The sequence below is a fragment of the Nocardia pseudobrasiliensis NBRC 108224 genome (genome assembly GCF_001613105.1).
Lineage (GTDB): Bacteria > Actinomycetota > Actinomycetes > Mycobacteriales > Mycobacteriaceae > Nocardia > Nocardia pseudobrasiliensis.
Genome location: NZ_BDBS01000063.1, coordinates 1 through 55521, shown reverse-complemented (window position 1 = coordinate 55521; position 55521 = coordinate 1). Strand labels below are relative to the sequence as shown.

Genomic DNA, 55521 nt, shown 5'->3' with positions numbered 1-55521 from the left:
CAGCTGGGTCAGCAGCAGGCCCACGCCGCCCGCGCCCGCGTGCACCAGCACGGTGTCACCGGATTCGGCGTGATAGACCGTCTCGATCAGATAGTGCGCGGTCATACCCTGTAGCAGCGCCGAGGCCGCGACCGCGGGTTCGACCCCGTCGGGCACCGGAACCGCGGCATGCGCCGGCACCAACACCTGCTCGGCGTAACTGCCCGGCGCGGCCGCCCACGCGACCCGCGCGCCGACCTCGAATTCCGTCACATCCGACCCCAGGGCGGTGATGACACCGGTCCCCTCCGCGCCGGGCACATACGGCACCTCCTGCGGATACGCGCCCGTGCGGATATAGGTATCGATGTAGTTGATGCCGATCGCATCGGTCCGCACCAGCAGCTGACCGGGTCCGGGCTGCGGATCGGGCAGCTCCGAGTACTTCAGGACCTCGGGACCGCCGTGCTCGGAAACCTGAATGGCGCGCATGGAATCCAGTTCTACACCCCGATCGAGCGGCCGTCCCGCAGCGCCCAGTGGACGCTACGTTACCCATCGGTAAACTGATCGGCATGACCGACACCGCCACCGCGACCAAGCCGTCGTCCACCCTCACCGATTCGGTGCGCAAGTTCGTCGCCGCCCATGGTGGTTCGGCGACCGCCGTCCTGCAGCCGATCGGCCGCATCGGCGTGCGGATCACCCTCGTCGGCGCCGACGGCGTACTCGGCGATCGCGTCGTCGACGATCTGGCGACCGCCAAGGCCGTGGTCGAGGCGGTCGAGGGTCTCGCCGAAACCGAGCACTGGGACCGCGACCTCAGCGCCGCCGCCGACCCCGCCAAGGGTCACTGGGCCAAGATGGCGGGCTGGGTCGCCCGGCAGAGCCGTTTCCCCAAGGCGCGCAACGAGCGCTGAGCATGGCATCCCGACGGTTCGCGGCCGCACTCGCGGCCGCCGCGATCTCCCTTGTCGCCGTGGCCATTCCGGCGCACGCCCAGCCCGCACCGGAACTGCGGGTATGCACCACAGGTGACTACCCGCCCTATACGGTGGCCGACGGCGACGACGGATACCGCGGCATCGATATCGACCTGACCCGCGGCCTGGCCGAGCTCCTACAGCGCCCGATCCACTTCGTGCCGACCACCTGGGCGTCGATGAAAACCGACTTCGCCGCCCTGAACTGCGATCTGGCCGCGGGCGGCATCTCCGATTCTCCGGCCCGGCGCGCCTTCGCCGACTTCTCCCGCACCTACGGCACCGACGGCAAGGCCCCGATCACCCGCGCCGAGGACGCCGACAGGTACGCGACCATCGAGCAGATCAACCGCCCCGAGGTCCGCGTGATCGTCAATCGCGGTGGCACCAACGAGGATTTCGCCCGCCGCAACTTCCCCGACGCCCAACTGACCCTGTGGCCGGACAATGTGACGATCTTCGATCAGATCACCCAGGGCAATGCCGACGTCTTCGTCACCGATTCGGTCGAGGGCCGCTACCGTACCCGCCTGCATCCGGGACTCGTTGTGCTGCACCCGGATCGGCCGTTCGACTCGTTCGGCAAGGTCTTCCTGCTCCGCAAGAACGATCCGCTGCTCGCCGCCGAGACCGACGCCTGGCTGACGACCCAGCAGATCACCGGCGGTATCGACACACTGTTCGCCGACTGGATCGGCCCGAACGCCACCGCCTGAGCCGAATCCGCCCGGGCCTTGTAGATAATGGGTGCCCATGGCGGACAAACAGGCGAGCCGGACCGCGGTGATGGTGTGCCAGGGGCGGGCGATCGCCGACGGACGGTTGGCGGTGGGCCGATTCGCGGACCCGATCGCGATGCGGCTGCTGCGCGCGGACGAACGCGCCGTGGTCGAGGGTGTGCGCGCGGGGACCCCGCCGCGCAGCGGGCGCGATCGGATCGAATACGGGCTGCTCGGCTCGGTTGCCACGGTACTCGCCACCCGGACCGTCCCCATCGACGAAGCCGTTCGCGCGCAGGGGAATTCACAGCTGGTAATCCTCGGCGCGGGGTTGGACGCACGGGCGTGGCGGATGCCGGAACTGGCCGACGTCGAGGTGTTCGAGGTGGATCATCCCGCGTCGCAGGCGAATAAGCGCGATCGAGTCGACGGCCTCGAGCCGATCGCGAAATCGGTCACCTATGTGCCGGTGGATTTCACCCGCGACCAACTGGATTCGGCGCTGCGATCGGCCGGATTCCGCGAATCCGTTCCCACGACCTGGATCTGGGAGGGAGTGCTGAACTATCTGACCGCCGCCGCGGTGGCCTCGACGCTGACCGTGATCAGTGAACTGTCCTCGCCGGGCAGCCGATTGATCGCCACCTACCCGACACCGAGTCACTTCCGTCGGCTGGGCCCACTGCTGCTGCGGGTGTCCAGCAAGCTTGCGGGCGCGCAGAATCCGCTGCGGAACGAGCCGCAGCTGTCGGCATGGACACCGGAACAGATGCGCGAGCTGGTCGAGGCGCACGGCCTCGTGGTGTCGGCGGATCTGAATCTGCTCGCCGTGGCCGACGAATTGTCGGTGGCGATGAATCGAGCGCGCGTCCACGGCCTCGGCCGCGCCGTCGTGGCCGACAAGCCGCGCTGAGATTCAGTCGCCCGCGACGACGGCGTCGACGAGCATTGCGGTGAGCCACTTCTCGTAGTCGTCGTAGGACCACCCCGCGTCGAGAACCAGGCTGTCGTGCACGCCCGGGCTCATCAGCGCGACCGCCACATCGACCGCGCGCGGCGCGACCTCGACACCGGCGGCGCGCACCCGCCCGACGATGTGCTCGACCCCGAGCCGATTGCGCCGCGCGCCCTCGACCCGCGTGGCCGCGATATCCGGATCCACCGCCGCGCCCGAGTCGAGCATGACGACGATATCGCCGCAGCGCTCGCGCACCCGGCGCGCCGCGGCGGCCAGCAGGCCCAGAAGTTCTGTGGGATCGGCGCTTTCGTTCGCCGCGGCGATCAGATCGGGCATTCCGGTCTCGTCGTCGAGCAGATCGACCAGTCCCGCCAGCACACCGGCCTTCGAGCCGAAATGCGCGTAGATGGTCTGCGGCACGACGCCCGCCTCCTGCGCGATCAGCCGAATAGGCGTGCGCGCGTAACCACGTTCGGCGAACAGTCGCCGGGCGGCGGTGAGCACGGTCCGCAGCGTGAGCGCCTCGCGTCGATCGCGCAGTCGGACCATTCCGGGAAGGTCGTCGGCCATGTATCCTCCGATTAGAACAACGTTCTAAGTAATGAACCGTAGTTCCAATCATACGAGGAGGGGCGATCATGACGATCGAACGGATCATCGGCGAGTTGACCGACGCCTGGAACGCGCGCGACAGTGCGGCGATGGCCGGGTTGTTCAGCGAAGACGCCGATTTCGTCGACGTGCTGGCGCGCCTGCATCACGGCCGCGCGGCGATCGAAGCGTCGCATCGGCAGATCTTCGACACGATCTACCGTGAAAGCCGCCTCGAGATGCGCGAACTCGACCGCCGCGCGCTGGCCGGGGATACGACCCTGGTGCACACCGCCACGACCCTGCGGGTGCAGGGCGGTCCGCGCCACGGGCGCACCGACAGCGTGCAGACGATGGTGGTGCGGGACGACCGAATCCTGGCCTTCCACAACACGATCGCCGCCGACTGGGGCCTCTAGCCGCAGCATCCGCCGCCGCAGCAGCCACCCGCCGAGGGTGCGGGCGCGGGCGCGCCGGACGAGCCGGTGAGGGCGATCGCGTTGAGCAGTTTGACGGTGTCGGCGTGTCCGTCCGGACACATTGCCGCCGCCGCGGATTCGCTCATCGGGCGGACGAGTTCGAACGTCTCGCTGCATTCGCGGCAGCGGTAGGCGTAGGTCGGCATTCCCGCATTATCGGTCATCATCGGCGCGGGGGACCACAGCGGCCGCTCAGGCGGGCTGGGCGACCGCGGAAGTCGTTGTCGCGCCGACCTGTTCGCGGGTGCGCAGCGCCGCCCACAGCGCGGCGGTCGCGGCCGTGCACGCGGCGGCTCCGCCCACATGGACGGCCACCAGCGCCGCGGGCACATGCGTGAAGTACTGCACGACGCCAACCAGCCCCTGCGCGCACACCAGCGCGATCAGCACGATCAGGCGCGTGCGGATCGCGCGGTTCATACCGACCGCGGCCAGGCCGAAGGCCAGACCGATCAGCAGCGCCAGATAGGCCACCAGGAATTGCGCGTGCGCGTGCACCAGCGTCACGATCTCCACCTGTAGGCGCTCCACCGGCTTGTCGACACTCTTGTCGCCCGCGTGCGGTCCCGCGCCGGTGACCAGGGTGCCCGCGATCAGCGTGCCGCACAGGGCGAATGCGCTGAGCACGGTCAGCCAGCGCAGCGGCGCGGGCGCCTGCGATACCTGCAGACCGTCGTCGGGCTCGCCGATCTTGGCGAACAGCAGCACCGCCAGCCACACCATCAGCATCGAGGCCAGCAGATGGACGGCCACGGTCCACCACAGCAGTCCCGTGCGCACGGTGATACCGCCGATCACCGCCTGCAACACGGTGCCGCCCGGCATCAGCCACGCGTACACCAGCACCTCGCGTCGCCGCCGCGCCCGCAGCACGGCCAGCACCACCAGCGCCGCGCACAGCGTGACGCCGAAGGTGAACATGCGGTTGGTGAATTCGACGGTCTGATGCAGCACCGGCACCTCGGAGTGCGCGACCGGGGTGAAGCTGCCCGGGAAGCACTGCGGCCAGGTGGGGCAACCAAGTCCGGAGGAGGTGACGCGAACGATCGCGCCGGTGACGGAGATGCCCGCCTGCGTGACGATCACCGCGAACGCGATGATCCGCTGAACTCGTAACGAGGGCAGCGGCAGCAGGTCGACCAGTCGCAGGAATGCGCGTGACAGCACGCACCGATGGTAAACGCCGCCCCCGAGGCAGAATCATCCGGGCTACTACAAGATGTCGTTTGCACTGTCGGGCAGACTGTTCGGGTGCCGCGCTTCGCCTCGACCGCCACCCCGACGCCCGCCGATCTGGCCGCCGCGCGGGATGTGACGATTCCCGATCTGATCGCCCCCGGCCTGCGGGTGCTGTTCTGCGGCATCAATCCCGGCCTGTGGTCGGGCGCGACGGGCTATCACTTCGCCGGACCGGGCAACCGCTTCTGGCCCGCCCTGCACCGATCCGGTTTCACGCCGCGGCTGCTACACCCCGACGAGCCTCAGGAGTTGCTCGCCCTGGGCCTGGGCATCACCAATGTCGCCCCGCGCACCACCGCCAAGGCCGACGAGCTGAGCAAGGAGGAATTGCGCGCGGGCGGCATCGCGCTGCGCGAGCGCGTCACGCAGTACCGGCCGCGCGCGCTCGCGGTGCTCGGGCTGGGCGCGTATCGGACCGCCTTCGGTCGTCCGCGCACGAGCGTCGGGCGGCAGGAGGAGACCCTGGGCGACACCGAGATCTGGGTGCTGCCGAATCCGAGCGGACTGAACGCGCACTACACGATCGACGGCCTCGCGGCGGAATTCCGCGCGCTGCGTGAGGCGGTGGAGGGTCCGCGGGCGAATACGCCGTAGGGTGAGCGCGCCTATGAATACCGTGATCTCCCCGTCCGCGCGCCCGGTGCGCCGGATCGCGGCCACCGCCGCCGGCGCCGCGCTCGAAGCCTACGAATGGTCGCTGTACGGCCTGTCGGTCGTGTACTTCGCTCCCCAGTTCTTCGGTAACGATCTGGCGCGCTCGGTGCTGTACGGATTCGGCGTATTCGCCGTCGGATTCGTGATCCGGCCCGTCGGCGCGCTGATTCTGGGTCGCCTGGCCGACCGGCGCGGGCGGCGGCCGGCGCTGATGCTGTCCATCGGATTGGCCGGTGTGGCGACGCTGGGCATGGCGCTCACCCCGGGCCACGCCAGCATCGGCGCTGCCGCCCCGATCCTGCTGCTGATCTGGCGGCTCGTACTCGGATTCTCCTTCGGCGGCGAACAGGCCGTGGCGCAGGCCTACCTGTACGAATCCGCGGTGCCCGGGCGGCGGATCGCGGGTACGAGCGTGTACTCGATCTTCTACGGGCTCGGCACGATCGCCGCGAACCTGCTGGTGGCGGCTCTGGCGGCGGGGTTCGGTGCCGCGGCGCTGCGCGACGGGCTGTGGCGGATCCCGTTCCTCGTGGCCGCGGCGGGATCGCTGATCTTCCTGCTGGCCCGGCGCACCCTGCCCGAAACCAGGCCCGGCACAACGCATCCGGTGACCTGGCGGCGCGAATGGCGGGCGCTGCTCGGTCCGGGGCTGGCGGTGGCTGGGCTCACCTCGGGCACGCTTTCCTCGTACTACCTGTGGGTCACCACGCCGACCAGTTACGCCATCACGGTGCTGAAAATGCCCGACGCGCAGGTTCTCTGGGCCGGGGTGGTCGCGCAGGTCGCGTATATGGCGGCGGCTCCGCTGTTCGGCGCGCTGGCCGAACGTGTGGGCGCGCTGCGCTGGATGGCCGGTGCCGCGCTCGTGCTGGCGGCCGCGACGCTGCCGATGCAGCTGCTGTTGAATTCGGCGACGCTGACGACCTATTGGGTGCTCATCGTGGCCTCGGCGGTCTGCGTGGTCACCCTGGCCGCGATTCTGCCCGGCGCCACCGCGATGCTCGCCCCGGCACGGCACCGGGTGACGGTGATGGCGCTGCCGTACAGCATCACCTCGGCGGTCTTCGGCGGTACGACCCCGGCCCTGAAGCAGAAGTTCGCGGCGCATCCGGCGCTGTTCTCGGGTTACATCATCGCCCTGCTGCTGCTCACCGCGGTGACCGCGCTGCTGGCCGGTCGGCTCGTCCCCGACGAATCGGCCTGAGGCTCATTCGAATCGGAACGAGCGCACCGCGAGCGCGCCCGCGCCCACACCCCACACCGCGAGCACGATCAGTCCGTACCAGTCCACGTTCAGCCGCTGCGCCTGTTCCAGCGCCTGGGCGAGCGCGCCGGAGGGAATGAGCCGCGCGGCCATGCTCAGCCAGTGCGGCACATTGTCCGAGGCGAACACCAGACTCGACGTTCCCAGCATGACGAACCACAGGATATTGGCCAGCGCCAACACGATCTCGGCCTTGAGCGTGCCGCCCAGCAGCAGCCCGAGCGCCGCGAAAGTCGCCGTGCCCAGGGCGATCACGGCCGCGCCGCACACCAGTCCGCCGATCGAGGGCCGCCAGCCCAGCGCGACGCCGATGAGTCCCAGCAGAATCGACTGCAATACCACCACGATCAGGACGGCCGCGCATTTACCGCCGACGATGCCCCAGCGCGGTAAGGCGGTGGCGCCCAGTCGTTTCAGCGCACCGTAGCGTCGGTCGAAGCCGACCGCGATGGCCTGCCCGGCGAACGCGGTGGACATGATCGCCACCATCATCACCGCGGGCACGATCCGGTCGACCCGATGTTCGCCGAGCCCGCTGATCGGCAGCAGGGTCAGGCCGATCAGTAGAGCGATCGGGATGAACATCGTCAGTAGCAGCTGTTCGCCGTTGCGCAGCAACAGGATCAGCTCCATACGGGTCTGTGCCGCCAGCATGGCGGGCCGGGGCGCGGGGCGCGGATCGGGGGTGAAGGTGCCCGGCGCGAAACGTTCGCCCTCGGTGGTCACGGCAGTACTCCTCACCCGCGCAGCTCCCGTCCGGTCAATTCCAGGAAGACGTCCTCGAGGCGGCGCTGGTCGATGCGGATATCGCTGGGCAGCACGTCGATTCGCGCGCACCAGGCCGTGACCGTGGCCAGCACCTGCGGGGTGATGTCGCCCTGCAGCAGATATGCGCCGGGGGAGGTCTCGGTCGGCGAGAAACCTTCCGGCAGGGCGGTTTTCAGCAACCGCAGATCGAGTTTCGGTGGGGCGGTGAAACGCAGCTGTCCCTCGGCCCCGGCGGAGGTGACCTCGGCGGGGGTGCCCTGCGCGACGACCCGGCCGTGATCGATGATGATCAGCCGGTCGGCGAGCTGTTCGGCCTCGTCCATCATATGCGTGGTCAGCAGCACGCTGACCCCGTCGCGGCGCAGCGCGGCGATCAACTCCCACACCAGATGTCGCGCCTGGGCGTCCATACCCGCGGTGGGTTCGTCGAGGAAGACCAGCTCGGGCCGCCCGACCAGGGCGCAGGCCAAGGCGAGTCGCTGCTGCTGACCGCCGGACAGTCGCCGATAGGGCGTGCGCCGCGCCTCGTGCAGGCCGAGGGTGGACAGCAGCCAGTCCGGATCGAGCGGATCGGCGGCATAGGAGGCGACCAGGTCGAGCATCTCCCCGGCCCGCGAACCCGGATACGCGCCGCCGCCCTGCAGCATCACCCCGATACGCGGGCGCAGCGCATCCGAATCGGCGATCGGATCCAGTCCCAGCACCCGCACCGATCCGGCGTCGGGGGATTTGAAGCCCTCGCACATCTCCACGGTCGTGGTCTTACCCGCGCCGTTGGGCCCCAGCAGCGCCAGCACCTCGGCCCGGCGCACCTCGAAGCTGATCCCGTCGACCGCGGTGACATCGCCGTACCGTTTCACGACGCCGTCGATGCGAACGGCCGATTGCGTGGGTGTGCTCACGACATCACCGCGCTGCGCTCGGCGCCGTCGTGCGCGCGGCGCGCTGTGTCGATGGTTCGCTCGCAAGCTCGCTCACGAAGACACACCGTATGCCGCGGGCCGCTGTGACCGAGCAGACACCCCCGCAGCTTTGCGCCACGGCAACAGATTCCGCGTCGCCACGATGAAGATCAGCGCCACCACGACCACCGCGATCGCGGCCTCGAAGATCTGGAAGACCCCGAAGTCGGCCCCGCGCGGCATGAGCATCACGCTCACCACCGCCGAGATGACCACGGCCGGAATCCGGAACGCCGGGGTGGTCGCCCAGGCGGCCAGCGGCACGATGGCCCACAGCAGATACCACGGCTGTACGACCGGCCACAGCAACACGACAGCACCCAGTGAGACGCCCAGCGCACCGACCGCGGGCAGTCGGCCGGTCCAGGTAGCGATGAGCATGCGCAGGGTCAGAAAGCCCGCGAACGCCTGCGCGATCGGGCGGGTGATGCTGAGCAGCGCGGTCGTGTGATCACCCAATCCCAGCAGTACACCGCCGAATCCGGTGATGATGCCGATGGCCGTGGGCAGCGACATCCAGCTGCGCACGACATTGGCGGTATTGAGGGTGAACAGCCAGCCGAAACCCAGCCCGCTGGCCAGGCTCACGAAAAGTGTTGTGGCCAAGGCGATCACGCCCAGCAATCCGGCCGAGAGCAGAATCGGCCGCACCCCCTTGCCCCAGCGCCGGGCCAGCGCCATACCCACGAAGCCGAGCGCGATCAACGAGGTGATCTTGATGGTCGACGACAGGGCGATGACCATCGCGCCGAAGATCAACAGCGACCACTCCCGCCGGTCCAGCGGCGTGCCGACGGCTTCCGAATCCGAGATCGCCCGCAGGCAGAACTCCAACCCCGCGAGCATCAGCCCGAGCATGATCGCATCGTTGTGCACGCCCGCGACCAAGTGGAACAGCACCAGCGGATTGGCCGCGCCCAGCCACAGCGCACTCACCGGCGCGACCCCGCAGCGCCGCGACAGCCGCGGCAGCGCCCAGACGATCAACGCCACGCCGCCGAGCGCGATCAGCCGGTGCGCCCAGACGCCGATGATGATGTTGTCCCCGGTCAGATGCGAGATGCCGCGCCCGATCCACAGGATCAGTGGTCCGTAGGGCGCGGGCGTCTCACGCCAGATATTGGGCACGTTCATGGTCAGCACATCGCCGACGCCGAGCCCCTGCGCCGGACCCACGACATAGGGGTCCATCCCGCGCTTGGCGATCTCGCTCTGCGCCAAATAGGAGTACACGTCGGTGGAGTACAGCGGTGGCGCGACCGACAGCGGCAGGATCCACAGCAGCAGCGTGCGATCGAGCTGGGAACGGGTGAGTCGATGCAGCGGCGCGCCGCCGAAACCGCCGACGGCGAAGCGCCCCAACAACAGCCACGCCATCACGACCAGCACCGTGCCGATCATCGACAGCGCCAGCGACGAGGTCTGCCAGCGCGCGAACACCCCGATCAACCGCACGCCGGACACCGGATTCTGCAGCACCGGCTGGGCCGCGACGCCCAACGCGCTGATTCCGATCAGCACGGTCCCGGTGGCGCCGAGCAGTCTGATCCGCGTGAGCTGCCGGGTCTCCCGCTCGTCCAGTCCGGGGAGCTCGGTCTCCACGCTGTGCAGGACGGCGATGGTGTGATCGGCCGGCGGGACGTCCAGGCCCAAGGCCCGGCGTCCCCACTCCACCATGCTGCGCCGAGCGCCCTCGAGTGCCACCACGCTGCTGAGCCTAGTTCGCCATCGCGTCGATCCGAGATTCGTCTCCGTCTCCGGCTTCGCGACCGTTCCGTTATACGAGGCAAGTGCGGAAATCATCACATCGACGGGCGGAATAGCCACGAGCCCCCGGTTCGGCGGCTGTTCACTCAGGTCACCCTTACTAGAATGCGGGAAGGAATTCGGTCACACTGATGTTGTGAAAACCGTGGGTTTGCGGAATGTGGGGACGGAAGCCGGGCGTCGCGACGACGCCCGGACCGCTGTCGTCGCCGCGACACCGACGGCGGAGGGGCAGACCCGAGCGGCCGTCGTCCAGCTGCTGCTGGAGGAGGGCCCGATCACCGCGACCGCGATCGGCCAGCGGCTCGGTCTGAGCCCGGCCGGGGTGCGCAGGCATCTGGACGCGCTGATCGAATCCGGGGAGGCTCGCGCCGCCCGTTCGGCGCCGTGGCAGCAGAAGGGCCGCGGTCGTCCCGCCAAGCAGTATCAGCTCACCGCCGCGGGCCGTGGCCGACTGGGCCATGCCTACGACGATCTCGCGGGCGCGGCCATGCGTCAGCTGCGCGCGATCGGCGGCGACAAGGCGATCGCCGACTTCGCCCGGCAGCGGGTCGCCACGATCGTCGCCGGAATCGACAAACTCGCCCGGCACACCCCCGAGGCCACCGCGGCCAAGGCCGACGAGATCGCCGAGGTCTTCACCGAGGCCGGTTTCGCGGCCACGACCCGCAAGGTGGGTGCGGGCGTGCAGATCTGCCAGCATCACTGCCCGGTATCGCATGTGGCCGAGGAATTCCCGGAGCTGTGCGCCGCCGAGCTGGAGGCCTTCCGGGACCTGCTCGGAACCCACGTCCAACGATTGGCCACAATCGCCAACGGCGATTGCGCCTGCACCACTCACGTCCCGCTGTTCGTACTCCCGAACAGCGCTGGGGACAACCAGAACTCAGATGAGGCCGCTGCCCAGCCCGCAGCGGGGACCACGAACGACTCCGGAAGGAGTGCCGAATGACGACAACCGCCGACCAGGTGCAGCCGCTGACCCAGGAGGAGACCATTGCCTCGCTGGGTAAATACGGCTACGGCTGGGCAGACAGTGATGTCGCCGGGGCCAGTGCCAAGCGCGGTTTGTCCGAGGAGGTCGTGCGCGACATCTCGGCGAAGAAGAACGAGCCCGAGTGGATGCTCGACATCCGCCTGAAGGCGCTGCGCATCTTCGACCGCAAGCCGATGCCGACCTGGGGCTCCAACCTCGACGGTATCGACTTCGACAACATCAAGTACTTCGTGCGTTCCACGGAGAAGCAGGCCGCCACTTGGGACGAGCTGCCCGACGACATCAAGAACACCTACGACCGGCTGGGCATCCCGGAGGCCGAGAAGCAGCGGCTGATCGCCGGTGTCGCCGCCCAGTACGAGTCCGAGGTGGTCTACCACCAGATCCGCGAGGATCTGGAGGCGCAGGGCGTGATCTTCCTCGACACCGACACCGGTCTCAAGGAGCATCCGGAGCTGTTCCAGCAGTACTTCGGCTCGGTCATCCCGGCCGGTGACAACAAGTTCTCCGCGCTGAACACCGCCGTGTGGTCGGGTGGTTCGTTCATCTACGTGCCGCCGGGCGTGCACGTCGACATCCCGCTGCAGGCCTACTTCCGGATCAACACCGAGAACATGGGCCAGTTCGAGCGGACCCTGATCATCGTCGACGAGGGCGCCTACGTGCACTACGTCGAGGGCTGCACCGCGCCGATCTACAAGTCCGATTCGCTGCATTCGGCGGTCGTGGAGATCATCGTCAAGGACGGCGGCCGCTGCCGCTACACCACCATCCAGAACTGGTCCAACAACGTCTACAACCTGGTCACCAAGCGGGCCAAGGCGGGCGCGGGCGCGACCATGGAGTGGATCGACGGCAATATCGGTTCCAAGGTCACCATGAAGTACCCGGCGGTCTGGATGACCGGCGAGCACGCCAAGGGCGAGGTGTTGTCGGTGGCGTTCGCGGGCGAGGGCCAGCATCAGGACACCGGTGCGAAGATGCTGCACCTGGCGCCGCACACCTCCTCGACCATCGTGTCGAAGTCGGTGGCGCGCGGCGGCGGTCGAGCGTCCTATCGCGGCCTGGTCCAGGTCAACAAGGGTGCGTACGGTTCGCGCTCGACCGTGAAATGCGATGCGCTGCTGGTGGATACGATCAGCCGCTCCGACACCTACCCCTACGTCGACATCCGCGAGGACGACGTGACGATGGGCCATGAGGCGACCGTCTCCAAGGTGTCCGAGGATCAGCTGTTCTACCTGATGAGCCGTGGTCTCACCGAAGACGAGGCAATGGCGATGGTGGTGCGCGGCTTCGTCGAGCCGATCGCCAAGGAACTGCCCATGGAGTACGCGCTCGAGCTGAACCGCCTGATCGAGCTGCAGATGGAAGGAGCCGTCGGCTGATGCCGGTCGAGAACGTTGCCGAGGCCGCCGAGGGGCGCCGGAGCGGAGCCCGCGGAGTGACCGATGGGCAGAGCCCGGCGCTGAACAAGGGTGAGGTCTTCACCTCCTTCGACGTGAACGCCTTCGAGGTGCCCTCGGCCCGGGACGAGGCGTGGCGGTTCACCCCGCTGCGCCGCCTGCGCGGCCTGCACGACGGCACCGCCACCCGCGACGGCGAAACCTCGGTCGAGGTCACCCCGGTCTCCGGCGTCACCGTGGAAACCGTGGGTCGCGAGGACTCCCGCCTGGGCGAGGCGGGCGTTCCGTCCGATCGCGTTGCTGCCCAGGCGTACTCGGGCTTCGAGCGGGCCACCGTCGTATCGGTCGGTAAGGAGATCGAGGTCGCCGAGCCGGTCACGGTCACCATCACCGGGCCCGGCGAAGGCCGAACGGCCTACGGCCACCTGCAGATTCGCCTGGACAATTTCGCCGTCGCCACCGTGGTCATCGACCAGCGCGGCAGCGGAACCTACGCGGAGAACGTGGAATTCGTGGTCGGCGACAGCGCCAAGCTGACCGTCGTCGCGGTTCAGGACTGGGCCGACGACGCCGTGCACGCCACCGCGCATCACGCCCGGCTCGGCCGCGACGCCACGCTGCGGCACACCTCGGTCACCCTCGGCGGTGATGTGGTGCGCCTGACCGGCACCGTGAAGTACGCGGGCCCCGGCGGCGACGCCGAACTGCTCGGTCTGTACTTCGCCGACGCCGGTCAGCATTTCGAGCAGCGGCTGCTGGTCGATCACGCGGTGCCCAACTGCAAGTCCAGAGTGCTGTACAAGGGTGCGTTGCAGGGAAATCCGGCTGCGCCGGAGGGCGATCCGGCTGTGTCTGATGGGCGCTCCGCAAGCTCCGCGCCCGGCTCGAAGGGCGACGCCCGCACGGTGTGGGTCGGCGACGTGCTGATCCGCGCGGAGGCCGAGGGCACCGACACCTACGAGGCCAATCGCAATCTGGTGCTCACCGACGGCGCGCGCGCCGATTCGGTGCCGAACCTCGAGATCGAAACCGGTGAGATCGTCGGTGCCGGACATGCCTCGGCGACCGGACGTTTCGACGATGAGCAGCTGTTCTATCTGCGCGCTCGCGGTATTCCGGAGGATGCCGCCCGCCGACTGGTGGTGCGCGGCTTCTTCCACGAGATCATCCAGAAGATCGCGGTCCCCGAGATCCGGGAGCGGCTCGAGACGGCCATCGAGGCCGAGCTCGCCGCGATCGGCGTCTGAACCCGAACCCATTACTCCCCAAAGGAACTCGAATTCGATGACCACCCTGGAAATCAAGGACCTGCACGTCGAGGTCGCCAATCCGGACGAGTCCGGTGAGCCCATCAAAATTCTGAAGGGCGTGAACCTCACCGTGAAATCCGGTGAGACGCACGCCATCATGGGCCCCAACGGCTCGGGTAAGTCCACGCTGTCCTATGCCATCGCGGGCCACCCGAAATACACCGTGACCCAGGGTTCGATCACCCTCGACGGCGAGGACGTGCTGGCCATGTCCGTCGACGAGCGCGCCCGCGCGGGCCTGTTCCTGGCCATGCAGTATCCGGTCGAGGTGCCCGGCGTCTCGATGTCGAACTTCCTGCGCACCGCGGCCACGGCCGTGCGTGGCGAGGCCCCGAAGCTGCGGCACTGGGTCAAGGAGGTCAAGGAGTCGATGTCCGAGCTGGAGATCGACTCGGCCTTCGCCGAGCGCAGCGTCAACGAGGGCTTCTCCGGCGGTGAGAAGAAGCGCCACGAGATCCTGCAGCTGGGCCTGCTCAAGCCGAAGATCGCCATCCTCGACGAGACCGACTCGGGTCTGGACGTAGACGCGCTGCGCATCGTGTCCGAGGGCGTCAACCGCTACAAGGACCGGGAGAACGGTGGGGTCCTGCTGATCACCCACTACACCCGCATCCTGCGCTACATCCAGCCGCAGTTCGTGCACGTGTTCGTGGGCGGTCGCATCGTGGCCGAGGGCGGCCCGGAGCTGGCCGAGGAACTCGATGCCAACGGCTACGTGCGCTTCACCCAGACCGCTACCGCTGGAGCCTGATATGACCACAACCGTGCGCACGCTCGATGTCGCGAAGATTCGGGAGGACTTCCCGATCCTTCGCCGCACCGTGCGCGACGGAAAAGCCCTGGTGTACTTGGACTCCGGGGCCACCTCTCAGCGTCCGATCCAGGTGCTGGACGCCGAGCGGGACTTCCTCCTGACCCGCAACGCCGCCGTACATCGCGGCGCGCATCAGCTGTCGGAGGAGGCGACCGACGCCTACGAGCAGGCCCGCGCGGATGTCGCGCGGTTCGTCGGCGCGGACGCGAACGAGATCGTATTCACCAAGAACGCGACCGAATCGCTGAATCTGGTGACCTACTCGTTCGCGGACAAGCGATTTCCGTACCACGTCGGCCCGGGCGATGAGATCGTCATCACCGAGCTGGAGCATCACGCGAATCTCGTGCCGTGGCAGGAGCTCGCGCAGCGCACCGGGGCGACGCTGAAGTGGTACGGCATTACCGACGACGGGCGTATCGACCTCGATTCGCTCGAGCTGTCCCCGGCCACCAAGGTCGTCGCGTTCACCCACGTCTCCAATGTGACCGGCGCGTTCACCGATGTACCCGAATTGGTCCGGCGCGCAAGGGAAGTCGGCGCGCTGACGGTGCTCGACGCCTGCCAGTCGGTGCCGCATATGCCGGTGAACTTCCGTGAGCTCGGCGTTGATTTCGCCGCGTTCTCCGGACACAAGATGCTCGGACCGTCGGGTGTGGGCGTGCTCTACGGCCGCTACGCGCTGCTCGAGGAGACCCCGCCGTTCATCACCGGCGGCTCGATGATCGAGACGGTCACCATGGAGCGCACCACCTTCGCCGCGCCGCCGCAGCGGTTCGAGGCCGGGGTGCCGATGTCCTCGCAGGTCATCGGATTGGCCGCGGCCGTGCGCTATCTCGATCAGCTGGGCATGGAAGCCGTTGCGGCCCACGAGCACGAGCTGACCGGGGCGGCGCTGGCGGGCCTCGGCGCGATCGACGGGGTTCGGATCGTCGGACCGACCGAGAACGTGGATCGGGGCGGCGCGGTGTCGTTCGTGGTCGATGGCATCCACGCCCACGATGTGGGCCAGATCCTCGACGACGAGGGCGTCGCGATTCGGGTCGGCCACCACTGCGCGTGGCCGCTCATGCGGCGGCTGGGCATTCCGGCCACCGCCCGCGCTTCCTTCGCCGTCTACAACACCCTCGACGAGGTCGACGCGCTGGTCGCCGCGGTGCGGAAGGCGCAGACCTTCTTCGGAGTTGCATAGAACATGCGCATGGAGCAGATGTACCAGGAAGTGATCCTGGACCACTACAAGCATCCGCATCACCGCGGGTTGCGGGAGCCGTTCGGGGCCGAGGTGCACCACGTCAACCCGACCTGCGGTGACGAGGTGACCCTGCGCGTCGCGATCGATGACAACGGCGACGTCACCGACGTCTCCTACGACGGTCAGGGTTGTTCGATCAGCCAGGCCGCCACCTCGATCCTCACCGATCAGGTGATCGGCCTGCCGGTGCAGCAGGCGCTGAAGGTCGTCGACTCCTACAGCGAGATGATCTCCAGCCGCGGCACCATCGAGGGCGATGAGGATGTGCTCGGCGACGGCATCGCCCTGGCCGGTGTGTCGAAGTATCCGGCGCGCGTGAAGTGCGCCCTGCTGGGGTGGATGGCGTTCAAGGACGCCGTGGTCCGGATATCCACCCAGGAGACCAAGCCCGCCATGGGGAATGGGGAACGTCATGAGTGAATCACCCGCCACCGAACAGCAACTCTCCCAGGAAGAGATCAGCCTGCTCGAGGACATCGAGGAGGCGATGCGCGACGTCGTCGACCCCGAACTCGGCATCAACGTGGTCGACCTCGGCCTAGTCTACGGCCTGCGCGTCGAGGAGGACATCGCCGTCATAGACATGACCCTCACCTCCGCGGCCTGCCCTCTGACCGACGTCATCGAGGACCAGTCCCGCAACGCCCTGGTCCGCAGCGGCCTGGTAGAAGACCTCAAGATCAACTGGGTCTGGATGCCCCCCTGGGGCCCCGACAAGATCACCGAGGACGGCCGAGAACAACTGCGCGCCTTGGGATTCACCGTCTAGACAAGGCCCGCCCCGGCTGTCGCCCGTTGTGGTTCCGTCTGTCGGCTGTTGTGGTTCCGGCTGTCGGCTGTTGTGGTTCCGGCTCTCGTCCCCCGATGGTCCCGGCTCTCACCCCCTTATGGTCCCGGCGTGCTTTTCGCCGGGACCTTTGGACATATCGGGTACGCGCGAGGATGATTCACCCCGTTCGTTGTCTCTGAACGGGGAGGAATTCTCCAATGCCATTGCTGCACAAGGCTGCCTGGGTCCTGACGGTTCCGGTGGTCGCGGCGCTCACCTCGGTGGGCGCCGGTCCGGCGGACGCCGCCGCGGGGGATCTGTACGGTGCTATGTCGTTGTCGCCCAGCACCGGGACGGTTGCCTACGCGGTCAACTATTCCAATCAGGGGATGGCCGACGGTGGCTCCAACGTGAAATGCGGTGTGTACGACTGTCAGGTGGTCGTGCGCTTCGCCAATGCCTGCGCCGCGGTTGCCCAGGGCGCTGATCACCGCTTCGGCTGGGCGTGGGCCCCCACCAAGGTCGAAGCGGAGAAGGCGGCCGTCGAAACCCTCGGTGAGAGCGCCCCGCCGTTCCCCGATCTGGGCAGCGCCTCGCCCCGCCCGGCTCAGCCCGTCCTGTCGGCCTGCACCGACAACGCCGCCTGAGCATCGAATCCCATTCGGTCGGATCTCGGACGGTCCGACCGAATTTCATTTCCGGCAAATCAGGCGTCCTGGTCGTCCGTCTTTTGTTTGATTCCAGCATTTGTGACTGGCTTCACAATCTGCGGACCGATTTCCGCGAGTCGGGAGTCAATGCCGTGACGTGTCCGATTACCGCGCAAATACACCGGCACCATGGGCGTAGGAATTGCGGTCGCGAAGGTGTGAACTTCACGGCGGATAACACGTTCGGATTGCTACTTTGACAGGTTCGCGACAATACTCCTGAGCTTGCGATAAGGATTCGCTTGACCTGGTTGACACCACCGATGGTCACGATGACAATATGTGTCGTCGGCGGGCCGTCGGGATTGTTGCGGCTCGCCGGCCCTTGGGGATGGTTCTGAGGGGGATCCCCCGAGGGGTACGGCATTATGTAATTGCGTCGAGAATCAAGGGGGCCTCGGGTCTGTGAAATGTGACGGAGCGTTATTCCCAATCATGGGATGATCGCACGTCCGCTCCTTTTGTCATCCGTAAAAGGTGACTTCAGCCAACCCATAGTCGGCGCAGTGCGGATATATTTTCCTTCTGCCTGGATGTCGGCTGGGTCGTTCAATTGGGGGGACATATGTCCGACTTCGATGCGGAGGAGTCTGCGGACTCCCTGCAAACGTTCACCGATGAGATATTCGGATATTTACCACGGGCCGACCAGCGGAGATGGGCGCGCGTCTATCTGCAGGGTCTGATCCGGGTCGCGGGGAAGAAGAGTATCGGCCGCATGGCCTGTGCCGCCGCCTCGTCGCCGACCGCGGCGCACGGGTTGCGACAGTTCGTGAATTCCAGCCCCTGGGAATGGATGCCCGCCCGCCGGGCGCTGGCCAGGCTCGTGCTGGAACGCGCCGATCCGACCGCGTGGTACGTGTCGACCTGCGCGATTCCCAAGCGCGGCAACCACTCGGTGGGTGTGCGACGTCAGTTCGTCGCCGAGGACGGTCGGGTGCTGAACTGCCAGCTCGCGGCCGTACTGTTCCTCGCCACCGACCGCGTGCTCATCCCGGTCGACTGGCGTCTGCTGCTGGACGAGCGCTGGTTCGCCGACGATCGCCGCCGACGGGCGCGGATCCCCGCATCGGTTCGGCCGCAAGGACTCTGGGCGCATCTGCTGGATTTCGTGGACGATACCGTGACATCGCTACCCGGCGGATCACTGCCGCTGGTAGCCGATATCCGCGACCTCGGCGGCGAGGCCCGCGCGGAGGACCTCATCGGTCGCGCGCAACCGTTCCTGCTGGAGATATCGCCGACGCATCCGGTCGGCCTGTCGGATCGAGGCGCTTCGGTTACCGCACAGCAGCTTCTGAGCAGACCGAGTCGCGAGCTGACGGTGGTGCGGGCGAAAGGGCCCGACGCCTCGTCGCGCGTCCTCCGCTCGACCACGGTGACCCCGCCGCGCACGCTCGCGAGACCGTTTCCGGGCGGTGGCGGCTACCGGCTGGTGAGTGAACACGTCGCGGACGGCCGTCCCGCGCGGTACTGGATCACCCATCGCATCGGACAACCCGTCGAGCAGACCCTCACGCTGATCGCCCAGCGAAGCTGTGTCGGAAACCTCGTCTCGGAATTGCAGACCACGTTCGGAATGTCGGATTTCGAGGGTCGTTCGTATCCGGGCTGGCATCATCATATGACCCTGGTTTCGGTGGCATACGCCTACTCGCGAATATCGCGATCCGTCCGGCGGTCCACGCATGCCACGGAAATTCGATCGAAATGCTGACGACTTTGACAGGTGGGCGTTGCCGGTCACCGAAATGCTTTGGCACGCTTGGTCTCGGTCGACGACGATCGGCCGAACACAGGGAGGGAAAATGAATCGCCTATCAATCGAACCGCACCTTTCCAGAATGCCGCTTTCATCCGAAGCGCAGGAGTGGGTGGACAAGGTCGACAAGCTCGCGCAACTGCTCGCGGATCATCGCGAGGCGGCCGAAAACGATCGGGTAATGCCGCGAATCGTTTTCGAAGCGCTGCGGGACGCGGGAATTCCCCGCATGTGGGTGGCCAAGGATTTCGGGGGGTCGCAGGTCGGACTGGAAACCGGATCGGCCGTCGTCCAGGCCCTCGCGCAGGTGGACGCGTCCATTGCCTGGCAGATGGGGGTCCAGGGCGCGATCGGCCGATTGTCGGACTATCTTCCGGAGCCGACCGCTCGAAAACTGTTCCGGGACAACGACGGTCTGGTGGTCGGCGGGGTGAATCCGAGCGGCCGGGCCGAACGGGTCGCGGGCGGTTACGAACTCAGCGGCGAATGGTCGTTCGCCAGCGGTTTCGCGCATGCGGAATGGCTGGTCTGCGCCGCCTGGGTCACCGAAAATGGTGAGAAGGTCGAGCGGGACAGCGGGTCGCAGATGCGAATGCTGTTCGTGCCCAAACGCGAGGTCGAGTTCCGCGATACCTGGCACACCCTGGGACTGCGCGGCACCGGCAGCAACAGCTATCGGGTTTCCGAGGTGTTCGTGCCCGAGGATTTCACCGTCGATCAGGCGGAGATGCTGCGCGCGCCGCGGCCGCGACGCTCGCGCGGATATCCGGTCGGTTACTACGATTTCGGGCCTTTTACCTCGGCCTCGACGGCACTGGGCATCGCGCGCGACGCCGTCGAATCGTTCAAGGAATTGGCGCAGCGGAAAACGCCTGCGGCGGGATCGTCGGCATTGGCGAACAGCCATACCGCACAGGAGAAGCTGGCCCGCGCGGAGATGCTCGTGCACTCCGCGACGGTTCTGCTGCGGGATACGGCCCGGCAGGTGAGCGCGACCGGCGAACTCGGCGGCGATGCGCTGAGTTCGACGGTCCGGCTCACCGCGGCCACGGTCGCCGAACACGCGGTGGCCGCGGTGACCATCGCCTACACGCTGGCCGGGACGAGTTCGCTCTACACGTCCAGCCGTCTGGAGCGAGCCTTCCGCGACATCCATTCCGCCACCAAACACATCACGCTTTCGGCGTCGCATTTCGAGACGGTCGGGCAGTACCTGCTCGGCGGCAAGCTCATCATGCGTCGATAGCGATCCCACCACGATTTCATCGAATCCGGAGTTACACAGTGACAACCATGAAAGCCATGCAGCTGCTCGCCCCGCGCAAGACGATTCTCGCGGAGCTGCCCATCCCGGCGACGCCGGCGGACGGACTGCTGCTGAAGACGCGGTGTGTGTCGATCTGCTCCACCGATATCTCCTTCTACGAAGGCCATCTGTACCCGTCGGAATATCCGATCGTGCTCGGCCACGAGTATCTGGGCGAGGTCGTCGATATCGGACCCGATCTGGACGCGGAATCGGCCGGGGTGCGCATCGGTGACCGCATCGTCTACTGGGGGCAGACCGACTTCGACGGCTTCGCCGAATATCGCACGCTGCGACCGATTTTCGCGGGTCAGGTCAAGGAGGACGTGTTCTGGGCCGATCGCAACTTCTACGACGACCGGCGGGCCGCGGCGGTGCGGGTCCCCGACGAACTGGGCGATCTGGAGGCGTCGTTCATCGAACCCACCACCGGCGCGCTGCGTTCGGTGCTGACCAATCCGCCGCAGGTCGGGGACCGGGTGCTGATTCTCGGCACCGGACCGATCGGAATCATCGCCGGGAGCGTCATCCGACGGCTGCTGGCGCCGAATTCGATCGTCTCGGTCGATGCCAATCTGTACCGCAACGGCTATGCCGAGGAACACTTCTCACAGCGCGCCTATCTGCCGGAGGAGCTCATCGCGGAGGTCGACGACAATTCCTTCGACTACGTCTTCGATGCCCTGCCGACGGTGAAGGTCGACGACGAGGAGAAGGATCCGCGACGGGTCGCCATGCGGAAATTGCGGCCGCGGGGCAAATATGTGCTCTACGGCGCGTCGCAGGAGATGCAGAAGTTCGACACCTGGCTGATGCTGGCCAAGGGGATCAATGTGTCGGCGGCTCCGTTCGATGTGACGAGCTTCCCGATGCACAAGACCGCAAATGTCATCGAGTCGGCGATGAACATGCTGGCCACGGGCATTGTCGACGGTAAACGTCTGCTGTCCACGGTCTGCCGGTTCGACGATTTCGACGAGCTGGTTCGGATCCTCGAAAACTACCGGTTCACAACCGATCTGAAGACGATCGTGGATTTCCGGTAGAGCCGCGCGGGCGTCGGTCGGCGATCCCGCCTTCCGACGCCCGCACCCACGACCCGTATGAGGTGATATTGATGACGACAGTGGACGCGACGGTTTTCACCGCCGCCATGTCCCGAATTCCGGGCCCGGTCGCGATCGCCACGACACTGGGCTCGGCCGGGGAGCCGTTCGGCTTCACCGGCAGCGCCGTGAGCTCACTCTCGCTGGATCCGCCGATGATGCTGATCTGCCTGAGCAAATCGGCCAGCACGCATACCGCCTTCACGGGTGCGAAGACCTTCATGATCAATGTCCTCGCCGCCGAACAGGCCGATGTGGCACTGCGTTTCGCGAAATCCGGCGTGGATCGGTTCGCGGCCGGAGATATGCGGCCCTGTGAATTCGGTCTGCCCGGACTGCCGGAGGCGGCGGCGCGGCTGGTCTGCGATCTGGTCGATGTGCTCGACGGCGGGGATCACAGCATTCTGACCGGGAGTGTACGGGCCGCCCACGTCACCGAGCGAATTCCGCTGGTGTACTGGGACCGATCCTTCCACCTTCCGACTCCGGCCCTGGTGTCCTGAGCCAGAGCCCTTGTCGGACATTGTATTTCGATTTTCAGGGGGAACTCTCATGATCTCTACCGATTATTTGATAGTCGGCGCGGGTTCGGCCGGATGCGTGCTGGCCGATCGGCTCAGCGCCGCCGACGACGCCAAGGTGCTGCTGCTCGAGGCCGGTCGCGCCGATGCGCGCGACATACCCGAAGTCCAAGTGCCGATGTTGTTTCCGCGCATGTTCGGCAGCGATATCGACTGGGGCTTCGAAACCGTCCCGCAGTCCGGATTGGGCGGTCGCACCGTGCCGTTCCCGCGCGGCAAGGGGCTGGGCGGATCATCGCTGATCAATGCCCAGCTGTGGACCCGGGGGCATCGCGCGGATTACGACGGTTGGGCCGAGGCCGGATGCGACGGCTGGGATTACGACAGCGTCCGTCCGTATTTCGATCGAGCCGAGGCGGAACGGATCCGGCTCACCGGAATTCGCTATCCGAGTCCGGTCACGCCCGATTTCGTCACCGCGTGCGCGGCGCTCGGCTATCCCGAGGCCGCCGATCAGCCCGACGGCTACACCTTCGCGACGGCCACCCATCACGAAGGTCTGCGCTGGAGTTCCGCGGCCGCGTACCTGGATCCGGCGCGGCGGCGAACGAATTTGACCGTCCTGACCGAGCACACCGTTCGCAGAATACTTTTCGACGGCACCCGGGCGATCGGCGTCGAGGTCGAGACGGCCCGGGGAGTCGAGCGGATTCTCGCCGACCGCGAGGTGATTCTGGCCGCCGGATCCGTCGGTAGTCCGCAGCTGCTCATGGTGTCGGGCGTTGGCCCCGTCGAACATCTTGCGCGACACGGCATTCCGGTGGTCGCGGACCTGCCCGCGGTGGGGCAGGGGATGAGCGACCACCTGCTGGTGCCGCTCGCCTTCGCCGGATCGGCCTTCAGCTCGCCCGGCGTCGGCGCGGAATCCGCCGATATCGCACGGTATCTCGACGATCGGACCGGGCCGCTCGACTCGATCGTATCCGAGGCGCTGGTATTCGTGCGGACCCGGCCGGAACTGGCCGCGCCCGATATCGAGATCGTCCTGCTGCTGTTACCCTACGGCGAACACGAGACGACGGCCGAACACGGTCTGGCGCTCGGGGTGCTGCTACTGCGCCCGGAGAGCCGGGGGAGTATCACGCTGCGCAGCGCGGATCCGCGCGACGCACCGCGCATCGACCCCGGATTCCTGTCCGACGCGGCCGACGCGGATCTGCGGACGACCATCGCCGGAGTGCGCAAGGCGCAGGAGATCGTGGGGGAGCCGGTCTTCGGCAAATGGTGCGACGAACCGCTCACCCCCGGCGCGCTGTCGGACGATGACGGGGAGTTGACCGGATATATCCGCCGCACCGGGCTGTCGCTGTTCCATCCGGTCGGCACCTGCCGGATGGGGGCCGATGCCGAGTCGGTGGTGGATACCCGTTGTCGCGTGCGCGGGGTCAGCGGTCTGCGCGTGATCGATGCCTCGGCCTTGCCGAGTCTCGTTCGCGGACATACCCACGCCCCGGTGACCATGTTCGCCGAGCGGGCCTGCGACCTGCTGCTCGGCTAGCCCTTGGACAGCGCGCGGACCGCATCGGCGACGGCGTCGCGCAGGCGCTCGTGGGTGTAGTCCTCGCCCAGCACCATTCGGCGCAGCTGCGGTGCGGCCGCGCCCCAATTGACCAGGCCGAGGATGAAGAACTGCAGCAGTTTCGGATCGGCGAGGCCGGTGTCGCCCGAGGCGATGGCCTCGGTTCGCTTGCCGTACTTGTCGCTGCGAGCCGCCTCGGCCGGCACCGGCCGGTCGCCGAATTCCAGTGCCTCCCACAGCAATAGCCGCAGCGCCTCGGGGTGGGCGGCGTGATAGTCCATCAGGCGGCTCGCGTAGTCGGCCGGATCGGCGCCGTCGAGGGGAACGCTTTCGGCGCAGTCGGTCAGCTGCCGCTCGAGCACCGCGGCGAACAGCGCGTTCTTATCGCCGAAGTACTCGTAGAGCGCGCGCTTGTTGGCCTGGGCGTTGGCGGCGATTCGGTCGATCCGGGCGCCGGCGACACCGAATTCGGCGAACTCGGTGGTGGCAGCCTCCAGGATGCGCTGCTTGGTCGCGGTGGAGTCGTATGCCATGGCAACCATTGTAACGATCCAGTTCGTTTGACTGATCCCACTCATCCGGTTATCTTCGAACCAACTAATTCGTTCGGAAGGAATGAACATGTCGCTCGATACGGCGGCACCTCGTGTGAGTCGTCCGATGATCATGCTGCTGGCGGTCGCCTGCGGCGTCACGGTCGCCAATGTCTACTTCCCGCAAGCGATCATCCCGCTCATCGCCTCCGGCCTCGGCGTCTCGCGGGACTCCGCGGCGCTGGTGGCCACCGCGTCGCAGTTCGGCTACGCGGCCGGAATCTTCCTGCTGGTTCCGCTCGGGGACCGGATCCGGCATCGAACCCTGCTCACCACCCTGCTCGTGCTGACGGGTCTGGGACTGGTGATCGCCGGTGTCGCACCGACTCTGCCGGTACTGCTGGTGGCCAGCGCCGCGGTCGGCCTGACCACCGTCGTGCCGCAGATCATCATTCCGATGGCCGCCGGGCTGGTTTCGGAGAATCGGCGCGGCGCGATCACCGGAACCCTGCTCGGGGGCCTGATCGGCGGCATTCTGCTGGCACGGACCTTCAGCGGGACGATCGGTGAATGGCTCGACTGGCGGGTCCCGTACCTGCTGGCCGCGGTCCTCGCCTTCGGCTTCGCGATCGTCCTGCGGGTCACCATCCCGAAGACGAATCCGACTTCGCGGCAGTCGTATCCGGCTCTGCTGGCAACACCGCTGCGGCTGTTCCGCGACGAGCCCGAACTGCGTCGCTCGTGCTTCTACCAGGCCACGATGTTCGGCGGCTTCACTGCGGCGTGGACGAGCGTGGCCCTGCTGATCACCGGTTCGGACTACGACCTCGACACCTCGGTGGTGGGCCTGCTCGCGCTCGTGGGCGCGGCGAGCGTGTTCTGCACGCCCATCGCGGGCCGCTGGAGCGACCGCCGCGGCTCCGACCCGGTCAACCTGCTCTGTTTCCTCGGCGCCCTCGCGGCCGCGGCAATCCTGTTGGCGGGCAATGTCGGTGGCTTCATCGGACTCGCCGCCCTCGCCGTCGGCATGCTCGCCCTGGACGTAGCCATGCAATCCGGCCAGGTAGCCAACCAGGCCCGCATCTTCGCCCTACGCCCCGACGCCCGCGCCCGCCTGAACACCGCCTATATGACCTGCGCCTTCCTCGGCGGCACCGCCGGCTCCTGGCTCGGCGTCCAGGCCTATGTCCACTTCGGCTGGACCGGGGTGTGCGCCCTGGTAGGCACCGCCGCCGCCCTCGGCCTCGGCAGACACACCATCCGCCGCCACACCACACGACCACCGGCTCCGGTGCCCGAAAAAGCCGGACACCGAGCCTGAATGAGGGGGAGCTGAGCGACGCGGCACATCCACTGCCGCGTCGCTCAGCCGCATCTGTCCGCGCGGATCAGCGATGACGAGTGAGACTCGGCAGATCGACGATCACCGGCCGATCGAACAGGACGAGCCTGGCTTTGCCGGTATGTTCCCCGACCAGTTCGTACTCCCCGTCGACGAGCCGATACGCCGTCAATGTGATCGGCTCGTCGAGATCGAGGAGCCAGTAGTGGTCGATACCCGCTTCGGCGAATTTGGTGACCCGGTCGGTTCGCCTGGTGCCGGGGGACAGGATCTCGACAGCCAGCGGCACATCCGCGGCGGTCGCGCGGGCGAGGTCGTCGTCCATCAGATCCCCGCGTACGGCCATGATGTCGGGCACGCTAACCGTGGCCGGACCTTCCGCGTCGATGAGCAATTCTGCCTCGGTCACCACATACAGCTCGGGCGGCAGTTGCGGTTCGAGCTGGCCGGCCAGTCGCCAACCCGCGGACTGATGCCGAAGAATCGGTCGCGGCGTCACGCCGAGTACCCCCTCCACCAGTTCGAAACGACGGCTGCTGTCCTCCGGTAACCCGTCCCAATCCGCCAGCGTCAGCAAATGGTCGGGCCATTGCGTCACGATGCTCACTGCCACCCCCTCTCGTCGGCGCCAGGCCCAGTCTCGCATATCGACGAAATAATTCAGGTGCTCCGTCGGCGGAGCGCGGCTAGCGTGCCGGGTATGAGAATTGTGTGCGGTAAGAAGATTCGCGATGTGGACGTTGGTTAAGCCGGGAAGTTGATTCGGCGGTATTCGGCGGTTCTGGTCGATGTGGGCACCGGGGACGGGCGGGCGGTGTTGGGGGCGGCCGGGGTGGATTCGGGGCGGTTGGTTGTCGGGGTCGATGCCAATGGGGCCGGGATGGTCGAGGCTTCGCGGTGGGCGGCGCGAAGGGGGGTGGACAATGCCGTGTTCGTTGTCGCGGCGGCTGAGCGGTTGCCGGGGGAACTGGACGGTGTGGCCGATGAGGTGACCGTGAATTTTCCGTGGGGTTCACTGCTGCGCGGTCTGGTCGCCGCCGATGCGACAATCCTGGGCGGCATCGTGCGGATGATGAAAGCCGATGCCGCGCTGTCGGTTCTGCTTTCGGTAACGGATCGGGATCACGGCGCCGGAGTGGGGTCCATCGATGGCAACGCGCTGGACAATCTGGTCGCCGGGTACGCCGCCCACGGTCTGGCCGTTACCGGGATTCGCCCGCTCAGCGCGGCGGAAGTCGTTGCGGCGGGATCGAGTTGGGGTAAGCGACTGGGCGCGGGTGAGCGCCGTCCCGCGTGGCGGATCGAGGCCCGGCGAATCGCGAGCAGTGCGATCCGCACCGGGTGATCGCAACAGTGAGTTCGCATTCCGCTCGAATCGGGTGGTTCGCGCGGCCGTTCGTGCGATGCTGAATTCGGGTGCGATGGAGGCCGGACATGCAGTATCGACCAACGGCGACGGAGATCCTGGACTCGCTCGCCGAACTCCTCGACAACGTCTTGTTGCCGGCGCTACCCGATGCCTTACAGCACCGAGCTCGAGTGGGGGCGAACCTCACCCGCATAGTCCGTCGCGAACTCGAGCTCGGCCCGGCGACCGCCGCCCGCGAACACCAACTGCTGGCGATCCGGTCCGCCATGCGGGACGAGCAGGAGCTGTGGCGGATGCTGGTCGAGATCGTGCGGGGTGATCTGGCCATCGCCAAGCCCGGATACGACCGATGGGAGGGGATGTGAGCGGGAATACCGCGTTTGGTCTGGCGCGCTTCCTCAGTGCGGAAGTCGGTGGGGTCGTATCGGTGTCGAATGTGCGGCAGGTGTCGGCGGGTGCGCGGCGGCGGACGGTGGCGTTCGACGCGCGGCGCGGCACCGACAGCCGACGGCTGGTGGCCACGATCGTGCCCGCCTCGATCGAACGGCTGCCGGTGCAGGTCGAGGGCGAGGTGCGCGAGCTGGCCCGCAAGCACGGCGTCCCGGTGCCGCCGATCGTGGCGACCTGTGTCGATCCGGAGTACGTCGGCGCGCCGTTTCTGGTCTCCGAGCGATTCGACGGAGAGACTGTGCCGCGCAAGGTACTTCGGCTGGTGCACGCCGCCGGCATCGGGGAGCGACTGGCCGCCCAGCTGGGCAAGGCGATGGGGCGACTGCACGCGATCGATCCGCACGACGCGCCCGCCGCGCTGCCGGGTGTCGCCGAAACCGATCCCGTCCGAACGGAATTGGCCGAGGCCGAGGGCGGGGTGATCGAACTGCTCGCCGACCGCCCGGTTTTCGAACTGGCGCTGCGCTGGCTGCACGATCACCGCCCGGATCCGCCCGCACGAAAGGCACTGCTGCACACCGATATGCGCAACGGCAACCTGATCGTCGACGGCGACGGCCTGCGCGCGGTGCTGGACTGGGAGAACGCCCGCCGCTTCGGCGATCCCATGCACGACGCCGCTTGGGCGGCGCTGCGCATGTGGCGCTTCGGCGTCGACGCCGCCGAATTCGGCGGATTCGCCGGACGCGAGGCGTTCCGGCACGGCTACGAACAGGTCGGCGGCGAATTCGACGCGGACCGGCTGCGCTGGTGGAAGGTGCTGTGCACGCTCGGCTGGGGCCTGGGCCTGGCCGGGCAGGCCGCCGCCCACCTCGACGGCAGCGTGCGCGATATCGTGATGGCCGCCAGCGGCCGCCGGATCTCGGAGATCGAATGGGATCTGCTCATGCAGATCCGACCGGAAGGCTAGGAGCGGCAATGGATTTCGATCTACCCGCCGATTTGGCCGGCTATCTCGCCGAACTCGACGAGTTCATCGACCGCGAGATCGTCCCGCTCGAACGGGCCGACGACAATATCCGCTTCTTCGATCACCGCCGCGAGGACGCCCGCACCGACTGGGACCGCGGCGGCCTGCCGAGCAAGGAATGGGAGGATCTGCTGGCCGAGACCCGTCGCCGCGCCGACGCGGCCGGGCACTACCGCTACGCCTTCCCCGCGGCCTACGGCGGCCGCGACGGCACCAACCTGGCCATGGCGGTCATCCGCGAACATCTCGCGCATCGCGGCCTGGGCCTGCACGCCGATCTGCAGAACGAACATGCCGTGGTGGCCAACAATGTCGGCCTGCTGCTCATGCTCGAATACGGCTCCGAGCGTCAGAAGTCCGAATGGGTCGACGAATTGGCCGCGGGCACACGCTATTTCGCCTTCGGTATCACCGAACCCGAACACGGGTCCGACGCCACCCACATGGCGACCACCGCGGTTCGCGACGGCGACGAGTGGGTGATCACCGGGGAGAAGACCTGGAACAGCGGCATCCACGGCGCCGCCGCCGATCTGATCTTCGCCCGCACCTCCGGTGATCCGGGCGACGGCGCGGGCATCACCGCGTTTCTGGTGCCCACCGGCACAGCGGGATTCACCATCGAGGAATATCTCTGGACCTTCAATATGCCCACCGACCACGGCCGCGTCGCCTTGCGCGGGGCGCGCGTGCCGGTCGATGCGATGTTCGGTCCGGAGGGACGCGGCCTGGCCGTGGTGCAGCATTTCTTCAACGAGAATCGCATCCGCCAGGCCGCGTCCAGTCTCGGCGCGGCGCAGTACTGTATCGACCGGTCGGTGGCATATGTCAAGGGGCGCAAGCCCTTCGGCAGGCCGCTGGCGGACAATCAGGCCATCCAGTTCCCCCTCGCGGAACTGCATACCCAGTGCGCGATGCTGCGTGCGCTCATCCGCCAGACGGCCTGGACAATGGACCGGCACGGCACCTTCGCCGCCTCGGAACAGGTTTCGATGTGCAACTTCTGGGCCAACCGACTGTGCTGCGAGGCCGCCGACCGGGCCATGCAGGTGCACGGCGGTCTCGGCTACTCACGACATCAGCCGTTCGAGCACATCTACCGCCACCACCGGCGCTACCGGATCACCGAGGGTTCGGAGGAGATCCAGCTGCGCCGGGTGGCGGGGTATCTGTTCGGATTCATGAAAAGCCGTGCGCCGAAGGGCGTTTGATCAGCGCCGCAGCACGCGCCGCGCCAGCAGGTTGCCCGCGAACTGCACGCCCTGCACCCCGACGATGATGATGATCGTCGCGACCAGGGTGACCTGCCAGTCGAAGCGCTGATAGCCGTAGACGATCGCGAAATCGCCCAGCCCGCCGCCGCCGACATAACCCGCCATGGCCGACATGTCGACGATGCCGATCACCACGAAGGTGTAACCGAGTACCAACGGGCCCAACGCTTCCGGAATCAGCAGCGTCGCGATGATGCGCAACGGGCCCGCGCCCATCGATCGCGCCGCCTCGATCACGCCTGGATCGACGGTGACCAGATTCTGCTCCACGATCCGCGCGATGGCGAACGAGGCCGCGACGATCATGACGAAGGCCGCGGCGTCGGTGCCGATGGTGGTGCCGACCACCTTCAGCGTCACCGGGCCCAGCGCCGCCAGCAGAATGATGAACGGAATCGGGCGCACCACATTCACCAGCACATTGAGCAGCACGTGAATGGGCGCGTTGGCCAGCAGACCGCCCTTGCGCGTGACATACAGCGCGGTGCCCAGCGCCAGTCCCAGCAATCCACCCACGACGAAGGTGAGCAGCACCAGATAGATGGTGGTGCCGACGGCCTCGCCGAGCACCGGCCGCAATTGATCCCAATTGGTATGCATCAGGCCCCCGTCAGCTCGTCGATCACCTTGTCCACCGCGTCGTCGGGCCCCTCGAGCGCGAGGGTGAGGCTGCCGAACGTCTTGTCCTGCAACGCGCTCACCCCGCCGTAGACCACCTCGAAGCGGACCCCGGCGTGCGCGGCGGTCGTCAGTGCCGCCCCGACTCCACGGTCGTCGCCGAGTTCGACGGTCACGAGACGTCCGGTATGCCGCTCGCCGAGCCGCCGCAGCTCGTCGGCGCTCGGCCGGTTGTGCAGCACGGTGTCGACGAAGGAGCGGGTCGGCGCGGCCTGCGGGGCCGCGAAAACCTCGAAGGTACTGGCCAATTCGACCACCTTGCCCTCGGCGAGCACGGCCACTCGATCGGCGACCGCGCGGATCACATCCATCTCGTGGGTGATCACCACGATGGTGACGCCGAGTTCGCTGTTGACCTTCTTCAGCAGCCGCAGCACCTCCTGGGTGGTCTCGGGATCCAGCGCCGAGGTCGCCTCGTCGGCCAACAGCAGCGCCGGGGAAGTGGCCAGGGCGCGGGCGATACCCACGCGCTGTTTCTGCCCGCCCGACAACTGATCGGGATAGTTGCGCGCCTTATCGGACAGACCCACGAATTCGAGCAGTTCGGCCACGCGCGCCTTGCGTTTCGCCCGCGGCCAGCGGGCCACCTTCAGCGGATATTCCACATTGCCCGCGACCGTGCGCGAGCGGAACAGGTTGAACTGCTGGAACACCATGCCGATGTCGCGGCGCAGCGCGCGCACCCGCGATTCGGGCACATCGGTAATCGGCTCGCCGCCGACCAGGATTGTGCCCGAACTCGGCTTCTCCAGGCCGTTGACGAGCCGCACCAGGGTGCTCTTACCCGCGCCGGAATAGCCGATGATGCCGAAGATCTCCCCGCGCTCGATGCGCAGATCTATCTCGTCGAGCGCGATCGTATTCGCCTTGCCCACGGTGAAGATCTTGCTGACGGAACGGAATTCGACGGCGGCGGAACCGGCCGCCGTCGTGGCCGGTTCGCTCACTTCTGATCGCGCAGATTCTGCTGCACACGCGTCAGAATCTGCTCCAGCTCGGGACCGCCGCGCTTGACCTCGACCGCGGTGCCCTTGGTGGTCTCGGCCTCGGCCTGCTGCACATCGGGGTCGTGCCAGATGTCGACCAGCTGCAGATACAGCGGATTGTTCTTGTCCGCGGCCCGGGTCACCAGCGTGTTGATATAGGGCTCGGCCGCCGGATCCTTCGGATCGTCTTTGTAGATGGCCGATTTCGGATCGACGCCGGAGCGCTCCAGGAAGGTGTTGTTGATGACCGAACCGTCGACCGAATTCAGCGACAGCGCGGTCTGCGCCGCGTCGACGGGGGTGACCTTGACCTTCGAGGCGGCCTTGTCGATATCGGCGGGGGTGGGCTGGCGCGGGGCGCCGGTCAGTTTCAGTAGGCCCGCCGACTGCAGCACATTCAGGGCGCGGGCCTGATTGGTCGGATCGTTCGGGATGGCGATCTCGCCGCCCTGCGGAATCTCGGCGACGGATTTGTGCTTCTTCGAATACAGGCCCAGCGGCACGATGTAGGTCGCGCCGATCGGGGTCAGGGTGTCGTTGTTGGCGACGTTGTACTGGCCCAGGAACTGCAGATGCTGGAACAGATTCACATCGATCTGCTTCTGCGCCAGAGCGAGATTGGGCTGCTTGTAGTCGGAGAAGTTGGTGGTCTTCAGCGTGATGCCCTTGGCTTTGGCCTTCTGCTCGAAGACCTCCCAGGTATGGTCGCGATCGGTGGTGCCGATCCGCACGACGTTGCCGGAGGAGGCGTCGTCATTTCCACCGCACGCCGTGAGGGTGAGGGCCGCGGTTGCTACCAGGACCGGGATCGCCAGTGCCCGATGGAATTTCACTCGTGCTCCAATAGATCGTCGTGATGAGAACCCGGCAATCCAAGCGGGTGAAGCGAACCGGAAACAAGGTTTCCGATTCGCCTGAGCGAAACTCTGGCAACCCAGAGCCACGAACGTCTAATATGCCCGAAATGCGAAGGCTACGCCGCTATCTGGCGATTCCCGTCCTGTTCGCGCTGGCCCTGGCCGCCTCCTCCTGTGGCGCCGAGCACAGCGCCGACGTGGTGCGCATCGGTGTGAACGATCTCGCGCAGCCGCACTGGCAGGTGTACAAGAGCAAGGCGGCCGCGGCGGGCATCACGGTGGAGTTCGTGAACTTCACCGATTACAACCAACCCAATCCCGCCCTGGCGCAACGGCGTATCGATCTCAACAAATTCCAGCACGTCCGGTACCTGGCGAACTACAACGTCCGCAACCACGACACCCTGGTGCCGATCGGCGCGACCGAGATCTATCCGCTGACCTTGTATTCGAAGAAGCACAGATCGGTTTCCGAACTCCAGCAGGGCGCGCAGATCACCCTGAGCAACAACCCCGCGAATCAGGTCCGGCCGCTGCTGGGCCTGGCGGCGGCCGGACTGGTCGTCCTGAAGGGCGGTCCCAGTTGGGATTCCAAACTCGAGGACGTCGACACCGCGGCGTCGCGGGTGAGGCTGACCACCATCGATCCGACGCTGACCGCGCAATCGCTGGAAAGTGTCGACGCGGCCTTCGTCGACGACACCTTCGCGCGACAGGCGGGCCTGACCCACGATCAGGTGATCTTCACCGACGATCCGCAGCGCCCCGAGCTGAAGCAGTACATCAATATCTTCGCCGCCCGGGCCGCCGACAGGGACGACCCGAGGCTGGCGAAACTGGTGCGGCTCTACCACGATCCGGAAGTCGAGGCCGCGATCCGCGCGGAGGCGGGCTTCGACGGCATCTTCAAGTCCAACGACGCCGCGGATCTGCAGGCGACATTGGCCCAGCTCGAGGCGAAGTTCCGCGGCTAGACCTTGACCACGATGGTGTTGAGGATTTTATCGGCGAAGGTCTGCCGCTTCTCATCCCACAGCGGCCACAGATAGCCCAGGTAGCAGGGGATGCCGTCGACGACATGGCAGATCCGGCGCACGATGGACATGCCGAAGCCGATCACCTGGCCGTCGGCCTCGCGGATCAGCTTGATGCCGAGCACCTTCTTACCGGGCGTCTGGCCGGTAACGCCCTCGCGGTAGAGCAGATACAGCCCGCCCGCCAGGGCGATCAGGGCGCCGATGAGCATCAGGATCACTCCGCCCGCCGACAGACCGCCGCTGCAGGAGGTGCTGTAGGAGCCGGGGCTGTCATCGGTCGTACAGGTCATATCCGTGGAGCCGACCACGATGCCGAGGGTGTAGAAGATCGCGGCGGGTACGCCGATGATCAGGGCGTCGATCAGGGCCGCGCCGACCCGGGCGCCCCAGCTGGCGTACGGCGGGGGCGGGCCGTAGGGCTGATAACCGGGTGCGGGCGGATAGCCGCCCTGCGGCGGACCGTAACCGGGCGGCGGGGCGCCGTAGCTGGGTTGGCCCGTGCCGTAACCGGATTCGGGTGAGCCGTAGCCGGGCGGCGGCGTGCCCTGGCCGGGCTGTTGCGGAAACGGTTGCTGGGCATGCGGATCGGTCATTTCAGGGCCTCCGACGCTGACGAACTGTGGGACGAGTGAGCGCAACGACCGGGGTGGAACAGTGTCGGAACCGCGGCAAACCGGTGAGCCCGCGCCAAGTATGCGCGAACCGTCGTGGAAACACGCGGCAAACCCGGCGGAATTGCCACGACCGAGACCTCGAGTGTGGTGATGATGGTCGGGTGGACGACATCACCTACGAGGACACCCGCTTCGCCCTGCACGCGGTCTCGGAACTGCTGATCGCCGGTCCGCAGTACCGGCGGTTCGGTACTGTCCGCATGCGCATCGTGCTGGGTGGTTTCGTCGGCGTGAAATGGCCGGTGTCGGTGGTCGGCAGCGAACTGGTGTGGCCGGAGGGCCGCACCCCGCTGCGCGGTAGCTATGCCGAAATCGCCGAACAGGCCGGATTCGAGGCCGAGGGACCACCGCCCGGGCTCTACAGCGACGGCACCGATATGGATCCGGAGGAGGGATTCACCCTCGACGCCGAGGCGACCGAACAGATCCACGGCTGGTTCGCCGTCGGCGACACCGCGCTGCGCCGATTCGGCGACCAGCCGCCGACGCTGTGGCCCGAACACTTCGACCTGTCCGTCGCCGTTGATCAGACCAATTTCGGTGTCTCGCCCGGTGATTGGGACAATCCGCAACCCTATGCCTACGTCGGCCCGTGGACCCGCCGCACCGGCGAGTTCTGGAACGCGCCGTTCGGGGCCATGCGCACTCGCGCCGAGGTGCCCACGGTCGCCGCGCTGCTGGACTTCTTCGCCGAGGGCAGGGAGCGGGCGGCCAAAGAGCCTCAGTGAGTGCGGGGGTATGACAGCTTTCAGCGACGCAGGCGACCGGTGCGCGCGAAGGTGCGCTTGGTGGCGGGGGACAGGTTGGGCGTATCGGCCCCGGCCTCGGGCTGATCCGGATTGGGGCGGACCAGCAGGGTGACCGTGGTGCCCTCGGTGAAGCCGTGCCGCGTCATCAGCGCAGCCGAAGCCGAGTTGTCGATTTCGACGTCGGTGACGATGCGGCGCGCGCCGCGGGAGAACAGGGTCGCGCAGCACATGTCCACCAGGCGGCCCGCGATGCCGAGGCCCTGCATATGCGGGGCGACGGCGATCCATTCCAGATAGGCCCAGTCCTCGCGCAGCTCGAACTCCATGGAGCCGAGCACGAAACCGACCACACGGTCCGAGTCCAGGGCGACCCAGCAGGATCCGTCGGGATTGTCCAGATGTTCGGCGATCGAGGTCAGCGACCACGAGGTATAGGGCTTGGTATTGGTATCGAACACCTCGTCACCGAGGTCGAGGACCTCACGCAGGTGACCGAGGCCCATGGGAACGATGGCTATGTCGGCTTCCATGGCCGACAGTTTGCCAGCCCAGCCGCCCGACCTTGGGTGACGGGTCAGGCGCCCTTGCGCGCCGACTGCTTGGTCGCCTTGCTCGCGGCCTTCTTGGTCGCCTTCTTCGCGGCCTTCTCGGCCGGTTGTTTCTTGGCCGTCGACTTCGCGGCCTTCTTGGCCGCGGGTTCGGCCTTGGTCGTGCCGCGCCGCCCGCTGGCCTCGAGGCTGCGCTGCAGGGCCGCGACCAGGTCGACGACCTCGGCGTCCATTTCCGCGGGCGCGGGTTCGGCCGGGCGGGTGACCTTGCTGGATCCCGACTCGATGGCCTCGTCGAGCATCTTCTTCAGCTGTATCTGATATTCGTCGGTATACATATCCGGATCGAAATCGTCGGACATGCTGTCGACCAGTGTCTCGGCCATCGACAGTTCCTGCTTGCGCGGTTCGGCCACGCCGTCGAGCGATTCGAAATCCGCCGCGCGCACCTCATCGGGCCACAGCAGCGTTTGCAGCAGCAGCACCCCGTCGCGCACCCGCAGCGCGGCCAGGCGGGTCTTCTGCCGCAGCGTGAAGTTCACCAGTGCGACGCGATCGGTCTGCTCGAGCGTCTTGGCAAGCAGCACATAGGCTTTCGGTGTATTCGAATCCGGTTCGAGGTAATAGCTGCGTTCGAACAGAATCGGATCGATCTGCTCCGCCGGGACGAACTGCAGTACCGGAATTTCATGCTTCTCGGCCACCGGCAGCTTGGAGAAATCCTCGTCGGTGAGAATCACCCGGTCGCCCTCGGGGGATTCGTAGGCCTTATCGATATCGGCGTACTGCACCGACTGACCACACACCGTGCACACGCGGTCGTACTTGATTCGACCCCCGTCCTTGGCATGCACCTGATGGAACCGGATGTCATGGTCCTCGGTGGCGGTGTAGACCTTCACCGGGACATTCACCAGCCCGAACGCGATGGAGCCCTTCCAGATCGACCGCATAGGTTCGAGAGTACTGACGAATGGCCCGGATTGTCCGGCGAAACGGCGTCCGGCGCAATCGCCGAAGGTCAGGACTGGGCCAGGCCGATCACATTGCCCTGGGCGTCCTTCACGATCGCGACCAGCTTGCCGCCGCCCACGTCGTGGGCCTCCTCGGTGACGGTCCCGCCCGCCTCGACCAGCGTCTTGACGTGGGCGTCGATATCGTCGACGGTCCAGAAGGCGGTCGCGCCGATCATGCCGCGGGCCTGCCCATCGGGTACCAGGCCGACCGCCTGGCCGCCGGGGGTCTCGAAATGCACGTAATAGGGCTGATCCATGGCGGGTTCGACACCGAGCAGGGCGGTGAACTGGGCCTTGGCCGCCTCGATGTCGGTCACCGGGTAGAGGATCGCGTCGAGTGTGTTCGTCATCGGAGGTACTCCTTGATTCGTTGTTTCGAACTCCGTCGCCGGAAACGTTATGGCCGTGGGCCGGTGCGCGGCTTCTCGATTCCTGACCGATCGGCGACGGCTAGGCTCGCCGGGGTGCGGGCGGTGGAAAATCCGATGGGGATCCGGCGGATTCGATTGCTGGGGGCGACCGGTACGGCGGTCATGGCGATCAGCGCGCTGGGCGTCGGCGCGCAGCCGGTTCAGCAGAATCCCGTCTCGGGAATGCGGGTGGCGGGGCTGTTCGCGCGGGTTCCGACGTCTATGTTGGCGATGTGCATGATCGGCGTGGTCGCGGTGGTGCTGGCATGGTTGCTGCTGGGGCGCTTCGCCGTCGGCGCGTGCGCGCCGCGATCGAGTCGCGCTCAGCTCGTGCGCACGCTGGCGGTGTGGTCGGCGCCGCTGGTGGTCGCGCCGCCGATGTTCTCCAATGACGTGTATTCGTATCTGGCACAGAGCGAAATCGCGCAGCGCGGGATGGATCCGTATGTGGTCGGCCCGGCGGCCGGGCTCGGGCTGGACAATATTCTCACCAATAATGTGCCCAATATCTGGCGTGCGACGCCCGCGCCCTACGAGCCGCTGTTTCTGTGGATCGGGCGCGGTATCGCCGAACTGACCGGCGACGATATTCTGCTCGGTGTCTGGGCGCATCGGCTGCTCGAACTCGGCGGTCTGGCGCTGATCGTCTGGGCGCTGCCGCGGCTGGCTCGCCGGTGCGGGGTGTCGCCGGTGGCCGCGCTGTGGCTGGGTGCGGCCAATCCGCTGGTGCTGTTCCATCTGATCGCCGGGGTGCACAACGAGACCTTGATGCTGGGGCTCATGCTGACCGGTTCGGAGATCTGCCTTCGGGCGTTTCCCGAAAACGTCGGTGCCGCACCACGTCTGGATGATCGACGGGCGTGGGCGCTGCTGGTGTCCGGTGCGGTGTTGATCTCACTGGCGGCGATGGTGAAACTGCCCGCGATCGTCGCGCTGGGTTTCGTCGGAATGGCGCTGGCGCGGCATTGGGGCCGGCGAGTGGGTCCGGTGCTGGCCGTCGCGGCGGTGCTGGCGACGATCGCGCTGACGACCGTCGTGTTCGTCTGCTGGGGCAGCGGGCTGGGATTCGGCTGGATCTACACCCTGGATGTCGCTCGGGCCGTTCGCAGTTGGATGTCGCTGCCGACCGCGCTCGGCATCGTCACCGGATTCGCCGGTGTCCTTCTGGGTTTGGGCGATCACACCACGGCGCTGCTGAGCATCACCCGCCCGATCGCGCTGGCCGCCGCGGGCTTCGTGGCGCTGCGAATGCTGCTGGGGGCCTGGGCCGGCCGGGTGCATCCGATCGGCGCTCTGGGTATTTCGCTGGGCGCACTGGTCCTGCTGTCGCCGGTGGTGCAGCCGTGGTACCTGCTGTGGGCCATCGTCCCACTGGCCGCGTGGGCCAGGACCGCGACCTTCCGCGGTCCGGCGATCCTACTGACCGTGCTCGTCGCGCTCCTGCAAATGCCCCGCGGCGCGGATTTCGGCGTTTTCCAGATCATCGAAGCGGCCTCGGCAACCATCTTCGTCACGATCGCCTTCATCGCACTGACCCGAAAAGCACTACCGTGGCCGCGTCGCCGAATCGCGCTCTCGTCACCGCAGGGCCGGGACGTCTCGTAGTTGTCGCCTGGAGGTGATCGATAGTTTGCGGAAGATGTTGCGTAGGTGGGCGTCTACCGTGCGGGGGCTGAGGAACAGGGTGGCGGCTATTTCTTTGGAGGTGGAGCCGGTGGCGGCCAGGCGGGCTATGTGGACTTCCTGGACGGTGAGGGTGTCGGAGGGTTGGGTGGTGCGGCGGCGGGCGTGTTCGCCGGTGGCTCGGAGTTCGGCGGCGGCTCGGGCGGCGAAGGCTTCGGCGCCCAGCTCCGTGAGTTGGTCGTGGGCTCGGCGTAGTTCGGCGCGGGCCTCGCGGCGGCGGCCTTTGCGGCGTAGCCATTCGCCGTAGAGCAAATGGGCGCGGGCGCGCCAGATCGCCATCGGACTGGTTTCCAGTACGGCCAGAGCGTGGCGGTAGGCGTCCTCGTCCTCGTGCACCATCGCCCCCGCGCAGGCTTCGACGCCGATGCCCCACGGGTGGCCGTCGGGGCCGATGCGTTCGGTCAGGTCGGTGAGCGCGGTGCGGGCCGCCTCGGGCGCGCCGCAGTGCGTCGCGGCCTCGATCAATTCGGGCAGGGCGAGTCCGGCGATGCCGAGATCGCCGGTGGCGACGGCCTTTTCGGCCGCACGCAGGGCCGTGGGGTAATCGGCCAGGCCGTTGTGCAGTACGGCGGTCGCGTAGTGGACGCTGAGGGTCAGATGGGGTCCGGCCGTGGCGAACAACTCCTCGGCCTCGGCGCGGCGGCCGCGGAGCGCGGCCAGATGGATGCGCGGGTACACCAGCGGGGCCGCGCCGGTGGCCGCCGCGATCGCCTCCTCTTCGGAGATCATCGCCTGCGCCGCACCGAAATCGCCGCTGTGCGCGGTGACGGTGGCGAGCATGGCCAATCCGATCGGCAGCATGTGGAACGAGCCGGAACCGCGGCCCGCCGCGGCGACGCGCGTCCCGATGCCGCGCATGGCCTCGGCGTCCCACAGCTCCAGCGCGAGCAGGAAACCGAGGGTCGGCCACCTGCTCCAGACCTCGTCGTCACCATCGGCGACGAGCGGGCGCAATAGTTTCGCCGCGGCCGCATGCCCCTCGGTGAACAGCGCGATCATGCCGTCGAGCAGCAGATCGGCGCTTATCGGATGCTCCGATGCCCGAGGCGCGGTCCGCGCGGCCGCGATCACCGCGTCCAGACCGCCGATGAGCACCGCGGTCTCGATCGCGTCCAGATAGCAGTCCCGGGCCCGATCCGGTTCGCGCCCGGCCAGTTTCGCGGCCGCGCGGAGCAGATGCCCGGTGGGATGATCGCCGCCGCGATAGCGGGCGAACGAGATTCGCCCGCGCAGCAGATCCGCCTGCGGATCCTCGGAATCGACGGTCGACAACAATTCGGCCGCGGCGTCGAAATCACCCGCCGACAGTTTGGCCTGCACCGCCGCCAGCACCCGCTCGGCCCGCAGTTCGGGATCGAATGTCAGTGCGGCCGAACGCTCCAGGAACGCCGCCGCGGCCGCCACCCCGCCGCGGGCTTGTGCGCGGGCGGCCGAAAGCGCCAGCGCCGCGGCCACCTCCGCATCCGGACCGACACTGGCCTGCGCGCGATGCCAGGCCACCCGGTCCGGATCGGCGACCGGATCGCTCACCCGCGCCAGCGCGTCGTGCGCGCGCCGCCGATCCCGATCGCTCGCCGCCTGATACACCGCCGACCGGGCCAGCGGATGTACGAACCGCACCCGCGTACCGAACTCGACCAGCGGCACCTCCTCATCGGCCGCCCCCGCCACCCCGAGCAACGCCGCCGCCCGCCACAGCAGACCGGGATCGCCGACCGGTTCGGCCGCGGCGACGGTCAGCAGCAGCCGAACCGATTCGGGCAGCACCGCGAGCCGGGCGCGGTAGCTGCGCTCGGCGGCGGCCGGAGCGGGCAGCTCGAATCCGCCTGCCAGCGCGCCCAATCCAGTGGTCCGGGGCAGTTCCAGCAGCGCCAGCGGATTGCCGCGCGCCTCGGCCAGAATGCGGGCCCGCACCCGATCGTCCAGCGGCCCGCGCAACTCCCGCGCCAACAGCGCATCGGCCTCGGCCTCACCGAGTCGTTCGACCGCCAACCGCGGCAGCGGATTCAGCTCACCCGCGTCCTCACGCGCCGCGAATACCATCGCCACCCGTTCGGCATCGACGCGGCGCGCCACGAAGGCCAGCGCCCGCGCCGATTCGCGATCGAGCCAATGCGCGTCGTCGACCAGGCACAGCACCGGTCCGTCGTATTCCAGTAGCAGTCCGAGCGTCGCGGCCCCGACCAGGAACGGATCGGGTGTGCCGACCTCCATGCCGAACGCGATCCGCAGCGCCCGGCCCTGCGCGGGCGGCAGCCGGTCCAGATGCGTCAGCGCCGACGAGCACAGCTGATGCAGCCCCGAATACGGCAGCTCGGTCTCGAATTCCGCGCCCACCGCGCGGAGAACCACGAATCCGGCGGCCGATTCGCCGAGTTCGGCCAGCAACGCGCTCTTGCCGATTCCCGCCTCGCCCAGTACCAGCAGCGCGCCGCCGTGCGACCGCTTCGCCTCGTCCAACAGGGTGCGCAGTCGCGCCATTTCGTCCCGGCGTCCGATCAAGGAATCCATATCCCCTGCATCATGACCGATGAGTCGGTGGGTGGCACGTCGGGATAGGTAGGTATCACCGACGCGAACGCATTCGGCCGAACGCGAAGCTCATCGCATGGAAAACCACACCGAAGCCAACCGGCCGCCGTACCTCAGCGGTCATTTCGAACCGACCGCCGACGAGCTCACCGCGTTCGAGCTGAAGGTGCACGGGACGCTGCCCGATGATCTGGACGGCCGCTACTTCCGCAACGGCCACAACCCCAAACCCGGTGTGACGCCGACCCACTGGTTCCGCGGCGCGGGCATGCTGCACGGCATCCGCCTGTCGGGCGGCCGCGCGCAGTGGTACCGCAACCGCTGGGTGAAGACGCCCTATCTGGACGGCGTTCCGTTCACCGGCACCGAACTCGAGGTCAGCCCGGCCGCGACCAACATCATCTTCCACGCCGGCCGCTATCTGGCGCTGCAGGAGGCGAATCTGCCGTGGGAGGTGACCGGTGAACTGGAGACGGTCGGCGCCTACGACTTCGGCGGCAAACTGACCAGCTCGATGACCGCCCACCCGAAGGTGGATCCGGTCACCGGTGAGCTGCACTTCTACTCCTACAGCCCGTTCCCGCCATATCTGATCTACTACGTCGCCGACGCCTCCGGCGAGATCGTCCGCTCGACCGTGGTCGATGGCGCGGGACCCTCGCTCATGCACGATTTCGCGATCACCCCCGAGCACGCGATCTTCCTGCACTCGCCGGTCGAATTCGATCCCAACGAGCATTCGGGCATCCCCTACAGCTGGAACGACGCCGCGCCGTTTCGTATCGGCGTCCTGCCCCGCCACGGCGACGGACAGGTCATGTGGTTCGAATTGGCGAACAAGGCCGCGATCCTGCACGTCACGAATTCCTATATCGACGATCGCGGCCGAATCGTGCTGGAGGCCCCGCGCTTCGACCGTTCGGCGTGGGAGACCTCGTGGAAGTGGTGGGTCGGCGCGCCGGGCTATCCGGACACCCTCGGCGTCGGCAGCACCTTCCATCGCTGGATTCTCGATCCCGCGACCGGCACGGCCACCGAGGAGGGTCTCGACGATCTGGTGATCGAATTCCCGGCGATCAACGACGACCGCACCGGTGTGGTCAACCGCTACAGCTACGCGGTCGGCTTCCCGGGCGCGGGACTGAGCGGCTACCACACCGTCAAATACGACACCCGGACCGGACAGCGAGAGCTGTTCGCCCACGGCCCGGGCCGCATGCCCGGCGAGGCCGTATTCGCTCCCGCCGCGGGCGCGACCCGCGAGGACGACGGCTATCTCATGACCATCGTCAGCGACCTCGAGGCGAATGCCGCCCAGCTGCTCATCCTCGATGCCGCCGATCTGAGCGAGCCGATCGCCGCGGTGGATCTGCCGCAGCGCGTGCCCGCCGGAATCCACGGGCATTGGATCCCGTCCGAGCACTGAAAACCTCTCGCACTCGAGGAGTTTCATTATGGAATCGACCACCGCCACCGACCGCGCCGAAGAACTGCTCACCGGCTGGATCGCCCTGTGGAACGGCGACTACAGCGCCGCCACCAGCCTCATCGCACCCGACTTCACCGTGCACGCCGCCATGTTCGACGGCAGCGCGGTACGCGGTCCGCAGGGACTGGTCGACTGGATCGCCCGGATTCGGGCCGCCTTCTCGGAACTGGTCTTTCACGTCGAGGTCGGCCCGATCGTGGACGGCTGCCTGAGCGCGCTGCGCTGGATCGCCACCGGAACCTACGGCGGCGGCTTCCCCGGGGCGACCGCGCCGCAGGGCACATCGATCAGCTTCACCGGGACCGACACCCTGCGCATCGAGGACGGCGAACTCGCCGAGTACTGGCTCAATTCCGATGTTCACGTCCTGCTGGCCCAACTCGGCGTCCAGTTCTGAAATGCCCGCCGCCGCATACACTCGGGACGTGTCGGATGCGTCAGCGGAGGCGACGGGTGGGCGGCAGGCGCGCTGGGAGCCGCACAATGCCGAACGCCGGGCCCGGATCATCGCGGCGGCGATCGAACTGGTGGAGGAGAGCGTGCCCGGCGCGGCGATCTCCTCCCAGCAGATCGCCGACCGGTCCGGACTGGCGAAATCGGTGCTGTATCGGCAATTCTCGGGGCGCGACGAATTGGATCGGCGGGTGCGCTCGGAGATCGCGGCCCGATTCACCGACGCGCTGGACACCGCGCTGGATATCGCCGACGGTTCGATCGCGCGGATCGTGGCCCGGGCGGTCGGGGTGGTGGTGGACTGGATCGGTGATCATCCCCGGCTGCACGAATGTCTGCGCGGCGGACCCGCGGCCGACGATCCGGTGGACCGCGACGCGTTGACCGGATTGCTCGCCGCGATCACCGATCGGGCCGCGCGGCTGGTGACCGGCCTGGCGGGCGTGGTCGGCGTGGCCGACCCGCCCGTGATCGACACCATGACCTTCGCGATCGTGTCGATGACCGAGGCCACGGTCACCCGCTGGGCGCGCGATCCGGATCCGGCGCTGAGTCGCGGCGCGCTCATCGCCGAGATCGCGAGCTATGCGTGGAGCATTCTCGACGGCGTATCCCGCGCGCACGGCATCGTTCTCGATCCGAATCAGCCGCTGCTGGAACTGCTCGACGACCTGGCGACGCCCGTGCCGGATCAGGCGGCGCGCCGCAGCGGTTCGCTGCGGTAGCGCGAGGTCGGTCCGTCGATGCCCAGCGCCCGCCACAGCAGCCGCGCGGGCGGTTTCATCAGCCCGAGATCATCCGCGAGTTTGCGCACATCGTCGAAATAGCCCGACAGGATCCGACGCGAATTCGGTGCGCGCCAGAACGCCTCGCGCATCACCTCGCGCGGAATGTCGAATTGCCGTGCGAACGAGCGCGGGGGAGCCATGATCTCACCGGCCAGCCACCGCATGGCCATCGGAAAGGCCAGGGCGCACACCGCCTTCGACGGCAGTCCCAGCCGCTCGATATGCGCGGTGAGATATTCGTGGGCGAAGGAGATGTGCCGAGCCTCCTCGGCGATATGAATCTCCATGGTGCGCAGGACCGCCGGGGGAATATCGCCGCCGGCCCGGATCAGCGCCTTCTGATAGTGATCGATCGGCTCCTCGCCGCCGAGAATGCCGATGAACAGGATGATGTGCGCGTAACCACCGGCCACCCCGATGAACGGCGACAGCATCCGGAACACCGGCCGCATACCGGGAACGTCCACCCCGATCCGATTCACCAGTTCCTGGAACATCTGGATGTGATTGCATTCCTCGGTCATCTCGTGCAGGCAGTACCGGAATTCGGGGGAGCCGTTGGGCAGCTTCATGATGTACTGCATCATCCCGCGAATGAGCACGCTCTCGAATGCGGCGCCGACCTTGATCGCATTCGCGATGCGCCACTTGCCGATCTCGATCTGCCTGTCGCGGGACTGTTCGCGATACCAGCGCGTCGCGCCGAGCGGATCTATCTCCGGATCGAGTATCCAGCGCGGATCGTCCGGATCGATCGCGAATTCCGGACCGTCCCAGTCGATATCGAGATAGGGATCGAAATTCCGATGCACCGAGCCCTCGGACAGGGTTTGCAGGGTCTCGCGGTACGCGGGGCCGAACGGATCGGTGCGGCGGGTGTCGGACAACGTCATCGGTGCCTCCTCCGGCGGGTCCCTCAAGGATATATGGTACTCGCGGTCTCAGACAACGGTGGAATGATCAGGGGCACTTGCCCGTTGCCGCGTCGTGCGCGCCGTCGACGGCCGCCTGCCGCTGATCCGGGGTGAGGACCGGCCAGTCGGGTTTGGTCGGATACTCGGCGATGGCGTCCGCGACCGCCCGGTCGACGCCCGGCTGGCCCTGTTCGTCGCGGATCTTGTTCAGCTTGTCCACCAGGTCCTTACAGGACTGGCGGCGGACCTGCCCGGGCGCGGTGCCCGAGGGCGCTCGCACGGGAGCGCTGGGCAACGCGGAGGTGGTGGTGCCGTACGACGGGCCCTCGCTGGACGGCGCGACCGAACTGCCGCCGCCCACATAGTCACACGAGGCCGGAAGCAGTGCCGCGATCACGACGGACACGGTGAATACGATGCGGTGCATGCCGAGTGGATAACCCGCCACCGGTATCCCAACCGCGCGCGGTTCACCGCGCGGCCACCGATCGGTCGCCTGGTGTGACTAGCGTTCGCGGCGATGGAGTTCCGACATCTGGTCTCATTCCTCGCCCTCGCCGAGGAACTGCACTTCGGCCGCGCGGCGCAGCGGCTGCACCTGACCCAGCCCAGTCTGAGCGCGCAGTTGCAGAAGCTCGAGAAATCCGTCGGCGTGCAACTGGTCTCGCGCAACTCCCATGAGGTTCGCCTGACCGCGGCCGGGCGTGAATTCGAAAGCCGGGCACGGCGGATCGTGGCCCAGATGGAGGCGGCCGCCCGCTCGGCCCGCGCGACCGCCGAGGGCCGGGCGGGCGCGTTGAACATCGGCTACAACCTGCCCGCCTCGCGGCACGTGCTGCCCGACGCACTGGCCCGCATGACCGAACGTCATCCCGGTGTGGTGGTGTCGCTGTGGGAGAAGCGCACCGGGCCGCAGCTGGCCGGATTGGCCGACGGGACATTGGACCTCGCGCTGGTGTACGGCCATCCCGCTACCGCGCGGTTCGGTTATCGCCGGGTGCTGCAACGGATTCCGCTGGTCGCGGTCGTCGGCCGTCGCCATCGCTGGGCGGCGCGCACCGATGTGCGCTTCGCCGAACTGGCCGGACAGCAGTGTGTGCTGTTCGCCCGCGAGCAGTGCCCGGCCATGTACGACTCCATACTCCGGGCCGCCGCCGACAATCGCATCGCGCTGGATCTGGCCCACCTCGCCGACGATCCCGGTGCGACAGCGCATATGGTGTCGGTGCGGCCGCTGGTCGGCTTCGCATCCCTGCCGCGGGCGCTGTCGCTGGGTATGGGCGCGCCGGGCGGCGGTCCGGTCGCGGTGAAGCTGTCGGATCCGGTGCCCACACTCGATCTGTACGCGGTGTGGCGGGCCGAGCAGACGAATCCGGCGGTCGCGCTGTTCGTGGAGTGTCTCGACAGCTCGTGCCCGGAGAATTGAGGGCGTAACCGTATCGGTCCGTCGCTCGAACTTGTTGATAGAACAAGTCGAAAGGACAGTCCATGAAGCGAATCGTCGGCATCATCGCGGCCGTGGCCGCGGTGACCCTGTCGGCGGCGGCGTGTCAGAGCGGCGGGACAACGACGGCGACCGGGGGGTCGCCGTCGGGGACGCCGGGACATTCGGCCGTATCGTCCACCGTCGCCGCCCCGCCCGGCACAGGTAATGGCAATGGCTCCGGCGGTTCGCCGGGTGCTCAGCAGCCACCCGCACCGGATCAGCAACCGTCCGGCGGCACCGCGCCCGCCACCGCCGGAAACGGCGCGTGCGTCGATCTGCACTCGCCCGTGGTGACCGCCGCGATCAATTCCCTGGGCCCCGGCGTCGGCGGTGACGGCTACTTCGCCGACAGCGGCACCGACGCGGCCGTCGGCTCGTGCCCGGATATGTTGTGGGTGCTGGCCGCGACGCCACGCGGCACGGCCAGCTCGCCGTGGCATGTGCTGTTCTTCGACCACGCGGGCTATCTGGGCACCGCGACCAAGAACAACACCAGCTACACCTCGGTGGTGGGTTCCTCCGCCCGGGCCGTGCAGGTGAAATACCGCTGGCTGGTGGGCAATGACGCCAATTGCTGTCCGTCGGGCGGCCCGGTGGTGGTGACCTACACCCTCGGAGCCGACGGCCACACGGTCACGCCCGATCGCGATATTCCGCGCGAGGTGACCGATCCGAATCCGGCCGGACCGCCGCCGGTCTGCCCGGTCAGCAAGTCCGTTCTGGTGGCGGCGTTGCGCGGCACGGACATCGAATCGCGGTTGGCCAAACCGGTCGAACTCGAGGACGGAATCGACTGTGCGGGGGAGTGGGCGATGGCCGTCAGCGGATCCCACGGCGGCACCACTCAGGCCGCCCGTGTGCTGTTCCACTACGTCGCCGTCGACGGCGGCTGGCAACCGGTGAGTCTGGGCAGCGCGATTCCCTGCGCGGAGAAGGGCGTACCGAAGGACGTCGCCGACAAGATCTGTCACTGAGGTCATTTCAACCCCGAGCGCACGAACGCGTCGACGATGTGGCGCTGCAGCGCCAGGTAGAGCAGTAGCACCGGCAGACAGGCCAGTCCGGCCACGGCCATCATCGGCCCCCACTGGTCTCCCTCCGCGCCCAGGAAACTGCGCAAACCCAGCTGCAGCACCGCATTCGAACGCCGCAGCACCACCGCGGGCCAGAAGTATTCGTTCCAGGCGTTGACGAACAGCAGGATCGCCAGCGCCGCCAGGGCGGACCGCAGATTCGGAACCACGACCGTCCACAGAATCGACCACGACGAGCGCCCGTCCATCTTCGCCGCGGCTACCAACTCCTTGGGAAAGGAGTTCATATGCCCGCGCAGCATCAGTACCGCCAGGGCCGAACACAGCGTCGGAAGCACCACGCCCACCAGGGAATCGATCAATCCGAATCGGTTCAGCAGCAGATAGTTGGGCAGCATGGTCACCTGGTAGGGCACCAGCCAGGTCCCCACGAACGCCAGATACAGCACTCGCCGCAGCGGAAAGCGGTACATCGCGAAGGCGTAGGAGGCCAGCAGCGCCACCAGCGACTGACCGGCCGCCGAGAGCGTCGCGACGAGAAAGGTATTGGCCGCCAACCCCGCGATGTCGACCTTGTGCGCGGCGTCGGCGTAATTGGCGAGCGAGGGCGGCCAGGGCAGTGGCGAGAGCGAGCCCACATCCTGCGGGCGGCGCAGTGAGGTCGCGAACAACCAGTAGATCGGGAACGCGCACACCACCGCCGTCACCACCAGCAGCAGATGGCTTCCGGCCGTGCGCAGTCGCTCAATCATCATGGAAGGCAACCTTTTCCGAGATCCAGACCAGGACAGCGGCGACCGTCCCGAATCCGAGGAACAGCAGCACTCCGGCAGCCGCGCTGAGCCCGGCGTCGAAGCTGTGGAAGGCGTAATCCCACAGTAGGTAGTAGATATTGGTGGTCGCGCCCGCCGGGCCGCCCTGGGTCATCGTGTCGATGAGCGGGAAGGTCAGTGTGGGACTGAGCAGTACGGTCGTCAGCACCAGGAAGGCGATCGTCGGTGTGAGCAGCGGCAGGGTGATCCAACGCAGGATCTGCCCCGGGCTCGCCCCGTCCACCCGCGCGGCCTCGTCGTAATGGCCGCTGATACCGGTCAATCCGGCCCACACCATCAGCACCGCGAAGCCCAGCAGCTGCCAACCGGTGATAACGATGATCACCCACGGCGCACTCGACGCCTCGTACACCCAGTTGCGTCGCGAACCCAGTATCCGGTCCACCGCGCCCGCGCCGGGCGTGAGCAGCCAGCGCCACACCGCCGCCGCGGCGACGGGGGCGACGAGGAACGGCGCGAAAAAGACCGCCTGATAGGCGGTTCGGGCCCGCCGGTGCACGCGGCGACCGGCCAGGGCGATGAGGACCGGCAGGACCACCGTGAAGGGCAGCAGTCCGCCGATCAGGACGACGGTTCGCCACAGCGAGTCGGTGAACGACGGAAGTGCCAGCAGCCGTTGATAATTCGATAGTCCGACCGGCCGCATCGGCGCGGTTGGCAGCAGGTTCCACGAATAGGTGGACAGTTCGATCGCTTGCAGCAGCGGTCGGTAGGTCCACACCACCAGCAGTATCAGCGCGGGCGCGAGATACAAGTAGGGCGCTGCCAGACGCCCGGCCGCACTCGGTTCGAGCCGTCGCCGAGGTGTAACGGGCTGGGCGGCAACCGGTTCGGTCGCCTCGATATCGACGACGAACATCAGCCCTCGCCCGCAAGCGTCGCCAACTCGGCGAGCACATCGACCTGTGGCCGCTCGTATACCACCGCGGCCGGAGTCGCCTCGATCGCCGTGGCGAGGAAGGTCGATCCGATGACGTCGATGCGGCTGAAGCCGAATCCGGCCAGCCCCCGATGCCGGCCCGCCGGAGCCATCGGATCGAGCCGATAGGCCAGTGCGGGCCCGATCCACACCGGAACTCCGGCCAGCGCCGCGGCCGCGGTGAGATGGTTGTGGCCGCAGACGATCATGCGCACATCGCTGTCGGCCACGACCGCCGCGAGCTGTTCGGGCTGTTGGAGTTTGAGCATCTCGGTCGCCGGGTTGGCGGACGGGATCGGCGGGTGGTGCAGCACCAGCAGCGTGCCGCGCGGCGCGGGTGTGCGCAGCTGTTCGCGCAGCCAGATCAGCTGCCCCGGCTCCAAGCGGCCGTCGTGGCGGTGCGGGGTGGTGCTGTCGAGTGTGATGATCCGCAGGCCCGACACCCAGGTGACGTCGTCGTGCGGAAGGTTGGAATCGGCGGCGGCGCAGTCGATTCCGAGCAGTTCGACGCCGAAGGCGATGCGCTCGTCGTGATTGCCCATGGCGTAGACGACCGCCGCGCCCAGTTCGGCGGCCACCGGTTCGACCGCCGCGCGCAGTCGCCGGTAGGCCGCCGGTGCGCCGGAGTCGGCGAGATCACCGGACAGGATCAGGGCGTCGATCCGGTCGCCCGCGGCGCGCACTCGGTCCAGGGCGTGGATCAGGTTGGCGTAGGTGTCCACGCCGCCGGGCACCGATTCTCCGGCGGGCCTCAGATGGGTGTCGGTGAGCTGGACCAGAGTCAGATCGCTCATGACGCCGGGAGCAGTTTCGCGCCCGCGTCACGGGCGGCGGTGAGGGTGGCGCGGGGATCCGCGCCCTGGAATACGGTCGACTCGACCGCGGTCATCATGGCGTCACGGATCTGCAGATAGTTGTTGCCGGGCAACGAGATCCACGGCTCCATCCGATCCAGCTGCGCGATATTCGGGGCCAGCAGCGGATTGCGCCGCGACCAGTCGCGCAGACCGTCGGGATCGTCGAGCAGTCCGGTGCGCAGCGGCAGATATCCGATGCCCTGGGCGATCCGGATGTAGGCGGCCTCGCTGGTGAGGAATTCGATCAGCTCCCACGCGGCCCGCTGCTTGGCCGGATCGCCGGACAGGATATGCAGTCCCGCACCGGAATTCGTCGGCACCGTGGGCCGATCGCCGAATGCGGGCATGGCGGCCGAGCGCAGCTCCCAGCGGTCCTTCGTGCCCGCGGTGAATGTGCCCTGAATGGCGCTGGTTTCGAGAATCATGCCGATCTCGCCGCGGGCGAACGCCTCGTACCCCTGCTTCTGATCCAGCTTCGGCATGGCCCCGGAGGCGACCAATTGCTGCCCGAATCGGGCGACCTCGATTCCGGGTTCGTCGGCATAGGTCAGGGTGCGGCGATCGGCGGAGACGACCCGGCCCCCATTGGATCGCACCAGCGATTGCAGACACCAGTCCTTGGCGGATTTGGTGAAGCAGTCGATGTACAGCCCGCCCCTACCGGTCTCGGCGGCGATGGCCCGCGCGGCGTCGGCGGCCTCCTGCCAGGTGCTCGGCGGGTGCGCGGGATCGAGTCCGGCCTGTTGGAAAAGTGTTGCGTTGTAATACAACACGGGTGTGGAGAAGACGAACGGTACGCCGTAGGTGTGGCCGTCCCAGTCGTCGAGGGTGCGGGCTCGGGGCGCATAGGGATGTCTCGCGCCGTCGAAGTTGCGTCGCACCTCGTCGCCGACCAGGGTGTCCAGCGGTTTCGCGCCGAGCTGATGGATGGTGAAATCCAGGTCGCTGAAACCCAATTGGGCCACATCCGGCGGATGTCCGGCGACCATCTGGGTCTGGATGCTGGAGATGGTGTCGGTGGCCGGATTGGGGCTGTTGCCCTGTGGTTTCTGCGCGGTCACCGTGATGGTCGGATGCGTCCGGGTGAAATCGGCGATCAGCGCGTCGAAGGTGTCGGTCCACGCACCGGCCAGACCATAGTTGTAGGACTCGAAGACGATCGAAACCTGTTGATCGGGGCGCAGTTTCGGAATCGGTGCGGCCGCGTCGGCGGCGCTGCCGCCGGTGGCGGCCAGACCGCAGCCGGACAGGGCGACGGCGCTGGCCACCACCAGGCCCAGGGCGGGCAGGGTGCGTTGCACGGAAATTCTCCTCATGATTCAGGAAACGGGGGCGAGCGCGGCGGTGGGCCGCCAACTCAGACGCAGGCCGGACTCGGGATCGAACAGATGCACATCCTCGGGATCGACGCCGAAGCCGATCCGCTCACCCACGCGCGCGCCCGACGGTCGCGGCGCCCGCGCGCAGAGCGTGGCCGAACCGGCCGTCACATGGATCAATTCCTCGCCACCGAGGTTCTCGACCAGGGTGACGACACCGCGCACCGCATTCGCCCGCGGGTCCAGGCACAGCTTCTCGGGTCGGATCCCGGCGATCACCGGGCGGTCGTCGATATCGCCGGATACGCCCAACGCGGTATCGATGCCCTCGGCCAGCACCCGCACGCCGTCCGCGCGGCGGGAAACCACGGCCGCGAACAGATTCATGGGCGGTGATCCGAGGAATCCGGCCACGAAGATCGAGCGCGGCCGATCGTAGAGCTGTGCGGGCGTGCCGATCTGCGCGACGGCCCCGGCGTCGAGCAGTGCGATCCGGGTGGCCATGGTCATGGCCTCGACCTGGTCGTGGGTGACGTAGAGGAAGGTCGCGCCGAGCCGCCGATGCAGGGCGGTCAGTTCGGCCCGGGTCGCGGCGCGCAGTTTGGCGTCCAGATTCGACAGCGGTTCGTCCATCAGGAAGGCGCCCGGATCGCGAACCATGGCCCGCGCCAGGGCGACTCGCTGCCGCTGCCCGCCCGACAGCGCGGCCGGGCGGCGATCGAGCAGTTGCGACAACTCCAGCGTCGCGGCCACCTGTTCGACCCGCTCGGTGATCCGCGCCCGCGACAGCCGCCGCGTGCGCAGCGGGAAGCCGATATTGCCGGCCACCGTCAGATGTGGGTACAGCGCGTAGCTCTGGAAGACCATCGCCAGATCGCGGCGTTGCGGCGGCCGGTCGGTGATATCGCTGCCGTCCAACAGGATTCGCCCCGCACTCGGCGTCTCCAGCCCCGCGATCATTCGCAACAGGGTGGATTTCCCGCAGCCGCTGGGGCCCAGCAGCACGAGGAATTCCCCGTCGGCGACGGTCAGATTTACCGCCCGCACGGCATCGTGACCGCCGAAGCGCTTGGTGAGCGCCTCGATTCGCAGTTGAGCCACCGGATCTCCTTCGTCGCGCCGGTCGATGGCCTCAGTCTCGAACGCGGCGGGCCGGATCGGTGCGGGCGATAGGCGATGTCGATCGGACGAGAGGAGAACGGGAAAGACCCCGTCCGGCGGGTTGGTTCCGGACGGGGTCTTGGCGCCTGTGGGTCAGCCGAGCGTGAAGTCGTCGGCGTAGTAGGCGCCCTGGGAGTACCAGCCGTGCACCCACACCGTGACGCTCGTGGTCGAGGCGCCGGTGGTGAACTTGGTGGACAGTTGCTGGTACTTGCCGCCGGTGGACTGGGTCCAGTTGGAGGTGTCGGTGGTGCCCGAACCGGTTACGCCGAGGTAGACGTAATTACCGTTCACCCAGGCCCCGAGGGTGTAGGTGTGGTTGGGCTGGACGGTGATCTTGGCCGAGCACTGGGCGTTGTCGCTGCTGCTCGGCGTGGCCGACAGGGCGGCCTTGCCGCCGTGCACCGGGGAGGCGACGATCGATCCGAGATTGCCCGCGCACGACCACGGGGTCAGCTGGCCGGACTCGAAGTCCCCGTTGACGATTCCCGGCCCGGGCGGGGTGGTTGTCGTCGTGGTGGGCGGCGGAGTCGTTGTCGTCGTCGGCGGCGGGGTGGTCGTCGTGGTCGGCGGCGGCGTGGTGGTTGTGGTCGGCGGAGCTGTCGTGGTGGTCGGTGGTGTGCCGCATCCGCTCGGTGAGCTGTTGATCGCGTCGACCACGGCGTTGAACAGTTTGGTGGCCGGATCGTTCTCCAGGGAGTAGATCATGCCGCCGCCCATATTCTTGCAGTGCAGATAGTCGGCCTTGGCCTTGATCGACTGCACGGAATCTCCACCCCACCAATTGGTTCCGTCATAGAAGTACGCGGCCTGCGCGACGGGGTCGAAGAACGTCTTGGACGGTGAGTCGACCACACCCGACAGCTCCTTGTACATCCGGATGCCCGGGACATTGCCCGAGTCCGGTGCGCCCGGAGCCGGACCCGAGGCGGGCTGGAACAGGCCGTGCTCCTTGCCGGCGGCCACTCCGGTCCAGCCCCGGTAGTAGAACGGGAAGCCCATGGTCAGCTTCTCCGGCGGGAAGCCACCGGCGATGCCGTAGCCGCTGTCACCGGTCGTCCAGGCCGTAATCGCCTCGTCGATATTGTATTTCGCGGTCCCCGGCGGAACCGGATTCATCGGATCGTCTGGGCGGCTGTAGATCGGGTCCTGGAAGTTGGTGGGGCCCTTGGCATCCCATGCGCCGTGCATGTCGTAGGTCATGACGTTGGCCAGATCCAGATACTTGCCGAGCTTATCGGTCTCGTAGTTGCGGATCTTGTCCTGTCCGGCCGCGACGGCCGCGGTCAGCGCGTAGTGCTTGTTGTCGGTCTTGCCCAGCGCGTCGAGCTGGGTGCGGAACTCGGCCGCCAACAGCGTGAAATTGGCCTTGTCGTTGGGCGAGGCGTGATTGCCCGTGTGGCCGCCGCCACCGGGATACTCCCAGTCCAGGTCGATGCCGTCGAAGATGCCCTTACCGGTGCCGGGCCCGCCGTAGCCGTTCTGCTGCGGCAGATTGCCCTTCAGGAACATGTCCACGCACGACGAGACGAACTTCTTGCGGGCCGAATCGCTGGCGGCGACATCGGAGAAGTACTTCGAGTAGGTCCAGCCGCCGATCGACACCAGCACCTTCAGATTCGGATGCTTGGCCTTGAGCTGCTTCAGCTGTTTGAAGTTGCCCACGATCGGATCGTTCCAGGCGTCGGCCGTACCGTCGACGCTGTTGGAGGCGTCGTAGGTTTTGCCGTAGTCGGCGAACGAATCACCCGCGCCGTCACCGGCATTCGGGTTGTCCTCGTTCTGATCGGCCGCCTTGTTCGCCTCGAAGCAGGTCAGATTGACCGGATCGATGTTCTCGAAGGCGTACATCATGTAGTCGAGTTTGTCGGCCACGCCGGAGGTGTGCACCGCCTTGGGGTAATAGGCGTTCTCGTAGATCGACCACTGATTGAAGTAGGCGATCTTGACGCCGCCGGAACCGGCGGCCGGTGCTGCGGTGGGTGCGGGTGTCGCGGCACTGTTGGCCGTGAACGCCGCGAAGGCGCCGATGAGCAGACTTGCCGCGGCTGCGGCGAGTCCTGTTCTTCTGGCTGAGCGCATAATTCCTCCTCGCGAAACTTGCGCATCAGAACTCGATCGCTGACCACGCGGGCATTCAACGACGAGTGGAGAAAGTGTTGTATGAGAGGGCATTCCGGCGACGTCCGCAGACAACCGTCGAGATCCGGAGCCGATTCCATAATCCCACTCGAGGATGCGCCGTGGGTGGCGTTGGCGGAAATGTGGAAAGCTTTCGGTGCCAGATGTTTTCAACTACCGACCGACACGCCCGGTTGGACGTGATGGCCGGAAATCGTTCTGCGCCTGGATAATTCGATCATCGTCGAGATGATCACCGCTCGACCAGGGCGCGCTCCCAGTGCTGGGTGTCGGCGTACTCGCGCATGCGGGTGATCCGGCCGTCGCGAACCACGAAGACCGCGCTGTTCTTCTGGTCGTAGGGGCGGCCGGTGCGGCCGGTGGCCCACGAATCCCATTCGGCGAACACCTGATCCCCCTCGCCGAACAGATTGGTGAGCCGCAGCCCCACCTCGCGCTCGGGATCCAGATGCGCGAACGCGGTCGCCAGGAAGCCGTCGATCACCCGATCGCGGCCCTCCCAGGTGCCCGAGATCGGCAGATCGCCGCCATACCAACAGGTTCCGTCCTCGGCCCACGAATCGCGAATCGCGGCCTGATCGCCGGTGGCGAGCGCTTCGAAGTAGCGCCGGACCACGTCCTTGGGGGTGCTGTCGGTATTCATCGCCGGACCTTTCTCGCGGTGGATTGCTCTGCGGTCGAGTCAACCCGGCGAGGGGGTCGTGATCGAGGGCCGATCCGCGCACGCGCCGATAAGCGATGCTTATCGCCGCGTGCGGGGCGGGTGGCTAGCGCGGCGGAGGCGGTACCGGGACCGTGGTGGTGGTCGGTGCGCTCGGCTTGTTCGGCGCGGTGTGCGGGGCAGGCGGTTTCGACGGCTGCGGGGCCGGGGTGCGGGGTGGGGCCTGCGTGGCCGGAGCGGGTTTGGGCGTGGGGGCGGGCGGGGTGGTGTGTGGGGCCTGGGTCTGTTGCGGCGCAGGCGGTTTCGCGGTGGTGGTCGCCGGTTTGCTCGGTGGCGGTGGCGGCGGTGTGGTGGTCTTGGGCTGAACCACCGGGGGCGCGGGCGGTTTCGTGGTGGTGGTGGGGGCCGCGGGGGCGCTCGACGGGGCGGGCGGTTTCGCGGTGGTCGTCGCTCGCGGGG

The 55521-nt window shown here is 67.3% G+C and carries 58 protein-coding genes and 1 pseudogene (1 of these 59 only partly in view); 32 read left to right on the top strand and 27 right to left on the bottom strand.

The window, feature by feature from the left end; all coding sequences use genetic code 11:
* Positions 1-471, bottom strand: the beginning of a protein-coding gene (locus NP4_RS36240; protein WP_068007893.1) for a quinone oxidoreductase family protein. The gene continues 495 nt to the left of window position 1, outside the view; the window shows 471 of its 966 coding nt (coding positions 1-471); its start codon is at positions 469-471; its stop codon lies beyond the left edge, outside the window.
* A gap of 83 nt (positions 472-554) precedes the next feature.
* Here NP4_RS36240 and NP4_RS36235 point away from each other — a divergent pair, with 83 nt between their 5' ends.
* The 3 genes from NP4_RS36235 to NP4_RS36225 are packed head-to-tail and all read left to right on the top strand — an operon-like array spanning position 555 to position 2594.
* Positions 555-899: a hypothetical protein gene (locus NP4_RS36235; protein ID WP_068007917.1), complete on the top strand. Its 345-nt coding sequence runs from the start codon at positions 555-557 to the stop codon at positions 897-899.
* 2 nt (positions 900-901) lie between these two features.
* Positions 902-1678, top strand: a complete 777-nt coding sequence (locus NP4_RS36230; protein ID WP_068007891.1) for a transporter substrate-binding domain-containing protein — start codon at positions 902-904, stop codon at positions 1676-1678.
* Between the two features lie 37 nt (positions 1679-1715).
* Positions 1716-2594, top strand: a complete 879-nt coding sequence (locus NP4_RS36225) for a class I SAM-dependent methyltransferase (protein ID WP_068007888.1) — start codon at positions 1716-1718, stop codon at positions 2592-2594.
* A 3-nt stretch (positions 2595-2597) separates the two neighbouring features.
* Here NP4_RS36225 and NP4_RS36220 read toward each other — a convergent pair whose 3' ends face one another.
* Positions 2598-3209 (bottom strand): TetR/AcrR family transcriptional regulator, encoded by a 612-nt coding sequence (locus tag NP4_RS36220; protein WP_068007885.1) that lies wholly within the window; start codon positions 3207-3209, stop codon positions 2598-2600.
* Positions 3210-3277: 68 nt separating this feature from the next.
* Here NP4_RS36220 and NP4_RS36215 point away from each other — a divergent pair, with 68 nt between their 5' ends.
* Positions 3278-3649, top strand: coding sequence for an SgcJ/EcaC family oxidoreductase (locus NP4_RS36215; protein WP_068007883.1), 372 nt, complete (start codon positions 3278-3280; stop codon positions 3647-3649).
* Here NP4_RS36215 and NP4_RS36210 read toward each other — a convergent pair.
* Both NP4_RS36210 and NP4_RS36205 read right to left on the bottom strand, forming a co-directional pair.
* The gene (locus NP4_RS36210; RefSeq protein ID WP_068007913.1) at positions 3646-3855 is read right to left on the bottom strand and encodes an FmdB family zinc ribbon protein; all 210 of its coding nucleotides are present in this window, start codon (positions 3853-3855) and stop codon (positions 3646-3648) included. The genes NP4_RS36215 and NP4_RS36210 overlap by 4 nt on opposite strands.
* Before the next feature lie 46 nt (positions 3856-3901).
* Complete coding sequence (locus NP4_RS36205; protein WP_068007881.1) at positions 3902-4876, bottom strand: COX15/CtaA family protein; 975 nt, start codon at positions 4874-4876, stop codon at positions 3902-3904.
* An 84-nt stretch (positions 4877-4960) separates the two neighbouring features.
* Here NP4_RS36205 and mug point away from each other — a divergent pair, with 84 nt between their 5' ends.
* Positions 4961-5542, top strand: a complete 582-nt coding sequence (gene mug / locus NP4_RS36200; RefSeq protein ID WP_068007878.1) for a G/U mismatch-specific DNA glycosylase — start codon at positions 4961-4963, stop codon at positions 5540-5542.
* A 13-nt stretch (positions 5543-5555) separates the two neighbouring features.
* Positions 5556-6806, top strand: coding sequence for an MFS transporter (locus NP4_RS36195; protein ID WP_068007876.1), 1251 nt, complete (start codon positions 5556-5558; stop codon positions 6804-6806).
* Between the two features lie 3 nt (positions 6807-6809).
* Here NP4_RS36195 and NP4_RS36190 read toward each other — a convergent pair whose 3' ends face one another.
* The 3 genes from NP4_RS36190 to mptB (NP4_RS36180) form a co-directional block, all read right to left on the bottom strand.
* Complete coding sequence (locus NP4_RS36190; RefSeq protein WP_245997478.1) at positions 6810-7592, bottom strand: ABC transporter permease; 783 nt, start codon at positions 7590-7592, stop codon at positions 6810-6812.
* 11 nt (positions 7593-7603) lie between these two features.
* Complete coding sequence (locus NP4_RS36185; RefSeq protein WP_068007873.1) at positions 7604-8536, bottom strand: ABC transporter ATP-binding protein; 933 nt, start codon at positions 8534-8536, stop codon at positions 7604-7606.
* Positions 8537-8608: 72 nt separating this feature from the next.
* Positions 8609-10399, bottom strand: coding sequence for a polyprenol phosphomannose-dependent alpha 1,6 mannosyltransferase MptB (mptB, locus tag NP4_RS36180; RefSeq protein WP_373863893.1), 1791 nt, complete (start codon positions 10397-10399; stop codon positions 8609-8611).
* A 100-nt stretch (positions 10400-10499) separates the two neighbouring features.
* Here mptB (NP4_RS36180) and NP4_RS36175 point away from each other — a divergent pair, with 100 nt between their 5' ends.
* The 13 genes from NP4_RS36175 (at position 10500) to NP4_RS36115 (ending at position 23877) form a co-directional block, all read left to right on the top strand.
* On the top strand, positions 10500-11315 hold the full coding sequence (locus tag NP4_RS36175; RefSeq protein WP_082876530.1) for a helix-turn-helix transcriptional regulator: 816 nt from the start codon (positions 10500-10502) through the stop codon (positions 11313-11315).
* Entirely contained in the window at positions 11312-12748 is a 1437-nt protein-coding gene (gene sufB / locus NP4_RS36170; RefSeq protein WP_068007869.1) for a Fe-S cluster assembly protein SufB, read from the top strand. The genes NP4_RS36175 and sufB overlap by 4 nt, the downstream gene beginning before the upstream one ends.
* Positions 12748-14013: a Fe-S cluster assembly protein SufD gene (gene sufD, locus NP4_RS36165; RefSeq protein ID WP_068007865.1), complete on the top strand. Its 1266-nt coding sequence runs from the start codon at positions 12748-12750 to the stop codon at positions 14011-14013. The genes sufB and sufD overlap by 1 nt, the downstream gene beginning before the upstream one ends.
* Before the next feature lie 37 nt (positions 14014-14050).
* Entirely contained in the window at positions 14051-14827 is a 777-nt protein-coding gene (gene sufC, locus NP4_RS36160) for a Fe-S cluster assembly ATPase SufC (protein WP_068007862.1), read from the top strand.
* A gap of 1 nt (position 14828) precedes the next feature.
* Complete coding sequence (locus tag NP4_RS36155; RefSeq protein WP_068007859.1) at positions 14829-16082, top strand: cysteine desulfurase; 1254 nt, start codon at positions 14829-14831, stop codon at positions 16080-16082.
* Positions 16083-16085: 3 nt separating this feature from the next.
* A complete protein-coding gene (sufU, locus tag NP4_RS36150) occupies positions 16086-16565 on the top strand; it encodes a Fe-S cluster assembly sulfur transfer protein SufU (RefSeq protein WP_068007854.1) in 480 nt (159 codons plus the stop codon).
* Positions 16558-16914: a metal-sulfur cluster assembly factor gene (locus tag NP4_RS36145; protein WP_068007851.1), complete on the top strand. Its 357-nt coding sequence runs from the start codon at positions 16558-16560 to the stop codon at positions 16912-16914. Before sufU ends, NP4_RS36145 begins: the two co-directional genes overlap by 8 nt.
* 218 nt (positions 16915-17132) lie before the next feature.
* Complete coding sequence (locus tag NP4_RS36140; RefSeq protein ID WP_068007848.1) at positions 17133-17561, top strand: DUF4189 domain-containing protein; 429 nt, start codon at positions 17133-17135, stop codon at positions 17559-17561.
* Between the two features lie 628 nt (positions 17562-18189).
* Complete coding sequence (locus NP4_RS36135) at positions 18190-19341, top strand: IS701 family transposase (protein WP_068007844.1); 1152 nt, start codon at positions 18190-18192, stop codon at positions 19339-19341.
* A gap of 127 nt (positions 19342-19468) precedes the next feature.
* Entirely contained in the window at positions 19469-20632 is a 1164-nt protein-coding gene (locus tag NP4_RS36130) for an acyl-CoA dehydrogenase family protein (RefSeq protein WP_245997472.1), read from the top strand.
* Between the two features lie 47 nt (positions 20633-20679).
* Positions 20680-21738, top strand: coding sequence for an alcohol dehydrogenase catalytic domain-containing protein (locus NP4_RS36125; RefSeq protein ID WP_174556213.1), 1059 nt, complete (start codon positions 20680-20682; stop codon positions 21736-21738).
* Positions 21739-21809: 71 nt separating this feature from the next.
* On the top strand, positions 21810-22301 hold the full coding sequence (locus NP4_RS36120) for a flavin reductase family protein (protein WP_068007833.1): 492 nt from the start codon (positions 21810-21812) through the stop codon (positions 22299-22301).
* A gap of 49 nt (positions 22302-22350) precedes the next feature.
* Entirely contained in the window at positions 22351-23877 is a 1527-nt protein-coding gene (locus tag NP4_RS36115; protein WP_068007830.1) for a GMC family oxidoreductase, read from the top strand.
* Here the strand turns inward: NP4_RS36115 and NP4_RS36110 are convergent.
* Entirely contained in the window at positions 23874-24431 is a 558-nt protein-coding gene (locus NP4_RS36110; RefSeq protein ID WP_068007827.1) for a TetR family transcriptional regulator, read from the bottom strand. The genes NP4_RS36115 and NP4_RS36110 overlap by 4 nt on opposite strands.
* Before the next feature lie 88 nt (positions 24432-24519).
* Here NP4_RS36110 and NP4_RS36105 point away from each other — a divergent pair, with 88 nt between their 5' ends.
* Positions 24520-25752, top strand: coding sequence for an MFS transporter (locus NP4_RS36105; protein WP_068007906.1), 1233 nt, complete (start codon positions 24520-24522; stop codon positions 25750-25752).
* A 67-nt stretch (positions 25753-25819) separates the two neighbouring features.
* Here the strand turns inward: NP4_RS36105 and NP4_RS36100 are convergent, their stop codons facing one another.
* Positions 25820-26380, bottom strand: coding sequence for a Uma2 family endonuclease (locus tag NP4_RS36100; RefSeq protein ID WP_245997470.1), 561 nt, complete (start codon positions 26378-26380; stop codon positions 25820-25822).
* Between the two features lie 150 nt (positions 26381-26530).
* On the opposite strand from NP4_RS36100, the gene warA reads away from it, so the two are divergent.
* From warA to NP4_RS36080, 4 genes are all read left to right on the top strand, one after another.
* Entirely contained in the window at positions 26531-27118 is a 588-nt protein-coding gene (gene warA / locus NP4_RS36095) for a 16S rRNA (adenine(1408)-N(1))-methyltransferase WarA (RefSeq protein ID WP_068007820.1), read from the top strand.
* Positions 27119-27207: 89 nt separating this feature from the next.
* Positions 27208-27507, top strand: coding sequence for a DUF6285 domain-containing protein (locus tag NP4_RS36090; protein WP_068007815.1), 300 nt, complete (start codon positions 27208-27210; stop codon positions 27505-27507).
* Positions 27504-28502, top strand: a complete 999-nt coding sequence (locus NP4_RS36085) for a phosphotransferase family protein (protein WP_245997468.1) — start codon at positions 27504-27506, stop codon at positions 28500-28502. The genes NP4_RS36090 and NP4_RS36085 overlap by 4 nt, the downstream gene beginning before the upstream one ends.
* A gap of 8 nt (positions 28503-28510) precedes the next feature.
* On the top strand, positions 28511-29773 hold the full coding sequence (locus tag NP4_RS36080; protein ID WP_068007805.1) for an acyl-CoA dehydrogenase family protein: 1263 nt from the start codon (positions 28511-28513) through the stop codon (positions 29771-29773).
* On the opposite strand, the gene NP4_RS36075 is transcribed toward NP4_RS36080, so the two are convergent.
* Genes NP4_RS36075 through NP4_RS36065 form a run of 3 tightly spaced genes read right to left on the bottom strand, consistent with a single transcriptional unit; the run spans position 29774 to position 32333 of the window.
* Positions 29774-30436 (bottom strand): methionine ABC transporter permease, encoded by a 663-nt coding sequence (locus NP4_RS36075; RefSeq protein ID WP_068007802.1) that lies wholly within the window; start codon positions 30434-30436, stop codon positions 29774-29776. It abuts the gene before it with no gap.
* The gene (locus tag NP4_RS36070; RefSeq protein WP_068007798.1) at positions 30436-31461 is read right to left on the bottom strand and encodes a methionine ABC transporter ATP-binding protein; all 1026 of its coding nucleotides are present in this window, start codon (positions 31459-31461) and stop codon (positions 30436-30438) included. Before NP4_RS36070 ends, NP4_RS36075 begins: the two co-directional genes overlap by 1 nt.
* Positions 31458-32333 (bottom strand): MetQ/NlpA family ABC transporter substrate-binding protein, encoded by an 876-nt coding sequence (locus tag NP4_RS36065; RefSeq protein WP_068007793.1) that lies wholly within the window; start codon positions 32331-32333, stop codon positions 31458-31460. Before NP4_RS36065 ends, NP4_RS36070 begins: the two co-directional genes overlap by 4 nt.
* Before the next feature lie 131 nt (positions 32334-32464).
* On the opposite strand from NP4_RS36065, the gene NP4_RS36060 reads away from it, so the two are divergent.
* Complete coding sequence (locus NP4_RS36060) at positions 32465-33331, top strand: MetQ/NlpA family ABC transporter substrate-binding protein (RefSeq protein WP_068007789.1); 867 nt, start codon at positions 32465-32467, stop codon at positions 33329-33331.
* Here the strand turns inward: NP4_RS36060 and NP4_RS36055 are convergent.
* Positions 33328-33987 (bottom strand): RDD family protein, encoded by a 660-nt coding sequence (locus tag NP4_RS36055; RefSeq protein WP_068007786.1) that lies wholly within the window; start codon positions 33985-33987, stop codon positions 33328-33330. The genes NP4_RS36060 and NP4_RS36055 overlap by 4 nt on opposite strands.
* Positions 33988-34169: 182 nt before the next feature.
* On the opposite strand from NP4_RS36055, the gene NP4_RS36050 reads away from it, so the two are divergent.
* Complete coding sequence (locus tag NP4_RS36050; RefSeq protein ID WP_062509904.1) at positions 34170-34796, top strand: hypothetical protein; 627 nt, start codon at positions 34170-34172, stop codon at positions 34794-34796.
* Between the two features lie 20 nt (positions 34797-34816).
* Here the strand turns inward: NP4_RS36050 and NP4_RS36045 are convergent, their stop codons facing one another.
* The 3 genes from NP4_RS36045 to NP4_RS36035 all read right to left on the bottom strand — a co-directional run bounded on the left by NP4_RS36045 (position 34817) and on the right by NP4_RS36035 (position 36731).
* On the bottom strand, positions 34817-35347 hold the full coding sequence (locus NP4_RS36045) for a GNAT family N-acetyltransferase (protein WP_062509903.1): 531 nt from the start codon (positions 35345-35347) through the stop codon (positions 34817-34819).
* A 44-nt stretch (positions 35348-35391) separates the two neighbouring features.
* A complete protein-coding gene (gene ku / locus NP4_RS36040; RefSeq protein WP_068007782.1) occupies positions 35392-36318 on the bottom strand; it encodes a non-homologous end joining protein Ku in 927 nt (308 codons plus the stop codon).
* Positions 36319-36386: 68 nt separating this feature from the next.
* The gene (locus NP4_RS36035) at positions 36387-36731 is read right to left on the bottom strand and encodes a VOC family protein (RefSeq protein ID WP_068007778.1); all 345 of its coding nucleotides are present in this window, start codon (positions 36729-36731) and stop codon (positions 36387-36389) included.
* 135 nt (positions 36732-36866) lie between these two features.
* Here NP4_RS36035 and mptB (NP4_RS36030) point away from each other — a divergent pair, with 135 nt between their 5' ends.
* The gene (mptB, locus tag NP4_RS36030) at positions 36867-38396 is read left to right on the top strand and encodes a polyprenol phosphomannose-dependent alpha 1,6 mannosyltransferase MptB (RefSeq protein ID WP_174556215.1); all 1530 of its coding nucleotides are present in this window, start codon (positions 36867-36869) and stop codon (positions 38394-38396) included.
* Here mptB (NP4_RS36030) and NP4_RS36025 read toward each other — a convergent pair.
* Positions 38370-40985: an AAA family ATPase gene (locus NP4_RS36025; protein WP_068007772.1), complete on the bottom strand. Its 2616-nt coding sequence runs from the start codon at positions 40983-40985 to the stop codon at positions 38370-38372. The two genes, mptB (NP4_RS36030) and NP4_RS36025, sit on opposite strands and share 27 nt — an antisense overlap.
* Positions 40986-41082: 97 nt before the next feature.
* Between NP4_RS36025 and NP4_RS36020 the strand changes: the two genes are divergently transcribed.
* Genes NP4_RS36020 through NP4_RS36010 form a run of 3 tightly spaced genes read left to right on the top strand, consistent with a single transcriptional unit; the run spans position 41083 to position 43673 of the window.
* Positions 41083-42432, top strand: coding sequence for a carotenoid oxygenase family protein (locus NP4_RS36020; RefSeq protein ID WP_068007769.1), 1350 nt, complete (start codon positions 41083-41085; stop codon positions 42430-42432).
* Positions 42433-42460: 28 nt separating this feature from the next.
* Complete coding sequence (locus NP4_RS36015) at positions 42461-42892, top strand: ester cyclase (protein WP_068007764.1); 432 nt, start codon at positions 42461-42463, stop codon at positions 42890-42892.
* Positions 42893-42920: 28 nt separating this feature from the next.
* Positions 42921-43673 carry a TetR/AcrR family transcriptional regulator gene (locus NP4_RS36010; protein ID WP_245997466.1) on the top strand — a complete coding sequence of 251 codons (753 nt, stop codon included), beginning with the start codon at positions 42921-42923 and terminating at the stop codon, positions 43671-43673.
* Here NP4_RS36010 and NP4_RS36005 read toward each other — a convergent pair.
* Together NP4_RS36005 and NP4_RS36000 are read right to left on the bottom strand one after the other, a co-directional pair.
* The gene (locus NP4_RS36005) at positions 43640-44629 is read right to left on the bottom strand and encodes an AurF N-oxygenase family protein (RefSeq protein WP_068007757.1); all 990 of its coding nucleotides are present in this window, start codon (positions 44627-44629) and stop codon (positions 43640-43642) included. The genes NP4_RS36010 and NP4_RS36005 overlap by 34 nt on opposite strands.
* 67 nt (positions 44630-44696) lie before the next feature.
* The gene (locus tag NP4_RS36000; protein ID WP_068007752.1) at positions 44697-45077 is read right to left on the bottom strand and encodes a hypothetical protein; all 381 of its coding nucleotides are present in this window, start codon (positions 45075-45077) and stop codon (positions 44697-44699) included.
* 93 nt (positions 45078-45170) lie between these two features.
* Between NP4_RS36000 and NP4_RS35995 the strand changes: the two genes are divergently transcribed.
* Both NP4_RS35995 and NP4_RS35990 read left to right on the top strand, forming a co-directional pair.
* On the top strand, positions 45171-46076 hold the full coding sequence (locus NP4_RS35995) for a LysR family transcriptional regulator (protein WP_068007749.1): 906 nt from the start codon (positions 45171-45173) through the stop codon (positions 46074-46076).
* A gap of 62 nt (positions 46077-46138) precedes the next feature.
* The gene (locus NP4_RS35990) at positions 46139-47110 is read left to right on the top strand and encodes an LppP/LprE family lipoprotein (RefSeq protein ID WP_068007746.1); all 972 of its coding nucleotides are present in this window, start codon (positions 46139-46141) and stop codon (positions 47108-47110) included.
* Between the two features lie 2 nt (positions 47111-47112).
* On the opposite strand, the gene NP4_RS35985 is transcribed toward NP4_RS35990, so the two are convergent.
* From NP4_RS35985 to NP4_RS42225, 8 genes and pseudogenes are all read right to left on the bottom strand, one after another.
* Entirely contained in the window at positions 47113-47925 is an 813-nt protein-coding gene (locus tag NP4_RS35985; protein WP_068007742.1) for a carbohydrate ABC transporter permease, read from the bottom strand.
* The gene (locus tag NP4_RS35980) at positions 47915-48862 is read right to left on the bottom strand and encodes a carbohydrate ABC transporter permease (protein ID WP_082876529.1); all 948 of its coding nucleotides are present in this window, start codon (positions 48860-48862) and stop codon (positions 47915-47917) included. The genes NP4_RS35985 and NP4_RS35980 overlap by 11 nt, the downstream gene beginning before the upstream one ends.
* Positions 48862-49716, bottom strand: a complete 855-nt coding sequence (locus NP4_RS35975) for a metallophosphoesterase (RefSeq protein WP_068007739.1) — start codon at positions 49714-49716, stop codon at positions 48862-48864. Before NP4_RS35975 ends, NP4_RS35980 begins: the two co-directional genes overlap by 1 nt.
* Positions 49713-51080 (bottom strand): ABC transporter substrate-binding protein, encoded by a 1368-nt coding sequence (locus tag NP4_RS35970; protein ID WP_245997457.1) that lies wholly within the window; start codon positions 51078-51080, stop codon positions 49713-49715. The genes NP4_RS35975 and NP4_RS35970 overlap by 4 nt, the downstream gene beginning before the upstream one ends.
* 18 nt (positions 51081-51098) lie before the next feature.
* The gene (locus tag NP4_RS35965) at positions 51099-52199 is read right to left on the bottom strand and encodes an ABC transporter ATP-binding protein (RefSeq protein ID WP_068007731.1); all 1101 of its coding nucleotides are present in this window, start codon (positions 52197-52199) and stop codon (positions 51099-51101) included.
* Positions 52200-52352: 153 nt separating this feature from the next.
* Positions 52353-54341, bottom strand: coding sequence for a glycosyl hydrolase family 18 protein (locus NP4_RS35960; RefSeq protein WP_068007727.1), 1989 nt, complete (start codon positions 54339-54341; stop codon positions 52353-52355).
* Between the two features lie 292 nt (positions 54342-54633).
* Entirely contained in the window at positions 54634-55044 is a 411-nt protein-coding gene (locus NP4_RS35955; RefSeq protein ID WP_068007722.1) for a nuclear transport factor 2 family protein, read from the bottom strand.
* A 124-nt stretch (positions 55045-55168) separates the two neighbouring features.
* A pseudogene (locus tag NP4_RS42225) lies at positions 55169-55521 on the bottom strand (hypothetical protein); the annotation flags it as partial.

What these genes read in the sequence shown, in the direction of transcription:
- NP4_RS36105 (WP_068007906.1), top strand. Translation starts at nt 24,520, where the DNA reads ATGTCGCTCGATACGGCGGCACCTCGTGTGAGTCGTCCGATGATCATG.
- NP4_RS36220 (WP_068007885.1), bottom strand. Translation starts at nt 3,209, where the DNA reads ATGGCCGACGACCTTCCCGGAATGGTCCGACTGCGCGATCGACGCGAG.
- sufU (WP_068007854.1), top strand. Translation starts at nt 16,086, where the DNA reads ATGCGCATGGAGCAGATGTACCAGGAAGTGATCCTGGACCACTACAAG.
- NP4_RS36005 (WP_068007757.1), bottom strand. Translation starts at nt 44,629, where the DNA reads ATGACGTTGTCCGACACCCGCCGCACCGATCCGTTCGGCCCCGCGTAC.
- NP4_RS36025 (WP_068007772.1), bottom strand. Translation starts at nt 40,985, where the DNA reads ATGGATTCCTTGATCGGACGCCGGGACGAAATGGCGCGACTGCGCACC.
- NP4_RS36080 (WP_068007805.1), top strand. Translation starts at nt 28,511, where the DNA reads ATGGATTTCGATCTACCCGCCGATTTGGCCGGCTATCTCGCCGAACTC.
- NP4_RS35985 (WP_068007742.1), bottom strand. Translation starts at nt 47,925, where the DNA reads ATGATGATTGAGCGACTGCGCACGGCCGGAAGCCATCTGCTGCTGGTG.
- NP4_RS36045 (WP_062509903.1), bottom strand. Translation starts at nt 35,347, where the DNA reads ATGGAAGCCGACATAGCCATCGTTCCCATGGGCCTCGGTCACCTGCGT.
- NP4_RS36055 (WP_068007786.1), bottom strand. Translation starts at nt 33,987, where the DNA reads ATGACCGATCCGCATGCCCAGCAACCGTTTCCGCAACAGCCCGGCCAG.
- NP4_RS36125 (WP_174556213.1), top strand. Translation starts at nt 20,680, where the DNA reads ATGAAAGCCATGCAGCTGCTCGCCCCGCGCAAGACGATTCTCGCGGAG.
- NP4_RS36035 (WP_068007778.1), bottom strand. Translation starts at nt 36,731, where the DNA reads ATGACGAACACACTCGACGCGATCCTCTACCCGGTGACCGACATCGAG.
- NP4_RS36020 (WP_068007769.1), top strand. Translation starts at nt 41,083, where the DNA reads ATGGAAAACCACACCGAAGCCAACCGGCCGCCGTACCTCAGCGGTCAT.
- NP4_RS36225 (WP_068007888.1), top strand. Translation starts at nt 1,716, where the DNA reads ATGGCGGACAAACAGGCGAGCCGGACCGCGGTGATGGTGTGCCAGGGG.
- NP4_RS36145 (WP_068007851.1), top strand. Translation starts at nt 16,558, where the DNA reads ATGAGTGAATCACCCGCCACCGAACAGCAACTCTCCCAGGAAGAGATC.
- NP4_RS36195 (WP_068007876.1), top strand. Translation starts at nt 5,556, where the DNA reads ATGAATACCGTGATCTCCCCGTCCGCGCGCCCGGTGCGCCGGATCGCG.
- NP4_RS36090 (WP_068007815.1), top strand. Translation starts at nt 27,208, where the DNA reads ATGCAGTATCGACCAACGGCGACGGAGATCCTGGACTCGCTCGCCGAA.
- mptB (WP_373863893.1), bottom strand. Translation starts at nt 10,399, where the DNA reads ATGATTTCCGCACTTGCCTCGTATAACGGAACGGTCGCGAAGCCGGAG.
- NP4_RS36115 (WP_068007830.1), top strand. Translation starts at nt 22,351, where the DNA reads ATGATCTCTACCGATTATTTGATAGTCGGCGCGGGTTCGGCCGGATGC.
- NP4_RS36060 (WP_068007789.1), top strand. Translation starts at nt 32,465, where the DNA reads ATGCGAAGGCTACGCCGCTATCTGGCGATTCCCGTCCTGTTCGCGCTG.
- NP4_RS36130 (WP_245997472.1), top strand. Translation starts at nt 19,469, where the DNA reads ATGCCGCTTTCATCCGAAGCGCAGGAGTGGGTGGACAAGGTCGACAAG.
- NP4_RS36110 (WP_068007827.1), bottom strand. Translation starts at nt 24,431, where the DNA reads ATGGCATACGACTCCACCGCGACCAAGCAGCGCATCCTGGAGGCTGCC.
- NP4_RS35980 (WP_082876529.1), bottom strand. Translation starts at nt 48,862, where the DNA reads ATGTTCGTCGTCGATATCGAGGCGACCGAACCGGTTGCCGCCCAGCCC.
- sufD (WP_068007865.1), top strand. Translation starts at nt 12,748, where the DNA reads ATGCCGGTCGAGAACGTTGCCGAGGCCGCCGAGGGGCGCCGGAGCGGA.
- sufC (WP_068007862.1), top strand. Translation starts at nt 14,051, where the DNA reads ATGACCACCCTGGAAATCAAGGACCTGCACGTCGAGGTCGCCAATCCG.
- NP4_RS36075 (WP_068007802.1), bottom strand. Translation starts at nt 30,436, where the DNA reads ATGCATACCAATTGGGATCAATTGCGGCCGGTGCTCGGCGAGGCCGTC.
- NP4_RS35995 (WP_068007749.1), top strand. Translation starts at nt 45,171, where the DNA reads ATGGAGTTCCGACATCTGGTCTCATTCCTCGCCCTCGCCGAGGAACTG.
- NP4_RS35975 (WP_068007739.1), bottom strand. Translation starts at nt 49,716, where the DNA reads ATGAGCGATCTGACTCTGGTCCAGCTCACCGACACCCATCTGAGGCCC.
- mptB (WP_174556215.1), top strand. Translation starts at nt 36,867, where the DNA reads ATGGGGATCCGGCGGATTCGATTGCTGGGGGCGACCGGTACGGCGGTC.
- NP4_RS36155 (WP_068007859.1), top strand. Translation starts at nt 14,829, where the DNA reads ATGACCACAACCGTGCGCACGCTCGATGTCGCGAAGATTCGGGAGGAC.
- NP4_RS36000 (WP_068007752.1), bottom strand. Translation starts at nt 45,077, where the DNA reads ATGCACCGCATCGTATTCACCGTGTCCGTCGTGATCGCGGCACTGCTT.
- NP4_RS36235 (WP_068007917.1), top strand. Translation starts at nt 555, where the DNA reads ATGACCGACACCGCCACCGCGACCAAGCCGTCGTCCACCCTCACCGAT.
- NP4_RS36015 (WP_068007764.1), top strand. Translation starts at nt 42,461, where the DNA reads ATGGAATCGACCACCGCCACCGACCGCGCCGAAGAACTGCTCACCGGC.
- NP4_RS35990 (WP_068007746.1), top strand. Translation starts at nt 46,139, where the DNA reads ATGAAGCGAATCGTCGGCATCATCGCGGCCGTGGCCGCGGTGACCCTG.
- NP4_RS36120 (WP_068007833.1), top strand. Translation starts at nt 21,810, where the DNA reads ATGACGACAGTGGACGCGACGGTTTTCACCGCCGCCATGTCCCGAATT.
- NP4_RS36230 (WP_068007891.1), top strand. Translation starts at nt 902, where the DNA reads ATGGCATCCCGACGGTTCGCGGCCGCACTCGCGGCCGCCGCGATCTCC.
- NP4_RS35960 (WP_068007727.1), bottom strand. Translation starts at nt 54,341, where the DNA reads ATGCGCTCAGCCAGAAGAACAGGACTCGCCGCAGCCGCGGCAAGTCTG.
- NP4_RS36135 (WP_068007844.1), top strand. Translation starts at nt 18,190, where the DNA reads ATGTCCGACTTCGATGCGGAGGAGTCTGCGGACTCCCTGCAAACGTTC.
- NP4_RS35955 (WP_068007722.1), bottom strand. Translation starts at nt 55,044, where the DNA reads ATGAATACCGACAGCACCCCCAAGGACGTGGTCCGGCGCTACTTCGAA.
- NP4_RS36210 (WP_068007913.1), bottom strand. Translation starts at nt 3,855, where the DNA reads ATGCCGACCTACGCCTACCGCTGCCGCGAATGCAGCGAGACGTTCGAA.
- sufB (WP_068007869.1), top strand. Translation starts at nt 11,312, where the DNA reads ATGACGACAACCGCCGACCAGGTGCAGCCGCTGACCCAGGAGGAGACC.
- NP4_RS36140 (WP_068007848.1), top strand. Translation starts at nt 17,133, where the DNA reads ATGCCATTGCTGCACAAGGCTGCCTGGGTCCTGACGGTTCCGGTGGTC.
- NP4_RS36215 (WP_068007883.1), top strand. Translation starts at nt 3,278, where the DNA reads ATGACGATCGAACGGATCATCGGCGAGTTGACCGACGCCTGGAACGCG.
- ku (WP_068007782.1), bottom strand. Translation starts at nt 36,318, where the DNA reads ATGCGGTCGATCTGGAAGGGCTCCATCGCGTTCGGGCTGGTGAATGTC.